General features: G+C 70.9%; 41 protein-coding genes and 1 pseudogene. 19 read left to right on the top strand and 23 right to left on the bottom strand.

Annotated elements, in window-relative coordinates:
• Positions 1-241 precede the first annotated feature (241 nt).
• Positions 242-991, bottom strand: a complete 750-nt coding sequence (locus AB0M47_RS24875; RefSeq protein WP_363418155.1) for an SDR family oxidoreductase — start codon at positions 989-991, stop codon at positions 242-244.
• A gap of 85 nt (positions 992-1,076) precedes the next feature.
• Between AB0M47_RS24875 and AB0M47_RS24870 the strand changes: the two genes are divergently transcribed.
• Positions 1,077-1,559 (top strand): Rrf2 family transcriptional regulator, encoded by a 483-nt coding sequence (locus AB0M47_RS24870; protein WP_363418153.1) that lies wholly within the window; start codon positions 1,077-1,079, stop codon positions 1,557-1,559.
• A gap of 58 nt (positions 1,560-1,617) precedes the next feature.
• Here the strand turns inward: AB0M47_RS24870 and AB0M47_RS24865 are convergent, their stop codons facing one another.
• Positions 1,618-2,376, bottom strand: a complete 759-nt coding sequence (locus tag AB0M47_RS24865; RefSeq protein ID WP_363418151.1) for an SDR family oxidoreductase — start codon at positions 2,374-2,376, stop codon at positions 1,618-1,620.
• A gap of 117 nt (positions 2,377-2,493) precedes the next feature.
• On the opposite strand from AB0M47_RS24865, the gene AB0M47_RS24860 reads away from it, so the two are divergent.
• Positions 2,494-3,327, top strand: coding sequence for a helix-turn-helix transcriptional regulator (locus AB0M47_RS24860; protein ID WP_363418149.1), 834 nt, complete (start codon positions 2,494-2,496; stop codon positions 3,325-3,327).
• Here AB0M47_RS24860 and AB0M47_RS24855 read toward each other — a convergent pair.
• Positions 3,320-3,850: a PadR family transcriptional regulator gene (locus tag AB0M47_RS24855; protein WP_363418147.1), complete on the bottom strand. Its 531-nt coding sequence runs from the start codon at positions 3,848-3,850 to the stop codon at positions 3,320-3,322. The two genes, AB0M47_RS24860 and AB0M47_RS24855, sit on opposite strands and share 8 nt — an antisense overlap.
• 71 nt (positions 3,851-3,921) lie before the next feature.
• Between AB0M47_RS24855 and AB0M47_RS24850 the strand changes: the two genes are divergently transcribed.
• The 3 genes from AB0M47_RS24850 to AB0M47_RS24840 all read left to right on the top strand — a co-directional run bounded on the left by AB0M47_RS24850 (position 3,922) and on the right by AB0M47_RS24840 (position 7,263).
• Positions 3,922-5,259 (top strand): carotenoid oxygenase family protein, encoded by a 1,338-nt coding sequence (locus tag AB0M47_RS24850; RefSeq protein ID WP_363418145.1) that lies wholly within the window; start codon positions 3,922-3,924, stop codon positions 5,257-5,259.
• A complete protein-coding gene (locus tag AB0M47_RS24845) occupies positions 5,256-5,882 on the top strand; it encodes a VC0807 family protein (RefSeq protein WP_363418143.1) in 627 nt (208 codons plus the stop codon). The genes AB0M47_RS24850 and AB0M47_RS24845 overlap by 4 nt, the downstream gene beginning before the upstream one ends.
• 142 nt (positions 5,883-6,024) lie before the next feature.
• Positions 6,025-7,263, top strand: coding sequence for a D-alanyl-D-alanine carboxypeptidase (locus AB0M47_RS24840; protein WP_363418141.1), 1,239 nt, complete (start codon positions 6,025-6,027; stop codon positions 7,261-7,263).
• Here the strand turns inward: AB0M47_RS24840 and AB0M47_RS24835 are convergent.
• Positions 7,260-8,687, bottom strand: a complete 1,428-nt coding sequence (locus AB0M47_RS24835) for an amidase family protein (RefSeq protein ID WP_363418139.1) — start codon at positions 8,685-8,687, stop codon at positions 7,260-7,262. The two genes, AB0M47_RS24840 and AB0M47_RS24835, sit on opposite strands and share 4 nt — an antisense overlap.
• A gap of 175 nt (positions 8,688-8,862) precedes the next feature.
• Between AB0M47_RS24835 and AB0M47_RS24830 the strand changes: the two genes are divergently transcribed.
• Positions 8,863-10,005 (top strand): epoxide hydrolase family protein, encoded by a 1,143-nt coding sequence (locus AB0M47_RS24830; protein ID WP_363418137.1) that lies wholly within the window; start codon positions 8,863-8,865, stop codon positions 10,003-10,005.
• A gap of 380 nt (positions 10,006-10,385) precedes the next feature.
• Here AB0M47_RS24830 and AB0M47_RS24825 read toward each other — a convergent pair whose 3' ends face one another.
• Positions 10,386-11,933, bottom strand: a complete 1,548-nt coding sequence (locus tag AB0M47_RS24825; RefSeq protein WP_363418136.1) for a UDP-N-acetylglucosamine 1-carboxyvinyltransferase — start codon at positions 11,931-11,933, stop codon at positions 10,386-10,388.
• Positions 11,934-11,980: 47 nt separating this feature from the next.
• Here AB0M47_RS24825 and AB0M47_RS24820 point away from each other — a divergent pair, with 47 nt between their 5' ends.
• Positions 11,981-12,895, top strand: coding sequence for a DUF2332 domain-containing protein (locus tag AB0M47_RS24820; protein WP_363418134.1), 915 nt, complete (start codon positions 11,981-11,983; stop codon positions 12,893-12,895).
• Positions 12,896-13,043: 148 nt separating this feature from the next.
• On the opposite strand, the gene AB0M47_RS24815 is transcribed toward AB0M47_RS24820, so the two are convergent.
• Positions 13,044-13,676: a hypothetical protein gene (locus AB0M47_RS24815; RefSeq protein WP_363418132.1), complete on the bottom strand. Its 633-nt coding sequence runs from the start codon at positions 13,674-13,676 to the stop codon at positions 13,044-13,046.
• Positions 13,677-13,797: 121 nt separating this feature from the next.
• Between AB0M47_RS24815 and AB0M47_RS24810 the strand changes: the two genes are divergently transcribed.
• Positions 13,798-14,367, top strand: coding sequence for a hypothetical protein (locus AB0M47_RS24810; protein WP_363418130.1), 570 nt, complete (start codon positions 13,798-13,800; stop codon positions 14,365-14,367).
• 141 nt (positions 14,368-14,508) lie between these two features.
• Here the strand turns inward: AB0M47_RS24810 and AB0M47_RS24805 are convergent, their stop codons facing one another.
• A complete protein-coding gene (locus AB0M47_RS24805; RefSeq protein ID WP_363418128.1) occupies positions 14,509-18,138 on the bottom strand; it encodes an SdrD B-like domain-containing protein in 3,630 nt (1,209 codons plus the stop codon).
• A gap of 110 nt (positions 18,139-18,248) precedes the next feature.
• A complete protein-coding gene (locus AB0M47_RS24800; RefSeq protein ID WP_363418126.1) occupies positions 18,249-20,192 on the bottom strand; it encodes a BTAD domain-containing putative transcriptional regulator in 1,944 nt (647 codons plus the stop codon).
• Positions 20,193-20,249: 57 nt separating this feature from the next.
• Here AB0M47_RS24800 and AB0M47_RS24795 point away from each other — a divergent pair, with 57 nt between their 5' ends.
• Entirely contained in the window at positions 20,250-21,158 is a 909-nt protein-coding gene (locus AB0M47_RS24795; protein WP_363418124.1) for an alpha/beta hydrolase, read from the top strand.
• An 11-nt stretch (positions 21,159-21,169) separates the two neighbouring features.
• Here AB0M47_RS24795 and AB0M47_RS24790 read toward each other — a convergent pair whose 3' ends face one another.
• The 5 genes from AB0M47_RS24790 to AB0M47_RS24770 form a co-directional block, all read right to left on the bottom strand.
• Positions 21,170-21,490 carry a transcriptional regulator gene (locus tag AB0M47_RS24790; protein WP_363418122.1) on the bottom strand — a complete coding sequence of 107 codons (321 nt, stop codon included), beginning with the start codon at positions 21,488-21,490 and terminating at the stop codon, positions 21,170-21,172.
• 71 nt (positions 21,491-21,561) lie between these two features.
• Complete coding sequence (locus AB0M47_RS24785) at positions 21,562-22,038, bottom strand: hypothetical protein (protein ID WP_363418120.1); 477 nt, start codon at positions 22,036-22,038, stop codon at positions 21,562-21,564.
• 108 nt (positions 22,039-22,146) lie between these two features.
• Positions 22,147-22,755 (bottom strand): glyoxalase, encoded by a 609-nt coding sequence (locus AB0M47_RS24780; protein ID WP_363418118.1) that lies wholly within the window; start codon positions 22,753-22,755, stop codon positions 22,147-22,149.
• A gap of 44 nt (positions 22,756-22,799) precedes the next feature.
• Positions 22,800-23,330, bottom strand: coding sequence for a DinB family protein (locus AB0M47_RS24775; RefSeq protein ID WP_363418116.1), 531 nt, complete (start codon positions 23,328-23,330; stop codon positions 22,800-22,802).
• A complete protein-coding gene (locus AB0M47_RS24770) occupies positions 23,327-24,343 on the bottom strand; it encodes a helix-turn-helix domain-containing protein (protein ID WP_363418114.1) in 1,017 nt (338 codons plus the stop codon). Before AB0M47_RS24770 ends, AB0M47_RS24775 begins: the two co-directional genes overlap by 4 nt.
• 71 nt (positions 24,344-24,414) lie before the next feature.
• Here AB0M47_RS24770 and AB0M47_RS24765 point away from each other — a divergent pair, with 71 nt between their 5' ends.
• Complete coding sequence (locus AB0M47_RS24765; RefSeq protein ID WP_363418112.1) at positions 24,415-25,308, top strand: NADP-dependent oxidoreductase; 894 nt, start codon at positions 24,415-24,417, stop codon at positions 25,306-25,308.
• 140 nt (positions 25,309-25,448) lie between these two features.
• Here the strand turns inward: AB0M47_RS24765 and AB0M47_RS24760 are convergent, their stop codons facing one another.
• The 3 genes from AB0M47_RS24760 to AB0M47_RS24750 are packed head-to-tail and all read right to left on the bottom strand — an operon-like array spanning position 25,449 to position 29,133.
• Positions 25,449-26,093, bottom strand: a complete 645-nt coding sequence (locus AB0M47_RS24760; RefSeq protein ID WP_363418110.1) for a LysE family translocator — start codon at positions 26,091-26,093, stop codon at positions 25,449-25,451.
• Positions 26,094-26,151: 58 nt separating this feature from the next.
• Entirely contained in the window at positions 26,152-28,449 is a 2,298-nt protein-coding gene (locus tag AB0M47_RS24755; RefSeq protein ID WP_363418108.1) for an FdhF/YdeP family oxidoreductase, read from the bottom strand.
• 39 nt (positions 28,450-28,488) lie between these two features.
• Positions 28,489-29,133, bottom strand: a complete 645-nt coding sequence (locus AB0M47_RS24750; protein WP_363418106.1) for a DUF1345 domain-containing protein — start codon at positions 29,131-29,133, stop codon at positions 28,489-28,491.
• Between the two features lie 125 nt (positions 29,134-29,258).
• Here AB0M47_RS24750 and AB0M47_RS24745 point away from each other — a divergent pair, with 125 nt between their 5' ends.
• The 4 genes from AB0M47_RS24745 (at position 29,259) to AB0M47_RS24730 (ending at position 34,457) form a co-directional block, all read left to right on the top strand.
• Complete coding sequence (locus AB0M47_RS24745) at positions 29,259-29,990, top strand: ABC transporter ATP-binding protein (RefSeq protein ID WP_363418104.1); 732 nt, start codon at positions 29,259-29,261, stop codon at positions 29,988-29,990.
• Positions 29,987-32,407, top strand: a complete 2,421-nt coding sequence (locus AB0M47_RS24740) for an ABC transporter permease (RefSeq protein WP_363418102.1) — start codon at positions 29,987-29,989, stop codon at positions 32,405-32,407. Before AB0M47_RS24745 ends, AB0M47_RS24740 begins: the two co-directional genes overlap by 4 nt.
• 113 nt (positions 32,408-32,520) lie before the next feature.
• Complete coding sequence (locus AB0M47_RS24735; RefSeq protein ID WP_363418100.1) at positions 32,521-33,837, top strand: sensor domain-containing protein; 1,317 nt, start codon at positions 32,521-32,523, stop codon at positions 33,835-33,837.
• Positions 33,825-34,457 carry a response regulator transcription factor gene (locus tag AB0M47_RS24730; protein WP_363418099.1) on the top strand — a complete coding sequence of 211 codons (633 nt, stop codon included), beginning with the start codon at positions 33,825-33,827 and terminating at the stop codon, positions 34,455-34,457. The genes AB0M47_RS24735 and AB0M47_RS24730 overlap by 13 nt, the downstream gene beginning before the upstream one ends.
• A 33-nt stretch (positions 34,458-34,490) precedes the next feature.
• Here the strand turns inward: AB0M47_RS24730 and AB0M47_RS24725 are convergent, their stop codons facing one another.
• From AB0M47_RS24725 to AB0M47_RS24715, 3 genes are read right to left on the bottom strand one after another with little or no spacing between them, the layout of a single operon-like run.
• On the bottom strand, positions 34,491-34,793 hold the full coding sequence (locus AB0M47_RS24725; RefSeq protein WP_363418098.1) for a hypothetical protein: 303 nt from the start codon (positions 34,791-34,793) through the stop codon (positions 34,491-34,493).
• The gene (locus tag AB0M47_RS24720; protein ID WP_363418096.1) at positions 34,781-36,196 is read right to left on the bottom strand and encodes a trehalose-6-phosphate synthase; all 1,416 of its coding nucleotides are present in this window, start codon (positions 36,194-36,196) and stop codon (positions 34,781-34,783) included. Before AB0M47_RS24720 ends, AB0M47_RS24725 begins: the two co-directional genes overlap by 13 nt.
• Complete coding sequence (locus tag AB0M47_RS24715; RefSeq protein WP_253755906.1) at positions 36,183-36,539, bottom strand: STAS domain-containing protein; 357 nt, start codon at positions 36,537-36,539, stop codon at positions 36,183-36,185. Before AB0M47_RS24715 ends, AB0M47_RS24720 begins: the two co-directional genes overlap by 14 nt.
• Before the next feature lie 188 nt (positions 36,540-36,727).
• On the opposite strand from AB0M47_RS24715, the gene AB0M47_RS24710 reads away from it, so the two are divergent.
• Genes AB0M47_RS24710 through AB0M47_RS24700 form a run of 3 tightly spaced genes read left to right on the top strand, consistent with a single transcriptional unit; the run spans position 36,728 to position 39,431 of the window.
• Positions 36,728-37,402 (top strand): response regulator transcription factor, encoded by a 675-nt coding sequence (locus tag AB0M47_RS24710; protein ID WP_253755908.1) that lies wholly within the window; start codon positions 36,728-36,730, stop codon positions 37,400-37,402.
• Complete coding sequence (locus tag AB0M47_RS24705; protein WP_363418094.1) at positions 37,399-38,853, top strand: HAMP domain-containing sensor histidine kinase; 1,455 nt, start codon at positions 37,399-37,401, stop codon at positions 38,851-38,853. Before AB0M47_RS24710 ends, AB0M47_RS24705 begins: the two co-directional genes overlap by 4 nt.
• On the top strand, positions 38,850-39,431 hold the full coding sequence (locus AB0M47_RS24700; protein WP_363418092.1) for a GerMN domain-containing protein: 582 nt from the start codon (positions 38,850-38,852) through the stop codon (positions 39,429-39,431). The genes AB0M47_RS24705 and AB0M47_RS24700 overlap by 4 nt, the downstream gene beginning before the upstream one ends.
• A 21-nt stretch (positions 39,432-39,452) precedes the next feature.
• Here the strand turns inward: AB0M47_RS24700 and AB0M47_RS24695 are convergent, their stop codons facing one another.
• Both AB0M47_RS24695 and AB0M47_RS24690 read right to left on the bottom strand, forming a co-directional pair.
• The gene (locus AB0M47_RS24695) at positions 39,453-40,274 is read right to left on the bottom strand and encodes an oxygenase MpaB family protein (RefSeq protein WP_363418091.1); all 822 of its coding nucleotides are present in this window, start codon (positions 40,272-40,274) and stop codon (positions 39,453-39,455) included.
• Between the two features lie 9 nt (positions 40,275-40,283).
• Positions 40,284-40,874 (bottom strand): TetR/AcrR family transcriptional regulator, encoded by a 591-nt coding sequence (locus AB0M47_RS24690; RefSeq protein WP_363418089.1) that lies wholly within the window; start codon positions 40,872-40,874, stop codon positions 40,284-40,286.
• 122 nt (positions 40,875-40,996) lie between these two features.
• On the opposite strand from AB0M47_RS24690, the gene AB0M47_RS24685 reads away from it, so the two are divergent.
• Entirely contained in the window at positions 40,997-41,500 is a 504-nt protein-coding gene (locus AB0M47_RS24685; protein ID WP_363418087.1) for a cupin domain-containing protein, read from the top strand.
• Complete coding sequence (locus AB0M47_RS24680) at positions 41,497-41,955, top strand: TIGR03618 family F420-dependent PPOX class oxidoreductase (protein WP_363418085.1); 459 nt, start codon at positions 41,497-41,499, stop codon at positions 41,953-41,955. The genes AB0M47_RS24685 and AB0M47_RS24680 overlap by 4 nt, the downstream gene beginning before the upstream one ends.
• A 394-nt stretch (positions 41,956-42,349) precedes the next feature.
• On the opposite strand, the gene AB0M47_RS24675 is transcribed toward AB0M47_RS24680, so the two are convergent.
• Together AB0M47_RS24675 and AB0M47_RS24670 are read right to left on the bottom strand one after the other, a co-directional pair.
• On the bottom strand, positions 42,350-42,805 hold the full coding sequence (locus tag AB0M47_RS24675; RefSeq protein WP_363418157.1) for a DUF222 domain-containing protein: 456 nt from the start codon (positions 42,803-42,805) through the stop codon (positions 42,350-42,352).
• 8 nt (positions 42,806-42,813) lie between these two features.
• A pseudogene (locus AB0M47_RS24670) lies at positions 42,814-43,251 on the bottom strand (hypothetical protein); the annotation flags it as partial.

The following is a 43,251-nucleotide window of genomic DNA, read 5'->3' as shown; positions in this document are numbered from 1 at the left end:
CCCTCCCCGACGCTCTTCCGATCTGACCGCCACCCCGTCGCGCCGCGCCGCCACCCCGTCGCGTTGATCATGGAGTTTCCGGTCATGACACACCGCCGAGACCACAGTTAACTCCATGATCAACGCGGCGCGAGCGCGGCGGACGGCGCGAGCGCGGCGGACGGCGAGAGCGCGGCGGACGGCGAGAGCGCGGCGGACGGCGCGAGCGCGGCGGACGCGGCGGTCGGCGCGGGCGCACCGGTCACTGGGAGGCGAGCCAGTCGGCGAAGGTGATCTTCGCCGACCGGTGCGGTTCGTTCCCGGGCACCAGCGTGTCGTCGCCGATGACCGAGCCGAAGTAGGGCGCGGTGTCGTCGTCGACGACCTTGCGCGGGTCGCCGAGCGCGGCCAGCCGTCGCCGGACAGCATCGGCCAGCGGGATGCGCTCCGGCCCGGCGATCTCCACGACGCCGTCGACCGGTTCGCCTACGGCCACCTCGGCGACGTACGCCGCGACTTCGGCGGCCGCGAGGGGCTGGAGCGTCTTCGAGGTCAGCCGGATCTCGTCGCCGACCGTCGCCGAGTCCGCGATCCCCTTCAGGAACTCGAAGAACTGGGTGGCCCGCACGATCGTGAACGGCACCCCGGACGCCCGGATCTGCTGTTCCTGGGCGACCTTGGCCTTCAGGTAGAAGGCTTCGTCCCCGACCCGATCGAGGCCGATGATCGACAGCGCCACGTGGTGGCGTACGCCGGCGGCGACCTCCGCCACGGCCAGGTGCCGGCCGGACGCGGTGAAGAAGGCCATGACCCCGTCCGGCGTGAACACCGGCGGGTTGGTGACGTCGACGACCACGTGCGCGCCCGCGAGCGCGTCGTCCAGCCCCTCCCCGGTGGTGCTGTCGACGCCGGACGACGGCGACGCGGCGAGGGCTTCGTGACCCTGATCGCGCAGGATGCCCACCACCTGCGAGCCGATGAGTCCCGTGCCCCCGATGACGACGATTTTCATGACGTACCTCCACGGTCAAACTCGGATATGTTCTGTCCGAGATGCTACTCGGACACATTCCATCCGAGTCAAGTAGCATGGGCGCATGAAGTTGAGCGGCGGCGTGGAATGGGCTCTGCACTGCTGCGTGGTGCTCACCACCGCGCGGTCGCCGGTCCCGGTGACCCAGCTCGCCGACCTCCACGACGTCTCCGGCAGCTACCTCGCCAAACAGCTGCAGGCCTTGTCCCGCGCCGGGATCGTCCAGTCCGTCCAGGGCCACTCGGGCGGCTACCGGCTCACCCGGCCGCCGGCGGAAATCACCGTCCTCGACGTCGTCGAGGCGATCGACGGACCGGGGTCGACCTTCCTGTGCACCGAGATTCGGCAGCGTGGCCCGCTCGCGACCCCGGTCGACCAGTGCACGAAGCTCTGCTCGGTGCACCGGGCGATGCTGCGGGCCGACCACGCGTGGCGGGCGTCGTTGCACGCCACGACGATCGCCGACCTGGTGGCGGACGTCGAACGGGACAGCGGCCCCCAGGCGCTCCCCCGCGTCGGCGAATGGCTGGCCGGCCAGGCGACGTAAGGCTCACGCTACCGCCAGGTGCGGCCGCCGACGTGGGGTTCGCCAGGACGGCCCCGAGTCATGCCTGCCGCGTCGGCAGAACCACCAGCTGGCGCAGATTGACGTGCCGGGGACGGCTCACGGCGTACGCGACGAGGTCGGCGATCTCCGCGGCGGACAGCCCGCCCAGCGCCTCGAACATGCCCCCGAGCTGCTGGCTCAGGGCCGGGTTGTCGATGTGGTGGCCCAGTTCGGTGTCGGTCAGGCCGGGCTCGATGTTGGTGACGCGGACGTCGCGGGGGCCGAACTCGGTACGCAGACCGGCCGACAGATGAGTCAACGCCGCTTTGGTCGCCCCGTAGACCGCGTAGTCCGGGAAGGTCACGTGTGCGCCGATCGAGGAGATGTTCACCAGGTCCGCCGTCCGGCCGTCGGCCGCCGCGTCGATCAGATCGCCGGCGAACGCCCGGATGACCCGCAGCGCCCCGGTCACATTGGTGTCGATCATGCGCTGCCATTCGTCCTCGCGACCGGCGGCGATCGGGTTCGGCAGCATCACTCCGGCCGCGTTGACCACTAGATCCACTCGGCCGTACGCCCGGCGTACCGCGTCGGCGGCGGACATGACGGCGGCGCTGTCGGTGACGTCGGTGGCGACCGCGATCGCCTGTCCCCCGTCCGCCACGATCTTCTCGGCGAGCCCGGCGATCCGGTCGGCCCGGCGGGCCAGCAGCGCGACGCGTACGCCGGAAGCGGCGAGCAGTTCGGCGGTGGCCGCGCCCATGCCGCTGGCGGCTCCGGTGACGACGGCGGTGCGATTTCCCAGTTCGTATGTCATGCCGAAAGCCTGCGACGGTTCCGGGGGACTACCCAGGGGCGAGCTGAACCTAGGTCTGGCAGTACCAGGATCAGCACAGCCAGCATGAAAAAGGAGGGCTGAGGCAGACTGGTCGGCGTGCAAGAGATCGGTGAGTTCCTGCGCAGCCGGCGCGCCAAGATCAGCCCAGCCGAAGCCGGGCTGCCCGACTACGGGCGGCGACGCGTACCGGGGTTGCGGCGGGAGGAGATCGCGCAGCTGGCCGGGGTGAGCGTCGACTACTACACCCGGCTGGAGCAGGGCCGGAGCGCCGGGGTCTCGGACGCCGTCCTCGACGCGATCGCCCGGGTGCTGCGGCTGGACCCCACCGAGCGGGATCACCTGCGCAACCTGGTACGCCCGACCAAGCAGGCCGCCCCCGTGAAGTCCGCCAAGCTACGGCCGGAACTGCGCCGGATGCTGGAGTTGATGGAGTCCGTCCCGGCCTTCGTGCTCGGCCGCCGGATGGACCTCGTCGCGTGGAACGCGCTGGCCGACGCGGTCGCCGGATTCAGCGACATGACCGGGCCACGGAATGTGGCGTACCAGACCTTCTTGGAACCGAGAGCGCGGACCTTCTATCGCGACTGGCCCGCGGTGGCCGAGGAGACGGTGGCCTACCTGCGCCGGGACGCGGGGCTGCACCCGGGCGACCCGCAGCTGGCCGCGCTGGTCGGCAAGCTGTCCCTGCGGGACCCGGTATTCCGGGAATTGTGGGCGGCGCACGCGGTCCGGGAGAAGACGCACGGCCGCAAACTGTTGCGGCACACCGTGGTCGGCGACCTCGACCTGGCCTACGAGACCTTCGCGCTGCCCGGCGACCCCGATCATCTGCTGGTCACCTACATCGCCCAGGCCGGCTCGCCGACCGAGGAGCGTCTGCGGCTGCTGGGCAGCTGGGCGGCCACCCCCGTGGAACCGACGGTCAGCTAGCCTTCTCCAGCTCCGCGAGCACCCACCGCGCCCACTCGCTCTGCAGCTCGTAGTAGCGCCGGCCGAACTCGGCGGCGAACCGGGCGTAGCCGGGGCGGGTGCCGGGCGGGGTGAACCGCTCGATCGTCGCGATCGCCTCCGTCAGCTCGGCCACCTCGGCGTCGCTGGCCTGCGCCATCTGGTCCACCAGTACGCGGGTGTCGGCGAGATCCAGTGAGGACAGCAGGAAGAGCCGGAGCACGAACTCGTTGCGCGGCGGCGTGTCGCCGAGCGGGCTGAACATCCAGCGGCGCAGCTCGGCCCGGCCCTCGGCGGTCACGCCGTACGTCTTACTCCCGCGCGAGCCCTCGCCGACGATCTCGATCAGGCCGTCGCCCAGCAGCCGCTTCAGCTCCGGGTAGATCTGGCTGTGGCTGGCGTTCCAGGCGTGCCCGGACAGCGTTTCCTCGAACCGTTTGGTCAGGTCGTAGCCGGTCTGCGGGCTGTCGGCCAGCAGTCCGAGCAGGGCGTGCCTCAGTGACATGTCCGAAGTTTACATGACGGGCCTTACATGTTGGTGTTGACATGTCGAGGACGACATGTCAGTCTCTTCATATGAACGAGTTCACCGCTCCGGTCCCCGACGAGACCGACGCCACCGACCTGGTGGTCACCGGGGCACTCCCCACCGAGCTGTCCGGCCGCTACTTCCGCAACGGACCCAACCCCCGCCCCGGCGAATTCGCGCCGCACTGGTTCATGGGCAGCGGCATGCTCCACGGCGTACGGCTTCGCGACGGTCGCGCCGAGTGGTACCGCAACCGCTGGGTGAAGTTCACCGACGTCGACTTCGTCCGCCCCGACGGCACCCTCGACTACCGTGGCGGCCCGGCCAACACCTCGGTGCTGGAGCACAGCGGCCGGCTGTTCGCCCTGGTCGAGCAGGCCTTCCCGTACGAGATCGACCGCGAGCTGAACACCATCGGCTACTGCGACTTCGGCGGCCGGCTCACCACCGCGATGACCGCCCACCCCAAGACCGACCCGGTCACCGGCGAGCTGCACTTCTTCGGCTACAGCGCGCTGCCGCCGTTCCTGACCTACCACCGGCTGTCGGCCACCGGCGAACTGGTCGAGAGCCGGCCCATCGAGGTCCCCGGGCCGACGATGATGCACGACTTCGCCATCACGGAGAACTACCTCGTGTGGCTCGACCTGCCCGCCGTCTTCGACTTCGCGTTGGTCGGCAAGACCATGCCGTACCGGTGGAGCGACAGCTACGGCGCGCGCATCGGGTTGATGCCGCGTACCGGGGGCACCGTCACCTGGCACGAGATCGAGCCCTGCTACGTCTTCCACGTCGGCAACGCCCGTGAGGAGAACGGCCAGGTCGTGCTCGACGCCGTCCGCTACTCCCGCTCCGCGTTCCAGGGCCTGTGGACAGACATCGGCGGCACCGCGGACGACACGCCTCGCGAGGCCCACCGGCTCTACCGGTGGTCCATCTCTCCCTCAGGGGTACGCGAACAGCAGCTGGACGATCGGGAGGTGGAGTTCCCGACCCACAACGAAGCCCGCACCGGCCGCCCCAACCAGTGGCTGTACGCGGTGAGCGGCGACGCCGTGATCAAATACGACACGAGGAGCGGAGCCGCCGACGTCGACGCCCGAGGCGACGGCTGGCATGTCGGCGAGGCCGTGTTCGTCGCCGCCGAGAGTCCCTCCGACCGCCCCTCCGGCAGTGCTGGCGGAGCAGCCGCCGAGGACGCCGGCTGGCTCGTCTCGATCGCCACCCACGATCACCCCGAAGTACCCTCCCAGCTGCTGGTTCACGATGCCACCGAGGTGGCCGCCGGACCGGTCGCGACCGTTCACCTGCCGCGCCGCGTACCGGCCGGATTCCACGGCGCCTGGATCGCCGACGCCACCCCTTTCGAAGGAGAAGTCCGATGAGCCGCCCCACCGCCAACGGCCCCGCCGCGATCCTGCTGTCCCTGGTCTGGGACGTCGGCCTGTCGCTCGGCGCGTACTTCGTGGCCAAGTGGCTCGGCGCCGACGACTACGTCGCCCTGCTGGCCGGCTCGGTCGTCGCCCTCCTCCGCGTCATCTGGGTCGCGCTGCGTTCTCGCAAGTTCGACGTCTTCGCCGCCGTGATGGTCGGGGTGTTCGGCATCGGCCTGCTGCTCTCGGTGCTCACCGGCGACGCGAAGTTCATGCTCGCCAAGGAGTCCCTGGTCACCGGCGCGGCCGGGCTGGCCTTCGTGATCAGCTGCTTCGTCGGCAAGCCGCTCATCTACCACGCCGCGCTCCGGATGCGGGAGGGCAAGCCCGAGGAGATCGCGGAGTTCGAGCAGAAGTGGACCGATCTGCCGGAGTTCCGGCGGAACTTCCGGATCATGTCGGCGGTCTGGGGCGCGGGCCTGCTGGCCGACGCCGCCGGGCGCATCCCGGTGATCTACTCGCTGTCCACCGACGCCGCGGTGACCGCCTCCAGCGCGATGCTCATCGCCGTGATGGTGCTGCTGTCGGTCTGGAACGGCTGGTTCGTCAAGCGAATCCAAGCTCGCGCCGCCTGACCGCTCGACCGCTCGTTTCGCGCTGGATCAGGGATCCGTGTCGAATCTTGACCCAAGATTCGACCGGGATCCCTGATCCAGCGCTTTCGGACTTCCCTGGTGTGCATGCGGCATCGAGCCGGACCGGCTACCGTTGCGCCCCATGAGTTCCTCCGCCCGACGCCGCCTGACCGTCGTGCTCACCACCGCCGCCCTCGCGGTCCCCTGGAGCACCCCGTCGGCCGCGCTGGCGGAGCCGACCGCCACGCCATCGGCGTCTGCGTCTGCGTCTGCGAACGCCCCGATCCCCTGTCCGAAGGCCGTCGCCCCCAAGGTCTCCCGCCCGAAGCGGCCCACCCCGCCCGCCGACAACGCGGCACAGAAGGCGATCGGCGGCGAGCAGCTCGCCTCGCCCGGTCTGGTCGTCCCGTCCGGCGTCGCGAGCCCGCCCGCGAACACCGCGATCTCCTGGGTGGTCGCCGATCTGGACACCGGCGAGATCCTGGGCGCGTGCGGGGCGCACGAGTACGGCACCCCGGCGAGCGTGCAGAAGCTGCTGCTGACCGCCACTTACCTGGACAAACTCGACCCGGCGCAGATCGCCACGGTCACCGCCGACGATCTCAAGCAGGTCCCCTGGGACAGCTCCAAAGTCGGCCTGGTCACCAACGGCAAGTACAGCGTCGAGACGCTCTGGCTCGGCCTGCTGCTCCAGTCCGGCAACGACGCCGCGACCGTCCTGGCCCGGCTGGGCGGCGGCACCGTGGCGGCGGGCGTACAGGGGATGAACGCCGAGGCGGCGAAGCTCGGGGCCTTCCAGACGCACGCCGTGACCCCGTCCGGCTATGACGGCAAAGGCCAGTTCACCAGCGCGTACGACCTGGCGCTGATCGCCCGGGTGTGCTTCGACAACGAGACCTTCCGCAAGTACGCGCTGACGCAGCGTACGCAGATCCCGGCGCAGCCGCCGAAGCACAAGGGTTTCCAGATCCAGAACGAGAACCAGCTGATCTACAACTACCCCGGCGCGCTCGGCGGGAAGACGGGGTTCACCAGTCTGGCCCGGCACACCTACGTCGGCGCGGCCGAACGCAACGGCCGCCGGCTCGTCGTGACGCTCATGGGCGCCGAGCCGAAGCCGCAGCGCGGCTGGCAACAGGGGGCGGCGCTGCTCGACTGGGGATTCAGCCTGCCGTCGGGCACCTCCGTCGGGCACCTCGTGACGCCGGAGGAGGCGCACCCGGCGCCGTCGGCGAGCGTCTCCTCGTCCGCGCCGATCATCGCCGAAGCGGCCACCGGCAGCCTGTGGGCGCCGATCCCGATCGCGGCCGGCGTCGCGGTCGCGACCGGGCTGTCCGTCCTCATCGGACTGTTCCGGATCCGGCGGCGCCGGCGCGCCTAGAGGTTGCGGAACGCCGCCGGGTTCACCTCGAACGGCGTACGCCGCACCGGGTGCACCTGTTCCGCGGCGTACGCGAGCTGGAGCAGCCGCGCGTCGCTCCACGGGCGCGCCACGAACATCAGTCCCTTGGGACGACGGTTGTCCTCGGCGTACGCGGCCGGGATCACGATGCTCGGCCAGCCGGCGCGGGCCGCCCAGGAACAGCCGGACGCCCCGCTGAAGGCGAGGAACTCGTTGTCGCCGAGGGCGGCGGTGAGGCTCTCGACGGCGACGGCGAGGTCCCGCGACCGGGCCTGCTGGTACGCCGACCGCTGCGCCACGTGCTCGACGGCCAGCGCGGTGTCCACGTGGACCTGCCGGAACTTGAGCGCGACGTCGGCGTGCTCGACGTTGAAGGCCTGAATATCGGCGAGCGTACGCATCGGCGCGTCCGGACCCAGCCCGGCCAGGTACTGGTCGACGGCGGGACCGAATTCGTAGTGCAGCACGGCGAGTTCGTCGTCGTGCCCGCTCTCCGGCATCGACACGTCCACAAGAGACGCTCCAGCCCGCCGCAACGCCGCCAACGCCGCTTGCGGGAACTCGGCGTCGTCGGACTGGACCACGGCGATCCGCGCACCGCGCAGGTGGCGTACGTCGAACATGAGGTTCTGCAAGGCCTCGGCGACCCCGCCTGACGCGGCGGTCACCGAGTCGGCCACGTCCGGTCCGGCGATCGCGGCGAGCAACGCCGCCGCGTCCGCCACCGTACGCGTCATCGGCCCGGCGGTGTCCTGACTGGGCGCGATCGGCAGGATGCCCGTCCGGCTGACCAGGCCGAGCGTCGGCTTCATCCCGACCAGGCTCTGGAAGTCGGCCGGGCTCGTGATCGAGCCGTCCGTCTCGGTGCCGACGGTCAGCGGCGCGTACCCGAGGGCCGCGGCCGCGCCGGAGCCGCTGCTGCTGCCGCTCGGCGTGAGCGCCGTGTCGTACGGGTTGAGCACCTGCCCGCCCAGGGCGGAGTAGCCGGACGGCATGTCCTCGGTGAGGAAGTTCGCCAGTTCGGACAGATTCGTCTTCCCCAGCACCACCGCGCCGGCCGACCGCAGCTTGGCGACGATCGGGGCGTCGAGCAGGGGAACACTGTGCTCCAGCGCGAGCGCGCCACCGGTCGTCGGCAGCCCCGCGACGTCGATGTTGTCCTTGACCAGCACCGGCAGGCCCTCGATCGGACTGCGTGCGCCCTCCTCCCGGCGTACGCGGTCGCTGTAGTCCGCCTGCTCCAGCGCGTCCGGGGCCAGGCAGCGGATCGCGCCGAAGACTCTGTCGTAGCGCCGGATCTGGTCGAGGTGCGCCGCGACGATGTCGCTGCTCGTCACCTCGCCGGAGTCGAGGAGCGCACGCAGGCCGGCGACGGTGGCGACGGCGAGGTCGGGGAGGCTCACCGCCGGAAGGTATCAACTGTCGCGCCGGCTCGTCGATCATGCCCGAGGTGCGGTGGTTTCGGCGTCCCTTCTGCCCGGGTACGCCGAGGATCATGGTCGCTGTAGCCCAGCCGAATTCATCCCCGCCGCTGTCGGCGGTCGCCCGCGGCCTCGGACCGGCCGCCCAGCCCGACTGATGGCCGCGGCGATCAGAGAGTTCCGGATCGCCGTCCCGGCGGCGGATCTGGACGACCTCGCCGACCGGCTACGGCGTACGCGGTGGCCGGAGCGGGAGACCGACCGCTCTCAGGGCGTGCCGCTGAGGTACCTGCGGGAGCTGTGCGCGTACTGGGCCGACGGCTACGACTGGCGAGCCCGGGAGTCCTGGCTCAACACCTTCCCGCAGTTCGTCACCGCGATCGACGGCCTGGACATCCACTTCGTCCACGTACGCTCGCCGCATCCCGGTGCGTTGCCGCTGGTGCTGACGCACGGGTGGCCCGGATCGTTCGTCGAGTTCCTGGCCGCGATCCCGGCGTTGACCGATCCGCCGGACCCGGCGGACGCCTTCGACGTCGTCTGCCCTTCCCTGCCCGGGTACGCCTTCAGCGGCAAACCGGTCACCTCCGGCTGGGGCGTCGAACGGATCGGCGCCGCCTGGGCCACGCTGATGGAGCGGCTCGACTACCACCGGTACGCCGCCGCCGGAAGCGATTGGGGAACCAGCGTCACGGCGTACCTGGGCCGGATCGACGCCGCCCGGCTGGCCGGAATCCACCTGGTCCCACCGCTGGCCCCACCCGATCCGTCCACGATGGATTCTCTGACGCCGGCCGAGGAGAGTGCGCTGGCCGATCTGCGCCGAGCCGGACGCGAGGAGGACGGCTATTCGCTGGAGCAGTCCACCCGTCCCCAGACGATCGGGTACGCCCTGACCGACTCGCCCGCCGCGCTCTGCGCCTGGCTCGCGGAGAAGTTCTGGTCCTGGTCCGACCATGACGGCGACCTGCACGACGTCATCAGTCGCGACCGGCTCCTCGACAACGTCATGCTCTACTGGCTGACCGGCACCGGGGCCTCGGCCGCCCGGCTGTACTGGGAGAGCTTTCGCCATGTGCAGCAGATCTTCACCGAGTCGGCGGCGGACGTGATCGCCGTGCCGGCCGGATGCTCGGTCTTCCCGAGGGAGAACCCTCGCCCGTCCCGGCGCTGGGCGGCCCGCCGATTCACCGACATCCGCTACTGGGGTGAACCGGACCGGGGCGGCCATTTCGCGGCCTTCGAGCAGCCCGAGACGTTCGTCCGGGAGCTGCGCTCGTTCTTCCGCCTGGTTCGCTGACCACAATGCGAGATCGGGAAGCGGCGCGAGATCGGGAAGCGGCGCGAGATCGGGGACCGAGGAGCCCGGCCCACGCATGCAGGGTGGGCCGGGCTCGTCGAAGGGTCAGATCGTACCTAGGTCCCGGGTCTGCCGGCGGCGCGCCTTGAGGGCGATCCGCTTGGCATGCCGGGGCTCGCCGGCCGGAGGGTTGATGCTACGGGCCTTCGCCCTCGGCTCGTCCTGCAGGAACAGTTCGGTGAGGGCACGCGGGTAGGTCACAAGACTCCTTCTCTGGCCACCAGAAGTTCCAGCGGCCAGAGCAGACCTTACGACTGGCCCGTGAGCTGCGCACTCAGCAATTGACCCGATACCCTTCGGGCGGGTTCACTGCTAACTTTTTAGATGTCGCGGAAGGTCTCGATGCTCGCCCCCAGCTCGGTGAGGCGCTCGGCCAGCTGCTCGTAACCGCGATTGATGACGTACACGTGGCGCAGCACCGACGTGCCCTTCGCCGCCAGCATCGCCAGCAGGACGACGACCGCGGGCCGCAGCGCGGGCGGGCAGACCACCTCGGCACCGGACCAGTGCGTCGGACCGGTGATGTGCAGCCGGTGCGGGTCCATCAGCGTCACCCGCGCGCCGAGCTTGGTCAGCTCGGTCAGGTGCAGCGCCCGGTTCTCGTAGACCCAGTCGTGCAGCAGGGTCGACCCGTCGGCCACCGCCGCGATCAGCGCGAAGAACGGCAGGTTGTCGATGTTCAGGCCGGGGAACGGCATCGGGTGGATCTTGTCGATCGGGGCGCGCAGGCGCGAGGGTCGCACGGTCACGTCGACCAGACGCGTACGCCCGTTGGCGGCGAAGTATTCGTCGGTCTGGTCGTAGTCGAGTCCCATCTCCGTCAGCAGCGCCAGTTCGATCTCCATGAACTCGATCGGCACGCGGCGTACGGTGATCTCGGATTCGGTGACGACGGCGGCGGCGATGAGGCTCATCGCCTCGATGGGGTCCTCGGACGGCGCGTAGTCCACATCGGAGTCGATGATCGGCTTGCCGTGCACGGTCAGCGTCGTGGTGCCGATGCCATCGATGCGTACGCCGAGGTCGGTGAGGAAGAAGCAGAGGTCCTGCACCATGTAGTTCGGGCTGGCGTTGCGGATGACCGTCACCGCGTCCCGCCGGGCCGCCGCCATCAGGGCGTTCTCGGTCACCGTGTCGCCGCGTTCGGTCAGCACGACCGGCCGGGACGGATGCACGCTGGGGTCGACGTCGGCGTGGTAGAAACCGCCGGTCGCCTTCACCTCCAGGCCGAACGGGCGCAACGCGATCAGGTGCGGCTCGACGGTTCGCGTGCCCAGGTCGCAGCCTCCGGCGTACGGCAGGGAGAACATGCCGTGGTCGTGCATGAGCGGGGCGAGGAACATGATGATGCTGCGCGTGCGCCGCGCCGCCGCGACGTCGAGCGAGTCGAGGTCGAACCGTGCGGGCGGGGTGATCTCGAGGTCGTTGTCGTCGTTGAGCCAGCGGTGCTTGACCCCGATGCTGCCGAGGACCTCGAGGATGCGGTTGACCTCCTCGATCCGCGCGACCTTGCGCAGCGTGGTACGCCCACGGTTGAGCAGTGACGCGCACAGCAGCGCGACCCCGGCGTTCTTGCTGGTCTTGACGTTGATGCTGCCGGACAGCTTGCGCCCGCCCTCGATGCGCAGGTGCATCGGGCCGGAGTGGCCGAGCGAGACGATCTCGGAGTCGAGGACCTCGGAGATGCGGCCGAGCGTGTCGAGGCTGAGATTCTGGTTGCCCTGTTCGATCCGGTTGATCGCGCTCTGGCTGGTACCCAGGGCCTCGGCCAGGCGGGCTTGGGACCAGCCGCGGTGGCGGCGGGCGTCGCGGATGAGGGTGCCGATGCGGCGTAGCGTGTCACCGGAGCGGGTCAGGCTTTCAGGCATGGCGAGGACTATCTCATATATGAGATCGCGCATCGCGGAGGGGTCCCATGAGCGTGGCGGAGATCTACGCCGAGTTCGCCGAATCCGAGGCGCGCAACGTGTCGCCCGTCTACGAGCGGCTCGGCTCGTTCATCGCGACCGACCCCGTTCTGCTGCGACTGATTCCTGATCAGACCCAGCCTCAGCTGCTCTTCGGCGTCGTACGCCTCCTCGGCGGCCCGGTCGGGGACCCGGTGGCCTTCCGCGATTTCACCGTCGGCCGGTGGCCCGCGATCGAGGCGGAAATGCGACAGCGGGCGACACAGACCAACGAGCCCGGCCGGTGCGCGGTGCTGCTGCCGATCCTGGCCTCGCTCCCCCAGCCGCTGGCGTTGCTGGAAGTCGGCGCGTCCGCCGGGCTCTGCCTCTACCCCGATCGCTACAGCTACCGCTACGGGTCCCACGCCCTCGGCGATGGCGGCCCGGTGCTGGAGAGCGCGCTGACCGGGATCGAACCGCCGGCGGCCCGGCCGGAGGTCGTCTGGCGCGCCGGGATCGATCTGAACCCGCTCGACGTCACCGATCCGGCCGACGTCGCCTGGCTCGACGCGCTCATCTGGCCGGACCATCTGCATCGCCGCGACCGGCTGCGCCAGGCGGCCGAGATCGCCGCGGCCGACCCGCCGCTGCTCGTCCGCGGCGACCTCGTCGAGGCGCTGCCCGCGCTCGCCGCACAGGCCCCGGCTGGGGCGACGCTGGTCGTCTTCCACACCTCGGTGCTCTACCAAGTGCCGCCGTCGCGGTGGCCGTCGTTCCGCGCGGTCGTCGAGGACTTGCCTGGCCACTGGCTGGCCAATGACATCCCCGATCTCATCCCGCATAAGCCTCCAGCGCCCGACGACTCCGCGTACAACCTGCTGGCGCTGGACGGCGTACCGGTCGCGTGGACTCGGTCGCACGGTCAGGCGATGATCGGCGTCTAGCCGGGACAGTCCACTAGCGACAGCGTTATCTTGACTGACGCCTATGTGAGCGTTCACACTACTGCCCTTGGCCCCCGCCGTTCCCGGCGGCGGGGTCCAAGCCTTCAGGGTCCAAGCCTCCCGTGGCCGATGCCTGGCGGGCAGCGACTCAGCGGCTGGCCGCCCTGGTCCGGGCGTACGCGACGATGTCGTCGGGTCGTGCCGAACCGTTTGCGTCGTAAGCCCCGCACATCTCCTCGATCGCGTCGTCCAGATCGGCGGACGGGCCACGTTCGGCCAGCAACACGACGAACGGTTCCCAGAAACCCACTCCTCGATCCGTGATGGCGCTCAGGTCCTCGAGATAGCGGCCGGGACGGACGAGGTCGATCGCCGTCTCGGCGAGGACGGCCGCTGCGCCGGTCAGCAGTTCGACGGCGTGGTCGACTTCGTCCTGAGTGGTCGACCGGAAGCCGTCGGGCGGGAACTTCATGTGATAGAACGCGCCCTCGGGACGCCGACGACTCTCCACGAAACCGATGTCATGGGTGACCACGTCCGCGTCATAGGGGATCGGCGACTCACCCCACTGGGCGAACCGATGGTTGCGATACTCCCACCAGGCCCGCGGAACAGCCCCCATCGCTACCTGCACATAGATCGTGCGCTGCGAGGATCGGACGCTTCGGGTCGTCCCGATCGCCGCGATGCCGTCGTCGGTGATCCGGCTCCAGACTCCGCGCGAGCCCGGGAACCCCAGCGGGCGAACGATCGCGCCCACCGCGCGGTTGATCTGATTCATCGCTTGCTCGGCCATGATCACCGCTGCACGATCTCAGGGTCACGGCTCGGGGGCAACTCGGGGTCTCAATAAGGGGTACGCCTGGAGGCGCGGTCGTCGTCCGCCGCGCAAGATCAAGCGCATGAGTTTCGTGAAGCCGTCCTTCCTCGCCGCGCCGTTGTTCCTCGCCCTCTACGGCGTCCTCCGCCTCGTCGGGAAGGCCGACGGCGTCTACGGCCCCGGCTGGGACTGGCAAGCGGCGCACTTCGCCGGAATCATCGGCCTGGTGCTGTTCGCGCCGGTGGTTCTCGCGTTGGGGCGGATGCTGCGTCCGTCGTGGTGGCGTACCACGATGGTCGGGGTGACCCTGGTCGGACTGGTGGCCTCGGTCGTCCAGTTCGGAGCGGACATCGTCGAGGGATTCATGGCGGCCGACAAGCCCGAGATGTCGTCGCTCAGCGACTCGTTCCAGTCGATCCCCGGCGTCACGATCGCCTTCTACAGCGTCGGCCCGCAACTGTTCTTCCTCGGCCTGATCGCGCTCGCCGTCGCGGCCGCGATCGCCCGCAAGCTGCCATGGTGGAGCGCCGTCCTGGTGATCGTCGGCATCCTGCTGCCCCCGATCACGCTGGACCTGATGCCGGTCGCCGGGCTGTGCCTGGCCGCCGCCTTCGCCCCGGCCGTCTTCCGGCGTACGCCGGTCGCAGCCTGACGGTCAGGCCGTTCCGAACGGGACACGCAGCGAACCGGGGGCCGCGGCATCGTCCGCGGCCCCCGTTCTCGTCCCTCCCCCGTTCTCGTCCCTCCCCCGTTCTCGTCCTCCCCCGTTCGCGTCCTCCCGGTCGTCAGGGTGTCACTCGAAGCGCCGCCGCCGCAGGGTGATCACCAGCAACACGGAGCCGATGAGGACCGCCGCGATCCCGGTGAACACGCTCGGCCACAGCCAGCCCGGCGTACCGGTGTGCGGCAGGTCGTCCCCGCTCGTCGCGGCCGACGTGCTGCTCGGGTCGGTGCCGTCGGTGGTGGATCCCGTTCCGTCGGTTCCGGTGGACGAGCCGTCGGTCGCCGTCGGGGACACCGGCGCCTCCAGCGTGCTCACGCCGGGGTCGTCGGTGGCGCTCGCTCCGGGCGTCGCCCCGGCGGAGAGGCTGCCGGCGGACGGCGTCGCCCCGGACGGGCCGCTGCCCGGAGTCGTTCCGGACGTCGGCGCGGCCACCGCGGTCGAGCTGGCTCCGACCGGGTCGACGCTGCTGCCGGTGGACGGCGTCGCCGACCCACCCGGCGCGGTCGTCGGCACCGGCGCGCCGCCACTGGTCGCCGGGGTCGGTGTCGCCGCAGCCGCCTCGGTGATCAGGCCCGCGTCGATCGCCGGCAGGTCGCTGACGTCGTTGAGCTGCTGACCGGTCGGCGCGGCGACGAACATCCGGCGTACGGCGAGCGGGGCGGACGTGCCGGTGGCGTTCACGTTGGAGTCGCGCTGCGGATCGGTCACCGCGTTCTCGGTCGTGAACTTCGACCCGGCCGGAGCGTCGAGATCCACCTCGTAGGTGCCGGGGCACAGCTCGGCGAACCGGTACCGGCCCTGCGCGTCGGTCGTAGCACGGCGCTCAACCGTCGCACAGTTCTCCGGGCTGCCGGTCAGCTTCACCGGGATCCCGGCGAGATTGGGCTCGCTGTCGTCGCGTACGCCGTCGCGGTCCAGGTCACGCCAGACGCGACCGCTGACCGACCCGGCCAGCATGCGTACCGTCAGGTCGTTGGACCGGACCGGCAGCGCCAGCCCGTCCGCCTTGGCCCCGAAGACCGCGCCCAGTTCTTCGGCGTCCTTGGACTGCGGCGCGTCGAGGACCACAGTGGTCACCCGGGTGCCGTTCGCCGCCAGCGGAGTGCTGGAGCTGACCCGGATGCCGGTCACCGCCGCCATCTTCTCGGGGCACCGCTCCTGGCCGAACTCGTCCGCGAGACACCAGGCGGTGTCGCCGCCGGGCTGGTTGGTCTTGTCGTTGACGTCCAGGTCGATCCGGTCGCCGGGCACGGCGGTGTACCGGACGGTCGCCCCAGCCGGGGGCTGCACCTTCTCCAGCACGACCGGGCCGGTGACGGCGGTGTTCGCGACGTCGCCGCTGGCCGGCACCTTCATGATCAGGTCGCTGGAGCGGACCGGGCTGGTCCAGGCATTGGTCTCCTTGAGCAGGAAGGAGACGTCGTCGCCGACCGCGACGGCCGGCGCGCCGGCCTCGATGACCACCCGGTACGCCCCCTGCCCGGTGACGGTCAGCGAGCGCGACGCCGTCCGGTCCTCGGCCGGCGACACGTCGCAGGCCGTCGAGATCGTCGCGACGGCGGTCAGGTCGTGCCCGGCCGCGACGTCCTTGGCGACACTCGTCCGCAGGTCGATGGCGGGCAGCAGCTCGTTGATGTGCCGCTCGCCGAGATCCCAGTGCAGGCTGGTCGACCCGTCGGGCAGCTTCTTCGTGGCGGTCGGGGCGAGGGTCGCGGCGGCGTCGACGACGCGTACCTGGGCCGGGATCGTCACGTCGACGCTGACCGGGCAGGCCCGGCCGACCTTGGCGGTGCTGTCGGTCAGCGTGGCCTGGACGATGAACCGCACCGGCTGGTCCGGCTGCACCGACTGCAGATCGTCGGAGGGACGCTCGGCGCTGTCCCCGGTCTCGGCCGTCTTGACGGTGACCCGCGCGGCCGAGGCCAGCACGATCATCCGGTCCGACATCGGGCCGACCGCGCTGATGTCGTCGGGCGCCGGGCGCTCCTCCGCACCACCGTGCCGACCGGCCCAGCTGGCCCGGCCCCACGTCTTGACCTCGGTTCCGTCGGTGGCCGACGGCGAGATCTTCTCCTCCAGCACGAACCGGTAGTAGGAGCCGACCGGCTGCGGCTCGGTGATGATCCACCGGGCGCGGTCGACCTCGGCGGCCCCGCCGGGCACCGCGTCCAGCGACGGGTACCAGGTGGCCTCCTCGTCGCCGCAGCCGCTCGCCGGGCCGACCGGCTCGGTCCCGACACCCCAGGACAGCTGCGCTCCCGGCACCGGCTCCTTGCCGCCGTCGGCCAAGGCTGCGACCGCGGCGTACTGGCCGGTGGGCTGCTGGACGGCGTTGTCGAACACCGCGCACACCCGGCCGGGTTCGCCGTGCGCGACCGTACCGAGGTTCTTGGAGACGACCTGCACGGTGTACTTCGTCCCCGGGGTGATCTTGCCCTTGCGGTCCAGCGGCGTCTCCCGGCCCGGCGCGACCATGGTGGCGTCGCCGTTGGCCATCTCCGAGCCGAACAGCGTCGCGATCTCCCCGGCGGCGGCGTCGTTCAGCTCGGTGCTCGCCGCGTTGTTGGCCGGCAGGTCGCCCTCGTTGAGCGCGCCCGAGATGCTCTTGACGGCCAGCCGAGGCAGTTCGGTACGCAGCCGCAGGAAGTTGACGCCCTGCTTGGACTCGCCGAACTTCAGCAGGTCGTCGCCCGGAATGAAGACGACGAGCTTGCCGGCGAAGGCGTAAGTGGTCTCCAGAGGCAGGGGCAGGTTGCCGTAGGTGTGCAACGGGGTCTGCTTCATGCTCGTGTCGAGCCCGTCGAGCACCACGTCCACCGTGTCGTTCGTCCGCGTGCAGCCGATGGTCGCGGGCGTGCCGAAGTCTCGCGTACCCGGCAAGGACGGGAACACCGGGTCGCCGACGCCGTTCGGGGAACAGCCGACCAGCTGCCAGTCGCCCGTGCCGGGCGCTTCCGCCTCGTACAGGTGACTCAGGTCGACGCCGAACGACAGCGCCGGGTTGAGCGCCTCCACGCCGCGTACGCCGGGTCCCCGATGCAGGATCGCGAGCGGGAACGCGATGAAGTTTCCGTAGACCCCCTCGCGCGCACCCCCGGTGATCAGCGGCTGCGCCTCGGTCGCCGAGAGATCCCACTCGGGCGCCGCCGAGACGACCACCGTGGACTCCCCGGCCGGCACGGCCGCCACACCCTGGCCCGAGACCGTGCCCGTGGTCTTCACCTCGGCCCCGTTGGCCGCGTCGCCGTCGACCTTGAGGCTGAACTCGACGCCGTTGGTCTGGTTCGTCTGCGCGCCGATGTCGCAGCTGATCTCCTTGCCGTCACGGCTGATCGCGTCGTCACGGTTCGTGCACAGGGACGGCACGGTCTGGAAGCTCGCCGGCCCGGCGACGGCCAGCGTGGCGGTCGCCTCGTCCACGGTGCCGCGGCTCGACAGGTCGACGCGGTAGGTCACGGTGTCGCTGGTCCGCACGACCTCGTCGATCGGCGAGTCGTCCTTGCCCGGTCCCGAGGCGGGGTCGAACGGCCGGCTGCCGCTGCTCACCAGGACCAACTGGCTCGTCAGGGTGCCCGAGGCACCGAACGCCACGCCCATGAAGGCGACGGTGCCGCCGATGCCGAGCCCCAGCGCGCAGGCGAGCGCGATGGTGCGCTTCCGCCAGAACGGCCTTCGAGAATTCGCACCGTGCAGGCCCATGGTCCCCCCAGATCACACGCAATCACACAAAGTAGTCATTTACTAGCAGAGCGTGACATTGTGGCCGAGTCAATCACGACACGGCGGAAAACCCGTGCGATCCCGGTAGATCACCCGATGGCTGCGACTGCTGCGACCAGGGCATTCAACTCCGCGCCGATCGGGCCGAAGCCGAACAGCCCGGTGCCCGCCCCGGCGATCTCGCCGGCCGCGGGCAGCAACGCGGCGTACGCCCGCCGCATCAACTCCTCGTCCCGCACGGCGATCGCCGCCCGCCCGGCGAGGCACCAGAGCGCCTCCTGGACATGGTCGGCGGGCGGATCCGGCAGCCCACGCAGCGCCGCCCGAGCACGATCGGGCTCCTCCTGGCCGAGCAGGACATGCGGGTACGCCCACGGCGCGTAAGGTCCCCAGCCGTCGAGATCGCCGATCGGGCGCCCGTGCGTCACCCGTACGCAGAGCAGCGCCAACGGCAGCAGCCCCACCGACAACCCCGGCATGCCCGCGTCCGTGAGCGTCGCGGCCGCCGACCGGTACGCGTGCTCGGCCTCGTCCGGGTCATCGGCGGCTTGGCGAAGGGCCCGGAACCAGGTCGTGAAGACCCCGACGAGCGGCAGATCATGCCGGTCGGCCAGGGCGTCGGCGGCATCGGCGTACCGGGCCGCGCCGGGCAGGTCGCCGAGTGCGCTGCGCGCCTGGAGGCGTACCAGGTGCCCGAGGACCTCGTAGGTCGGCAGGCCGTGCCGGGCGGACACCTCGATCAGCTCGGCTCCGATGCCGTCGCGAACCGGGGCCAGTCCGCAGCGGCCGAAGCTCTGCATGAACAGCCCGTTGAGCGCGAAGACGAGGACGCCGGGATCCTGAAGGTCGCGGGCCAGCGCCACCGACTCCTGCGCGGACTCGGCCGGCTGCGGCTCGCGTACCCCTCGGGATTCCACCGCGATCGTCGCGAGCAGCCGCGCGCGGGGACCGACCGGCGCGTCCGCGGGCAGCGCGACCAGCGTGCGCCGGGCCGCGGAGACGATCCGCGCGGCCTGGTCCGGGTCGTCGACCCGGCTCCACACGGCCGGCACGTCGTACGCGCCGATGACCCGCGCGGTCAGCTCCGGGTCGCCGAGCTGTTCGGCGGCGGCGACCGCTGCCAGGCGATGTTCCCGCGCCGTCTGCAAGCCTTCGCCACCGGTGACCGCGAGCCCCCGCAGAATGCCCACAGTGGATTCCAGTCGGAGCCGCGCGTCGGCGGCGAGCGCGCGGTCGAACGCGGTGGTGGCGGCGCTCCACACGTGACCGGCGAGCGGCCGCAGCCCCGAGTCGTGGCGCAGAATGCCTTCCTCCAGCCGGGCCAGCTCCGGACCCGGGTCGAGCCCGAGCTGATCGGCCAGCATCGCGCGAGCGCGCCGCAACACGGCGAGCGCCTCGGCCTGCCGCCCGTCCCGATAGAGCGCCAGCGCCAGCAGCCGCCACGCGTTCTCCCGCCACGGATGCTCGGCGGTATGCGTGTCGAGGTCCCCGAGCACCGCCGCCGCCTGCCCGAGTTCCAGCCGCGCCTCGGCCAGCCCTTCGACCGCCTGCGACCGCAGCTCGTTGAGTCTCGTGCGGTCGGGCCGGGTCCACGGCTCGTCCGGGAAGTCCGCGTACGCCGGACCGCGCCACCAGGTCAGCGCCCGGTCCAGCTGCTCGGCCGCGATCGCCGGGGCGCTCTTGACCGCCGCCGTCACCGCGTCCTCGAACCGCCAGGCGTCCACGGTGTCCCGGCCGGTTCGCAAGGCGTACCCGGGGCCCTCGGTGACCAGCAGCTTCGCCGGCGTACGCGGTGGCCGGTCCGGTTCCAGCGCCCGGCGCAGGTCGGCGACGAACGTCCGGATCGAGGCGGCGGCGTTCTCCGGCGGCACCGGCCAGAGATCGTCGATGAGCACGTCGAGCGGCACCATCCGGGTCCGCGCCACGATCAGCCGCGCCAGCACCGCCCGATGCCGGGGACCCCGCAGCGCCACCGGGTCGTGCGCGCCGGACCAGGCCGCCACCGGCCCGAGCACCCCGAAATCGACCCGCACCCGGCGCAGCGTAGCGCTGCTTATCCGTTGCTGATCGGCGCGCCGCACCGTGGAGGCATGAACGAACTCCTTCCTGCTTTCCAGTACGCCCGGCTCCCCGGCTCCGGCGATGTCCGGCTGAATGTCGCGTACGCCGGATCGGGGCCGCCGATCGTCCTGCTGCACGGCTTCCCGCAGACCCACCTGATGTGGCGGCACGTCGCGGCCGATCTCGTGGCCGACCACACCGTGATCGTGCCCGACCTGCGCGGCTACGGGGACAGCGACAAGCCCGCCGCCGATCCAGCCGCCGATCCCACCGGCGGCCCAGCCGCCGAGACCGCGTACGCCAAGCGCACCATGGCGGCCGACGTCGTCGCCGTCGCGCACGCCCTCGGGCACGACCGGTTCGCCCTGGCCGGGCACGATCGCGGCGCGCTGGTCGCCTTCCGGGCCGGGCTGGACCATCCGGCCACGATCACCCACCTGGCCCGCCTCGACGTGCTGCCCACCCTCGACATGTGGGACGTCATGCACGGCACGACCGCCGCGATCGGGTTCCACCTGTATCTCATGGCGCAGCCGCCGGGCCTGCCCGAGCAGCTGATCGAGGCGAGCGCCGACGCCTTCTTCGGCCACTTCCTCGACCTCTGGGCCGGTCGGCCGGACGCGATCCCCGCCCCGGTACGCCAGGCGTACCTGGACGCCAGCCGGGCGGCCGTCCCGTCGATCGTCGCCGACTACCGCGCCTCCGCGACCGTCGACGTCCGGGACGACCTGGCCGACCGCGACTCGGGCAACCAGCTGCGGATGCCGGTGACCGTCCTCCAGCAGGACTGGGGCGCCGCGCTCGGCTTCGACGCCGCCGCCCGGTGGCGGGCCTGGGCGCCCGACCTCGATCACCGGACCGTCTCGTACGGGCACTTCATGGCGGAGGAGGCCCCGGCCGAGATCGCCCAGGTGCTCCGCGAGCTGCTGAAGCGCTGAGCAGGTGTTCGCTACTGCGGGAGGATCGTCGCGCCGGACCGCGCGACGATCTCCTGCAATGCCGCGACGTGCTGGTCGAAGGCGGTCCGGCCGGCTCGGGTGAGCCTCGCCGAGGTACGCGGCCACTTGCCGACGAAGCCCTTCCGGATCTCGACGTATCCCGCGTCCTCCAGCGTGGACAGCTGCTTGGACAACGCCGAGTCGGACAGGTTCACGGTGTCCCGGATGAACTTGAAGTCCGCCCACTCCGACGCCGCGAGCAACGAGACGATCGCGAGCCGGGTGGGCGCATGGATCAGCTCGTCGAATTTCGCTGATCTGACTGAGCGCACTCCCGGCGGCTCACCCGAGGGGCTCCCCGGCTTGACTCCCGGCGGCTCACCCGAGGGGCTCCCCGGCTTGGTCATCGGCCGCCGCCCGACCGCTCGATCATGATCCGCCGCAGCGCCCGGTTGAGCCAGGGACCGCCGAGCCCGAGGATCATCGCCGTCACCACTTCTCCCCAGGTCGCCGGATGAGCGACGTCGGCCGCCTCCAGCGCGAAGCCGGCCGCGAGCGACACCGCGACGGTCCCGAGGACGAAACCGGCGATCAGCCCGGCCCCGCGGAGCCCGAGCAGATCGTTGCGCACCTGTACGCGCAAAGCCTTCCGCACCACCCAGCCGACGCTGGCCGTCACACCGACGACGAAGACCACGACGCCGATCCCGATGATCGTGTCGTCGCCGGATTCTATCGCCGCCGCGAACCCCACCATCAGCGCGCCGATCGCCCACCAGAACCAGATCGGGATCATCGACATCCCGATCACCTGCTCCTGCGTGGCGCGTACCTGGGCGAGCGCTTGCGCGGCCTCGTCCGGTCGCATGTGCTCGGTCATGCTGCCCCTCCCCTGAAAGAAAGTACTTGCCTAAGGGGAAAGTAGCCGTGTCGTTTCCTCCTAGGCAAGTACTTTCCGTCAATGTGGCACGAGGGGTGCCAGTGCCCCTCAGGCGTCCTCAGGCTGGTTCGGGGCGTCGAGCGCTGGTTGGAGTTCGGCGAGCATCGCGAGCGCCCGCTCCCGATCCGCGGCAGGCGCCGTGTCACCGAACCGGCGCAGCCCGGTCTCGATCACCCGGATGGCGTTCCGATCGTCGTTCTTGTAATCCCGGAAGATCCGCGCGTTGTCGAGGACCTTGGCCAGCCCGGTCAGCTCCGTCGAGCCGCCGTACTCCAGGTCGGGTTCGCCTTGCTGGATGTAGATCACCGAGTTGCCGACCGGGTCCACCACGGTGAACCGCGTCTGCCCCGGGCGGAACCGGGTGATCCGCGGCGTACCCCGGGCCGGGATGCGGCCGTAGTGCCCACGCAGCGCCGCCTTGAACTCGGCGTGCCAGGCCGCCACCTCGTCCACCATGATCAGGCAGCCGATGTACGCCTCCTCGGCGGTCACGCCCTTCGGGGTCGGTCCGAAGTGCAGCTGAAAGCCGTCGCGCTCCACCACTCCGTACGCGTACGGGCGGGTCATCTCGTAGGTGACCGTGTAGCCGAGCACCCGGTAGAACGCCAGGGTCTCGGTGAGGTTTCCGCTCCACAGCATCGGTATCGAGATCGCCATCCGACCACCGTACGGAGCCGGACCCGTCCGCCGCCTATGGAAATCTACTGACCGGTCTGGCCGTCGATGCTCTCGCGGAGCAGATCGAGATGGCCGCAATGCCGCGCGGTCTCCTCGATCATGTGCGCGAACGCGTAGCGCAGCGTGAAGGAGTTGCCGTCGGCGTGCGCCCGTTCGTCGAGGTCGGCGTCGGCGACCGCGGCGTTGGACCGCGCGCACTCCGCCCGGTACGCCGCGACGAGGTCGGCCAGCGTGTCACCCGGCTCGACGGCGAACGCGCCGGAGTTCTCCGCCGACCAGGGCTCGGGCAGATCGTGCCCGGCGAAGTCGATGCTGAACCAGTAGCGCTCCACCCCCGTCAGGTGCTTGACCAGCCCGGCCGGGGTCAACGCGGACGCAGCCACTGAACGGCTCGCCGCCTGCTCGTCGGTCAGCCCGCCGACCTTCAGGACCACCGTCGCGCGCAAGAAGTCGAGCATGCTGATCAGAGTCTCGCGCTCACCGGCGTCCTCCCGGGGACGCACCCGGATGATGTCCGCAGTCGTGTCAGCGGTCTCGCCCGCAGTCTCGGTCACGGGCGCACAGTATCGGCACCCACCGACATGTCATGGTGCGCCGAATCCCGCGCGCGGAAGGTTCGCCGGTAGTCGGCCGGCGACACCCCGGCCGCGGCTCGCAGATGCTGACGCAGCGAGAGCGCGGTGCCGAAGCCGGACCGCCGGGCGACCAGCTCGACCGGCAGATCGGTGCTCTCCAGCAGACCCCGGGCGTGGTCGACCCGCTGCCGGATGAGCCACTGTCCCGGGGTCAGCCCGACCTCGTCCCGGAACCGGCGGGTGAAGGTGCGTACGCTCATCCGCGCGTGCGCGGCCAATTGCTGTAGCGACAACGGTTCCGCCAACCGGCGCAGTGCCCACTCCCGGGTCGCCGCCGTGCCGGATCCCGACTCCGCGGGCACCGGGCGTTCGACGTATTGGGCCTGACCGCCGTCGCGCCACGGCGGCACCACACACCGCCGGGCCGCCTGCGCGGCGACGTCGCTGCCGTGATCGCGCCGGACGATGTGCAGGCAGAGGTCCACACCGGACGCCACACCTGCCGAGGTCAGGACGTCGCCGTCGTCCACGAACAACACTCCGGCGTCCACTTTCACCAGTGGGTGCCGCCGCTGGAACTCGGCCGCCTCATGCCAATGGGTCGTCGCCGGGCGGCCGTCGAGCAGCCCGCATTCGGCCAACGCGTACGCCGCGGTGCAGATCGCGACTTTACGCGTACCAGCCGGAAGGGAAGCGAGCGCAGCCGCGAGGCCGGCGGCCACCGGCGAACCCGGAGCGACCGCGTCGAGCGGGTGGAAGGGCGGCAGGACCACGGTGTCCGCCGAGGCGAGCAGCTCGAGCCCGTGGTCGACGGTGATGCCGAAGCCGGCCTCGGTCTGGACCGGACCGCCGTCGAGCGTGCAGACGGCCACCTCATAGCGAGGCGGCGCGCCCTCGTCGTTCGCCGCGCCGAAGATCCGGGACGGTATGCCCAGCTCGAACGGGATGACGCCGGGCAGCGCGAGGACGGCGACACGATGCGGAACAGCCATGGCCGGATCTTATCGGAAGGTGACCATCTGGCCACTCGTGACGCCGTCCCCCGCTGACCAAGCTGGACCGCATGAAGATGCGTGCGGTGAGCGCCCGAACCTGGGGCGGCCCCGAAGTGCTGGAAGTGATCGAGGTAGACCGGCCGGCGCCGATCGCGACGGAGATCCTGGTCCGGGTCCACGCGGCGGGAGTGAACCCGACCGACTGGAAGTCGCGTGAATCGGGGGCCGGCTATTGGAGCGACCCGGTGATCCTCGGCTACGACGTCTCCGGCGTCGTCGAGGAGGTCGGCCTGGGCGTCACCCTCTACCGGCCCGGCGACGAGGTCTTCGGAATGCCGTGGTTCCCCCGGCAGGCCGGGGCGTACGCCGAATTCGTGACCGCGCCCGCCCGGCAGTTCGCCCGCAAACCGGCCGGGCTCAGTCACATCGAGGCAGCCGCTTTGCCGCTGGCGGCGCTGACCGCTTGGCAGTCGCTGATCGAGACCGGCGGACTGCGTACGGGGGATCGGGTGCTCGTGCACGCGGCGGCCGGTGGCGTCGGCCACCTCGCGGTGCAGATCGCCAAGGCGCGTGGGGCGTACGTCGTCGGGACGGCCAGCGCTGCCAAGCACGACCTGGTCAAGCGGCTCGGCGCCGACGAGGTGATCGACTACCGTGCGGTCGACTTCGCCGACGTCGTCAGCGATATCGACATCGTCCTCGACACCGTCGGCGGCGACTACGGTTCGCGGTCGCAGCGCGTACTGCGGGCAGGTGGACGGCTGATCCGGTTGACCGAGCCCGACGAGCACTTCACCCTCGTCGAGCCGGACTACGCCGGGCTGCGCGAAATCGTGGCGCTGGTCGAGGCGGGCGTACTCCGGCCGGAGGTCTCCTCGGTGCTGCCGCTGGCGTCGGCGGCTGAGGCGCATCGGCTCAGCCAGAGCGGACGGGTGACGGGGAAGATCGTCCTCACTGTGTGATCGGGGCTGGCGGTTCGGCGTTCCTTGATCAGGGTCATTTCTGTGTCGCTATGGCAGCATGGAATTGACCCTGATCATGGCAGCGCCCCGGCGCCCAGCGCCCCGGCGCCCAGCGACCAGCGGCCACGGCGGTCAGGCGGTCAGGCGGGAACTGGACGGCTCGTGTCGGTGGCCAGCTTCACCGCGATCGCGCCCAGCAGCGTCCCCGTGACGTACCGCTGGATCCGCAGCCAGCTCGGCCGGCGCGCCAGGTAGGCGGCGATCGTGCCGGCGGCGAGGATCAGCGCGGCGTTGACCGCGATGCTGACGCAGAACTGCACGGCGCCCAACTGGACGCTCTGCCAGAACAGGTGGCCCGCCGGCACGTCGAGGAACTGGGGGATCATCGACGCGTACATGATGGCGGCCTTGGGGTTGAGCAGGTTCGTGACCAGCCCCATCAGGAAGAGCTTGTGCGGCGGGTGGGCTTCCACCTCGACCGGCGTGAACACCGAGACTCCCCCGGGACGCAGCGCCTTCCAGGCGAGCCAGCCGATGTAGAGCGCACCGGCGATCTTCACCGCGAGGTACAGCTCCGGAACGGCGGCGAACAGCGCCGACAGCCCGAGCGCGGTCGCCACGATGTAGACGATGAAGCCCACGGCCACGCCGCCGAGCGAGATCAGCCCGGCTTTGCGGCCCTGGCCGATGCTGCGCGAGACGACGTACATCATGTTCGGGCCGGGGGTGAGCACCATGCCGAGCGCCACCGTCGCCACGCCCAGCAGCGCGCCAAAGCTGATCATGGCTTCACGATGGCAGCCCTGGCCGTCCGCTGTCGAAGTCCAATCGGCGGCCGGTGGCTCACCGCTGGGTGGCCTTGGTCACCTCCACCGCGATGTGCTTCATCAGCGGCTGGCGGCTCTGCGTACTGAAGTCGCCGATCGCGCACAGCACGTTCAGCTCCGGCATGTAGCCGACGGCGCAGCCGGGCGGAAGGTCGTACGCGACCGCGAGATACCCGTACGCCGTCCGGCGGGAGCCGTCGCGGGCGATGCTGGTGATGTCGATCGGATCGAACTCCGCCAGTTCCCGGTCGGCCATGTCCGCCCGGTTCATGAACAGCAGCGTACGCAGATTCTTGACGCCCCGATAACGGTCGTCCTCGGAGTAGATCGTGGTGTTGAACTGGTCGTGCGAGCGGACGGTGCTCAGCATCAGCCGCCCGTCGGCCGGGATCACGTCGGTCAGCGGCGCGACGGAGAACTCGGCCCGGCCGCTGCCGGTGAGGAAGACCCGTTCGCGGGCGGGCTGGCGGATGCGGAAGCCGAGCGGCTGGCGTACCTGGCGGTTGAAGTCCTCGAAGCCGTCCAGGGTGTGCGCCATGTAGTCCCGGATCAGGTCGTAGTCGCCGACCAGGTCGGCCCAGGGCGTACCGGTGTCCGGCAGGGTGGCCCGGGCCATCCCGGCGATGATCGCGGGCTCGGACAGCAGCGTCGACGCGGCGGGTTCCTTCAGGCCGATCGACAGGTGCACCATGCTCATCGAGTCCTCAACCGTAATGGCCTGCACGCCGGTCGCCTGGTGGTCCTTCTCCGTCCGCGACACGCACGGCAGGATCAGCGCCTGCTTGCCGTGCACGAGATGACTGCGGTTGAGCTTCGTCGAGACCTGCACGGTCAGGTCGCAGCGGCGCAGGGCTTCGAAGGCGTACGCCCTGTCCGGGGTGGCCAGCGCGAAGTTGCCGCCCATGCCGACGAAGACGCGTACGCCCCCGTCGTGCATCGCGTCGAGCGTGCCCACCACGTCGAGCCCGGGATCCCGGGGCGGCGTGAAATGGCAGGCCGCGGCGAGCCGGTCGAGGAACGCCTCCGCCGGATGGTGGTCGATGCCGCAGGTGCGGTTGCCCTGAACGTTGCTGTGCCCCCGGATCGGGCACGGGCCGGCGCCTTCGCGGCCGATGTTGCCCCGCAACAGCAGCACGTTCATGATCTCGCGGATGGTGTCGACGCCGTGCTCCTGCTGAGTCACGCCGAGGCACCAGCCGATGATGGCGGCCCGCGCCCGCCGGTAGATCTTGGCGACCAGCCGGATCTGCCGCTCCGGTACGCCGGACTGCCGCACGATCTCGTCCCACGGTGTCGCCTCGCAGGCCGCCCGATACTCGTCGAAGCCTTGGGTGTGCCGTTCGAGGAACAGCCGGTCGATCGCGGCCGGATCGGTGCGCTCGGCTTCCAGCAGCGCCTTGGCCACACCCCGGAGCAGCGCGGCGTCCCCGCCGATGCGGGGCTGGACGTTGAGCGTGCTCGTCCGGGTCGGCTGGAACAGCGCCATGTCGACGATCTCGTGCGGCACGATCGTCCGCGTCGCGGCGGCCTCGATCATCGGGTTGACGTGCACGATCATCGCGCCCCGCCGGTACGCCTTGGCCAGGTAGGTGAGCATGCGCGGGGCGTTGGAGGCGGCGTTGACCCCCAGCAGGATCAGCGCCTCCGTGGACTCCCAGTCGGTCAGGTCCACCGTGCCCTTGTTGGTGCCGATCGAGGCGTGCAGCGCGACCCCGCTGGCCTCGTGGCACATGTTCGAGCAGTCCGGGAAGTTGTTGGTGCCGTACTCCCGGCCGAACCACTGGTAGAGGAAGCTCGCCTCGTTGCCGAGCCGGCCGGAGGTGTAGAAGGCCGCCCGGTTCGGCGAGTCCAGCCCGCGCAGCGTACGCCCGACCAGCGCGAAGGCGTCCGCCCAGCTGATCGGGACGTAGTGGTCGGTGGCCGGGTCGTAGACCATCGGCTCGGTCAGCCGGCCCGCGTCCTCCAGCGCGAAGTCGCTCCAGCCGGACAGCTCCGCGACCGAGTGCGCGGCGAAGAACTCCCGGCCCACCCGCTTCGGAGTCATCTCCCAGGTGGAGTGTTTGATCCCGTTCTCGCAGACGTCCATGCGCAGGCCCTTGCGGTCGTCGGGCCAGGCGCAGCCGGGGCAGTCGAAGCCGCCGTCCTCGTGGTTCATCTTCAGGATGATCTTCGGGCCGTTCGGGATCTCGTGCTGGTGCGCCAGCACCTTCGCCACGCTCACCGCCGCGCCCCAGCCCGCGGCCGGGTGGTGATAATCGCGCTGCGACGGCTCCCCGGCCGATTCCTCCAAAGACGAAGATTCCGGACCACTCATCTCGATCCCCCGTTCGATGTGACTGACCAGCTCGTGAACTCAGCTCGTGAAGCCGGACGCCACGAGGTTGATCGTGGTCGCCAGGATGACTGTGCCGAACACGTAGGACAGCAGCGTGTGCCGCAACACGACGGCCCGGATGCGAGGGCTCGCCACGTCGGTGTCGGAGACCTGGTAGGTCATCCCGAGGTTGTAACTGAAGTACAGGAAGTCGCGGAACGTCGGCTCGGCCGCGGAGTTGAAGTCGATCCCGCGCGCGTTCCGCGTGTAGTAGAGGTGCGCGTACCGCGCGCTGTACATGAGATGCAGGCTGGCCCAGGCCATGAAGACTCCGGCGAGCGCCACCGCGGCGGCCGCGTGCCGGTCGGTGCTCCGCGACTCGCCGATCATCAGCAGCACCACGATCGCGGCGAGCCCGCCCAGCGCGGCCAGCACGACGACGAGTTCGTCCGGGACGGGCTTGAAATCCTCCCGGGCCATGTTGCGGCGGGTGGTCGCGGCGTCCATCGGCCACAGCACCAGCCAGCCCGCCACGACGAACAGCGCACCGGCGACGGCGACGCCGGTCAGCACGCCCATCGACGCGGTGGTGAGCACGCCGACGACGACTCCGGCCGCCGCTCCGAGCACGACCGCCACGAGCAGTCGCCTGGTCGCGGCCAGCGGGAGCAGCCGCGAGGCCATGATTCGTACGGTACCGCCGGGCGGCCGCGCCGGGGCCGGGAACGACACCCTATGGCTGGCCATACCACCGAAGACGCCTGCTGGCCGTGTCGGTTCCGAGCGCCGGCCCTGACAAGATCATGATCATGACAACAACCCCCGTCGTCGAGCTGACCGACGTACGCCGCACCTACCGAAGCGGCGACACCACCACCCGCGCCCTCGACGGTGTGTCCCTGTCCTTCGCGGCCGCCACCTTCACCGCGGTCATGGGCCCGTCCGGCTCCGGCAAGTCGACGCTGCTGCAATGCGCGGCCGGGCTCGATCGAGCCGACGCCGGCCGGGTACGCCTGGCCGGACAGGAACTGGGTGCGCTCCGCGAGCCGCGGCTCACCGTGATCCGCCGTCAGCACACCGGGTTCGTCTTCCAGGCGTACAACTTGATCGATGCTTTGACGGTCGAGCAGAATGTGCTGCTCCCGCAGCGGTTGTGCGGCGTGCGCCCGGATCGCGCGTGGGCGCGCGAGGTGCTGGCCAAGGTCGGCCTGGCCGGCCGGGAGAACGCGCGGCCGGCGCAGCTGTCGGGCGGGCAGCGGCAGCGCGTGGCGTTGGCCCGCGCGCTGGCCGGGCGGCCCGCGGTGATCTTCGCCGACGAGCCGACCGGCGCCCTGGACCTGCAGTCCGGTCGCGAGGTGCTGGCGCTGCTGCGCTCGGTGGTCGACGAGTACGCCACCGCGGTGATCATGGTGACCCACGATCCCGCCGCCGCGGCGTGGGCCGACCGGGCCGTGATCCTCGCCGACGGCCGGATCGTCCGCGACCTGCCGGAGCCGACCGCCGAGCTGATCGCGACCGAGATGATGGCGGTGACCAAGTGATCCGGCTCGCGCTCGCTGGGCTGCGCAGCCGCCTGGCCGCCTTCCTCGGCACGTTCGTGGCCGCCGTCCTCGCGGTGGCCCTCATCGGCGGCGCGGCGTTGCTGCTGTTCTCCGTGCTGACCGCCAGCCCCACGACGCACCGGTTCGACGCGGCCGATCTCATGGTCGGCGGCGACCGCCAGGTCAGTCTGACCACCGTCAAGGACAAGGGAAAGGGCAAGCAGAAGACGAAGACCAAGACCGAACGGCTCGCCGGTGCGCCCGCCCTGCCGGCCGACTGGGCCGGCAAGGTGGCCGCGCTGCCGGGAGTGACGAAGGTGTCGGCCGATTACGCCTTCCCGATCGCACTGACCACAATGGATGGAAAGCCGGCCGGTGACGCCGTGGGGCACGGCTGGGCTAGCGCCGCTCTCATGCCGTTCACCCTCCAGACCGGCACGGCGCCCGCGTCCGGGCAGATCGCCGTCGACCCGTCGCTCGGCCTGCACCCCGGCGACCAGCTCCTGATGGTCAGCCGGACCGGGTCGCACCGAGTGGTCGTGTCGGGTGTGCTGGCCCAGCGGCTCGACGAGCAGCGCGCCGTGTTCGTCGCGGACTCCCAGGTCTCGGCGGTCTCCGGACTGACCGGCCCGACGGCGTACGCGATCACCGGGTCGGCGACAGCGGCATCGGTCAAGGCGGCGCTCGGCGTCGACACCGTCTACGAAGGACAGGACAAGGTCCGGGCGGACCTGCCCACCGCGCTGCCGGACTACATCGGGGCGATCTCCATCTTCGGCTTCGTCATCGGCATCACCTCGTTCGCCACGGTGTTCGTGCTGACCGGCACGGTCGCCCTCACGGTGCGGCAGCGGCTGCGCGAGCTGGCGCTGCTGCGGGCGACCGGTGCGACGCCGCGCCAGTTGTGGCGGTTGCTGAGTGCCGAGACCCTGTTCGTCACGCTCGTCGCGGCACTCGTCGGCGGTCCGCTCAGCGTCGTGGCCGCCGAGGTCATCGCCGCCCGGTTCCGGACGCTGGGCGCGGTGCCGCCGCAGTTCACTGTGAGCGTCAACGTCGGCGTGCTGCTGGCCGCGATCGCGGTCACCGTCCTGGTCGCACAGCTCAGCGCCCGCGTGGCGGCCCGCCGGGCGATCCGGATCGCCCCCGCCCAAGCCCTGCAGGAGACCCTCGTCGAGGGCCGGACCGGCTGGGTCTTCCGTACGCTGACCGCCGCGATCTGTGCCACGGGCGCGCTCGTCATCCTCGCGGTCGTGCCGCTGGACGGCCCGTTCGGCATGGGCATGACGTTCATCTCCAGCGCCCTGCTGCTGAGCGCGGTCGGCGCGGCCGGTCCGCTGCTGGTCGGGCTGCTCGGCGGGCTGCTGTCCCGGCTGGCCGGGCTGACCGGCATCGCGGGCTGGCTGGCCGGTGCGTTCACCCGGGCCGAGAACCGCCGCGTCACCTCGGTCGCGGTCCCGCTGGCCCTGATGGTCGCCATCAACGCCCCGATGCTGCTCAACAGCGCGTTGTCGGCCGATCTCGCGGCCGCTCAGGAAGCGCGGCGTACGGCGTCGGCCTCGGTCGCGACCGGAGTGCTGCCGCTGTCGGCCTTGCCCGACGACGGCGACTACGCGGCGCTGCTGCCGTCGCGGCTGATCGTCGACGAGGGCGGCAAGCCCGAGGACTACGCGGCTTATGGCATCCAGCAGCACGGAAAGCCGGTCCTGGACCTGGGCTTCACCGGCGGCGACAGCACAGCGAACACCGGGCTGGCGGCGGCTTCGAACGGGTTGGCGGCCAGCGAGTATCTGGCGCGGGCCAACGGATGGCAGGTCGGCGACACCGTCCGGGTGTGGCTGCCCGACGGGTACGCGACCGAGTTGAAGCTGACCGGCGTCTTCGCGAACAACCGTGGCTTCGGCGAGCTGCTCGCCCCGGCTGATCTCATCGCCGCGCACGATCCGCGCGGCGTGGTGACCTCGGTCGTCTTCCACGGTTCGCTGGCGCTCGACGGCATGCACGTCGTCCCGCCGCAAGCCGAGGCGTCGGGTGACGCCGACGAACGGCAGGGCGCCTGGGAGATCATGATCGCGGTCTCGCTCGGCTTCACCGCGATCGCGGTGGTCAACACGTTCGCGGTGGCCGCGGCGGCTCGCCGGGCGCAGCTGGCCCAGCTGCGGCTGCTCGGTGCGACTCCCGGGCAGATCCGCCGGATGACCGCCCGCGAAGCCGTCCTGACCGTCGCCGTCGGGCTCACGCTGGGCATCGCGGTCACCACCGTCGTGGTCGCGGCGTTCAGCTCCGCCCAGGACGGGACGCTGCGGCTGATCGTCGACCCGGCCGCGTACGGGGGTCTGCTCGCCGTGGTCGGCCTGCTCGGCCTGGCCGCCGGCACCCTGCCGGCACGTCTCGTCCTCCGGTCCGTCCGCCCCATCTGAGAGAGGTGTGATCAATGCGCCGGCCACGTCGTTTCGACGGACGATTCGCCGCCCGAAGCAGCATGGCCGGCGCACTGATCATCCGCCTCCCGCTGATGGCTAAACTCCGCCGGGTGCGTAGTGGCCGGTCTCTTGCCTATCTCGTGACCAGCCTGGTCGCGGGTCCGGCCGGCTTCCTCTGGACGCTCGCCACGACCGTGCTGATGGCGGTCGGGGCGGTCACCGCGCTGGGCGCGCCGGTCTTCCTGGCCGTCACCTGGCTTGACCGCCACCTGGCCGACCTCGAACGCCGCCGGGCCGCGTGGGTCCTCGGCGCTCCGATCACCTCGCCGTACCTTCCGGTCACCACCATCGGCCGCGCCCGCGTCCGCCAGCTCGCGGCACAGCCCGCGACCTGGCGCGACATGGCCTGGTTCGCGGTACTCCTCCCGCTCGGCCTGACCCTCGGCATCATCGCGGTGGTCGCGACCGTGGTGACGGCGGCGGCCGTGATCGCCCCGGCCTGGGCCTGGTCGGTCCCGGAGCGTCGTGCGCATCCACTGATCCAGCAAGCCATGGGTACGCACAGCGGCCGTCTCCTGATCTCGGCGGTCGGCATCGCCCTGATCCCGATCGCGCTGTGGCTGGTGCGGCAGTTGGCGTCGGCGCAGGCCCGGGTGGCGGTCGCGTTGCTCGCCCCGGGTGAGCACGGCCGGCTCGTCCGGCGGGCTCAGGAACTGGCCGCGTCCCGGGCCCGGGTGGTCGACGCCCAAGCCGCCGAACTGCGCCGGATCGAGCGGGACCTGCACGACGGAGCCCAGGCGCGCATCGTCGCGGCCGGGATGACGCTCGCCCTGGCCGAACGCCGGGCGCGTACCGGCTCCGCTGTTCCTGCCAGTGCTGCTCGTCGTGCCGGCGCTGCTTCTACTGACAGCACCGCTGTCGCTGATGGCACCCCTGGTGCTGACGGCAACGCGGTGCTGGACGGGATCGCTACCGCTCGCCGTCAGCTCGACGAGGCGCTGGCCGAGCTGCGCCGGCTCGTCCGCGGCATCCACCCGCCGATCCTCACCGACCGGGGACTGGCCGCGGCGGTGAGCGCGCTCGCCGGGGACTGCCCGATTCCGGTCGCCGTCACGATCGAGACGCCCGAGCGGCTGTCTCCGGCGGTCGAGTCGGCGGCGTACTTCGTGGTCGCCGAGGGCTTGGCGAACGCGGTCAAGCACGCCGCAGCGACCTCTTGCGCGGTCCTCGCCCGCTACGGTGCCGCGAGCGGAAGAGAACGCCTGACCGTCGAGGTCGCCGACGACGGGACCGGCGGCGCCGACCCGGCCGGCTCCGGGCTCGACGGCCTGCGCCGCCGGATCGAGGCCCTCGACGGCACGTTCACCGTCACCAGTCCACCCGGCGGGCCGACCCGCCTGAGAGCGGAGATCCCATGCGCATCGTGATCGCCGAAGACCTCGTGCTGCTCCGCGACGGCCTGGTCAGCATCCTCACCGGCACCGGCCACGAAGTGGTGGCCGCGGTGGACACCGCCGACGCGCTGCTCGAAGCGGTCGCCGAGCACCAGCCGGATCTATCCATCGTGGACGTACGCCTGCCACCGTCCTATCGCGACGAAGGCATCCGGGCGGCGCTGCGGCTGCGCCCGGCACCCGTGCTGATCCTGTCCCAATACGTCGAGCGCACGTACGCCGCCGAACTGCTCGCCGACGGCAAGGGCGCGGTGGGTTACCTGCTCAAGGACCGGGTGACCGCGCTCGACGACTTCCTCGACGCGGTGGAACGGGTGGCCGCGGGCGGCACCGCGATGGACCCCGAGGTGGTCCGTCAGTTGTTCGCCCGCAACGCCCAGAACCAGGGCGTCACCGCGCTCACCCCACGCGAGCGAGAGGTGCTCGACCTGGTGGCGCAAGGCATGTCGAACTCCGCGATCTGCGCCGCCCTCGTGCTCGCCCCGGTGTCGGTGGAGAAGCACATCGGCAACATCTTCGCCAAACTCGGCCTGCCGCCGTCGGACGACTCGCATCGCCGGGTGCTGGCCGTGCTCGCGTACCTGAACACCTAGGTCCGGTCCGTCACAGGCCGGTCAAGGGCCGTGTCACGGCCTGTTGCGGTTGCCCGTGGGCGGCATCGCGGCTCGGGAGGTGACTACGCGGACGTCGCCGGTCCGGGCGCACACCTCGACGACGTGGACCGCGCGGCGTTCCTCCAGCACCACCAGCCACCAACCGTGGGCCTGCGTGGCGTCGGCGAACGTCCACTCGCGTACGCCGCCACCCGGATGCGGCACGGCGGCGATCGCTCGGGCGATCGCGAGTTCCTTGGGCAGCGATTCGTCCGGAGCGTACGGAAGCATCACCGACCCTACCCCGGCGAGCAGCCGCCACATCACCGCGCGCATGTCGCCCGAGCCTTGTCCGGCGCCCGATACGCGGTCACGGCGTCCAATGTGTCCAAAAACGCGGTCGTCGCCTTCGGCGCGTCGTGCTCGCGTACGCGTCGGCGCATCGCCGCCATCCCCTCGTCCGGCTTGGCCCGGAGCTCGATCGCAGCGCAGATGGCGTCCTTCACCTCGATCAGGTCTTCGGGATTGACGATCGCCGCCTCGGGCAGTTCGGCCGCCGTCCCGGAGAACTCCGACAGCACGATCCGCCCCGTGTCGTCGAGCCGGGTGGCGGCGTACTCCTTGGCGGCCAACGTCGCGCCCTGCCGCAACGGCAGCGCCAGCAGCACGTCGGCCGCGAGGTACAACGAGGTCAGCTCGGCCGTGTCCAGTTCGTGCCGGACGTAGTGGACGACGGGGTGCCCCAGCCGGGAGAACATCCCGTTGATCTGCGCCACCTGCCGATCCACCCGTTCCTGCACGGCCGCCGGATGCGCCGCCTCGGAACCGGCCGCCGCCACGTGCACCAGCACCGTCGACAGTGGATCGACCCGGCCCTCCGCGATCAGCTGGGCGTACGCGTCGAGGCGCCGCTCGACGCCTTCGTGCTCGTCGAGCGCGCCGACCGACAGCAGCACCGTACGCGGATCGCCCAGGCTCTCACGGAGTTCCCGGGCGCGGTCACGAACGCCCGGATCGGCGGCGTACGCGGCGAACCGGGCGGCGTCGATCGACGGCGGGAACGCGGTCGCGACCACCATGCGCCCGTCGGCCAGCAGCAGCCGGTCGCCCCGGCGCAGCCCGGTCACCTCGTGCGCCGCGTCGAGGAAGTTCGCGGCCGACCGCGCGTCCGGCAGACCGAGCAGATCCGCGCCGAGCAGACCACGCATGACCTTGTCCCGCATGGGCATCCGCAGGAACCGCTCCACCGGTGGGAACGGCGCCTGCAGGTGTACGCCGATCCGCAGATCCGGCCGCGCCCGGCGAAGGTAGCCCGCCACGAGCAGGAGGTGGTAGTCGTGGATCCAGACGACCGCGCCCGGAGCGGCGAGCCGGGCGGCGGCGACGGCGTACCGGTGATTGACCCGCCGGTACGCGGCCTGCCACGGCTGGTGGAACTGCGGCGGCGGGCCGTACTCGTGCATCAGCGGCAGCAACGTCTCCCGGCACTGTCCCAGGTAGTACTCCTCGATGTCCGCGCTCGGCGCGAACAGCCCGGTCAGCCAGGCGCCCGCGACCTGAGCGTCGCGGGGCAGCACGTCGTGCAGCGCGACCCAGGCTCCGTCGCGCTCGCCGGTCGCCGCCGCGAAACCTGCCGCGGGATCGGCGGCCCGCCGACGGAGTATCCAGCCGGCGGCAACCGCCTCGACGGGCAGCGCGTGCGCCAGCGTGACCAGGTCGAACGTCTCAGGCCGCGGCATCGGGCGCCTCCCCCGGCGGGACGGCGCCGTCCGGTTCAGCGGGAGTGACATGCAGGACCCGATCCGCCCGCGCCAGCCGCAGGTTGCGCCGAAGCCGTTCCGACGGGGCGCGCAGCGTCAGCACCCCGCCGTCGAGGCGGGCCCGCCGATGCGCTTCCAGCAGCACCCCGATGGCGGCGGCGTCGAGATACGGGCACTGCTCCAGGTCGAGCACGATCTCGACCGGCGAAACGGCCAGCGCGTCGTCGAGCAGCCTCGTCAGCCGCGACAACGCCCACAGGTCCAGTTCCTCCGTGACGACCAGCTCGACGACGGGAATCCGGCTCACCGAACCACGCACCATCGTCCCCACCTCCGACTATCGGCCTCTGCCTCTTCTGACCTCTGCCTCTTCTGACGCTCCGACCCTGGGAAACGGATGTGGCGACCCCGGCCCCAAACCATGACAGTCTCGTGACAAACCGCCGATCAGGTCTCATACGCCCGCTTCGTCGCTGGTCAGCGGCGCGACCGATGGGCATGATGGCCCGCATGGCCTCGGTGCTGGTGATTGAAGACGACGACCGGATCCGGCTGTCGCTGGTGCTGGCCCTCGAAGACGAGGGCTACGCCGCCGAGGGCGCCCCGACCGCCGAGGAGGGCCTGGCCCGGCAACGTAAGAACCCGGCCGACACCGTCCTCGTCGACCTGATGCTGCCCGGCTTGGACGGTTTCGACACGATCCGGGAGCTTCGCCGAGCCGACGACGTCCCGATCGTCGTCGTGTCCGCCCGCAGCGACACCCACGACATCGTCGCCGCGTTGGAGGCCGGCGCGGACGATTACCTGGTCAAACCGGTCGCGGTCAAGGAGCTGACCGCCCGGCTGCGCGCGCTGCGCCGCCGGGCGCGAGCCGCCGCGACGGCGATGCCGACGCTGATCTTCGGCGAGCTGACCATCCTGCCGCTGGCCGGCGAGGTCACGCTGCACGGCGAACCGGTCGCGCTGACGCGTACGGAGTTCCGGCTGCTGTGCGAGCTGGCCGAGCATCCCGGCATGGTCTTGTCCCGCCAGCAGCTGCTCGAACGGGTCTGGGAGTACGACTTCGGCGACGAACGCCTGGTGGACGTCCACGTCGGGCGCCTGCGGCAGAAGATCGAGGTCGAGCCGTCGGCCCCGAAGCACCTCGTCACCGTGCGCGGTCTGGGCTACAAGTTGCAGCGATGAAGCGGCTCCGGCAGCCCGGCCTCCGGGTACGCGTGACGGCGGCGTTCGCCTTGGGCGCCCTCGTCATCTCGGCGACGATCGCGATCGCGTCGTTCCAGATCACCCGGCAGACGCTGCTCAGCGGACGGGAGCGGTCGGCGCTGCGGGCGGCGTACTTCGACGCCAACGTGGTCAACGCCGGGCTGGCCGCCGACGACGACCCCGACGTCCAGGAAGTGCTGCGTACGCTCGACACCGGCAGCAGCCGCCACGCGATCATCTACCGGAACGGCCGGTTCTATTCGCGTACCGCCGACACCGGGTACACCAAGGCACTGCCCGCCGACCTGCAATCCCTGGTCGGCTCCGGGCACACCGCCGTGCAACGCGTACGCGTCGAGAGCGGCCCGGCCTGGGCGATCGGCATCCCACTGCCTGACGGCAGCCGCTTCTACATGATCGACTCGATGAAGGAGCTCGACCGGACGCTGCGCGTCATGTCGCTGGTGCTGGCGTTGGTCGCGGCAGCGACCACGGCGGCCGGCGCGGCCCTAGGCGCGTACGCGAGCCGCCGCGTGTTGCGGCCGATGCGAGTGGTGGCCGACGCCGCGCGCGACATCGCCGGAGGCGACCTGACGGCCCGGCTGGACCCGGCGACCGAACCCGACCTCGAACGGCTCACCACGTCGTTCAACCGCATGGTCGACCAGCTCGCCGCCCGGCTGGAACGGGATCGCCGGTTCGCCGCCGACGTGAGCCACGAGCTGCGCTCGCCGCTACAGACGCTGGCCGCCGCCGCGAGCGTGCTGGCCCGCCGCCGCGACCAGCTTGATCCGCGGTCCGCGCAGGCCGCCTCGTTGGTGGCCGACGAGGTCGAACGGTTCCAGACGCTCGTCACCGATCTGCTCGAACTGGCCCGCGCCGATCAGCCCGCCGACCGGCGGCTCACCGAGGTCGCCGAGCTGGCCCGCCAAGTCGTCGCCCGCAAGGGTTTCGATCCCGGCATCGTCTCCGTCGCCGAACCCGGCTTCGCGCCGGTCTGGCCGGTCGACTCGCGCCGCTTCGAGCAGATCATCGCCAACCTCCTCGACAACGCCGTACGCCACGGCGGCGGCCCGACCGCGGTACGCCTCGGCGGCACGGCCGGCACCGGCTGGCTGGAGGTCGACGACGAGGGTCCGGGCGTACCGCCGGCCGACCGGATCTCGATCTTCGACCGCTTCGTCCGGGGCCGGGCGGCGAACGCCCGCGCCGACTCCGACGGCACCGGCCTCGGGCTGGCCCTCGTCCGGCAGCACGCCCTGGCCCACGGCGGCGACGCGACCGTCACCGATCGGCCCGGTGGCGGCGCCCGGTTCCACGTAGAGATAAGCCTGTCCCCCGACGAGCCGGCCGCCATCCCCGCCCAGCCCGACCGCACCGCCCGGCGCGAGCTGGCATCCCAGCGCGATCGAAGAGGCGGGCCCGCGTGAGCAGACGAGCCACAACCCTCCTCGCCGTCCTGCTGGTCGCCGGAGTCGGGGTCACTGGATGCGGCGTGCCCGCCGAGTCCGAACCGCGCAGTGTGTCGCCGCCGCCCGGACCGTTCGCCGGGCTCAGCTCGCCCGTGCCGTCGGCTCCCGCCACGACGGCGACCGGCCGCCTCACCGAGATGCTGTACTTCGTCCTGGACGGGAAACTGATCCCGGTCACCCGGCGAGTGGACGCCCAGCCGACGGTCGACGAGCTGATCAACGCCCTACAGGTCGGCCCGACGAAGACCGAACGCGACACCGGCCTGTCCACCGCGCTCGGCGGCACCAACGTGGTGGCGGCGTTCTCCGTCGCCGGCGACCGGGTGGAGCTGACCCTGACCGCCCCGGTCGACGGCAACGGCCGCGCCGACGAAGCCCTCGGGTACGCCCAGCTCGTCTGCACACTGACCGCGCGGGGAGACATCCATGGCGTCGTGTTCACCCGCGACGGGCACCCGGTCGGCGTACCGCGTGGGGACGGGTCCCTGTCGGAAGGCCCGCTGACCGCCGCCGACTACAGCATGCTGCTCGGCTAGCGGGTCAACGCGGCTAGCGGATCAGCGGCCGGTCCCGCTGGGCCCGATCTGGTCGAGCGTGTACCCGCCCGGGTACGCCGCATTGGCCCGCCCGGGCTCCCACTGGTCGACCACCGGCACCGGTCGCAGTCGCCGCAACCGCGCGCGGCAGCGCAGTCCGATATGGACAATCATCCGCGGCAGCCGACCTGGTTCGGATCGGCCGAGCGCCGTACGCGCCCGCTGATCGAGCATCGCGTCCAGCGAAGCGGCAGTCATCCGCTGGACGAAGCCGAACCGGCGCAACGGTTTCGGCAACCGCTGCACCATCAGATCCTTTGTCGACGAAAGCAGCTCCGCCGCCGCCGGATCGTAGGCGAAGTTGTCGCGCTCATACTCCTCGAACTCCGCCTCGAACTGCTCCCAGGTCGCCGGGATCGCCGGAATCCCCATCGCCGCACCGACTCGCGTATAGAAGCCGAGCGTCGCGGCCCGTTGCGCCGCGGTGAGCGGCCGCGGACCGTAGCGGTCCACCCATCGCGTCGGGATGAACACCAGCGTGCCCAGCACGTACCGGTAATCGGCGTCGCTGATGTCGTGCGCGCGATGCATCCGGTTCAGCGCCGACAGCACCTGGCGTCCGCGCGGATGGTCGACACCGTGGGCGATCAGCTCATACATGATCACGCCGGTGTCGTAGGCCCGCTTGAGCGGCCGCCCCGTCAGCTCACCGGTGCCGAGCAGCAGCCGCGCGATGCGCGGCACGCAGTACGTCCGATAGAACGCCAGGTTGAGACCCACGCGGATCTCCGGCCAGAACTCACGCAACACCAACTCCCGGTAGATCCGGTGGGCGTCGTCCATCCGCGAACTCTACCGAGCCACGTGGGCCGGCTTCAGACCGTCGAACACCAGCTTCAGCACATCCGACATGTACGCCTTGGGCAGCGGCCGGGTTCGGAGGAGCCAAGCGTGGTACAACGGGCCGAAAATGATCTCGACAACCATGTCGAGGTCGGCGTCGGACCGCAGTTCATCGGTTCCCTGCGCCTTCGTCAGGCGCTGCTTCGCCTCGACGATCGCCAGTTCCAGCAGCGCGCGTACGCCGTCGGCGGCGACGTCGTCGGACTGCGCGGCGATCAGCAGCCCTCGCCAGACCGCACCGGCGTCGGAGTCGAAGAGCCGTTGGAGCGCCGTCGTCTGCGTGAGCAGATCGGCCGCCAGATCACCGGTGTCCGGGAAGCCGGCCGCCCGCTCGCGTTCGCGCTCCATGTACTCCAGGAGGACCGCCGCCTTCGACGGCCACCAGCGATAGATCGTCTGCTTGCCGACGCCGGCTCGGGCGGCGATCGCCTCGACGGTGACGGCGGCGAAGCCGACTTCGGCGCACAGGTCAGCAGCGGCGGTCACGATGGCTTGCCGCGACTGCTCGTTGCGCCGGTTCGGATCGGGTTGACGGCTCACGGACCATCACTCTACCCGCTCACGAGGCGATACGTCTCGTCTTGACAACGCGGATCTTCCCAGGCACAGTTCAACACGAGACAGAACGTCTCGTCTCCCGTTTTCGTCCCCCGGAGGCCTTCGTGTCCGATTTCACCCAGCTCAGCAGTGCCTTCGCGTTGCTCCGCGGCGGCGTGCTCGTCCGCGACAGCGACGCCGAGATCCTCAGAAGCGACCCGTCCAGCGTCATCACGCTGCTCGCCGACGCCGAAGCGACCGGCGGCGTCCTCACCAGTCACCGCACCACCCTGCGGGACGGAACACCGGGTACCCCGCCGCACTTCCACGCCAACTGCGACGAGCTGTTCTTCGTCATCGACGGCCGGCTGCGCGTCCTGCTCGGCCAGGAGGTCCTGACGCTGGACGAGGGCGATCTCCTGCTCGTGCCGCCCTACATGCCCCACGCGTACGCCCCGGCGCCCGACCACGACGCCGACTTCCTGTGCGTCTTCACCCCCGGTACGCCGCGCGCCGACTACCTCCGTCTGCTCGACCGGGTCCACGCCGGCGAGGCGAGCTGGGACGATCTGCTCCAAGCCCAGGAGCTGTACGACACCCACTACGTGCCCTCGGAACTCTGGCCATGAGCGGAGCGCCGCCGGCCCCGTTGAGCGACGAGCAGGCCGCTCGGCTCCTCGACGGCCAACGGTTCGGCATCCTGGCCAGCGTCAAGCGGGACGGCCACCCGCATCTGTCCACAGTGCTCTATCGATGGAGCGCCCCCGAACGGATGATCCGCGTGTCGTCCACCGCCGACCGCCTCAAAGTCCGCCAACTCCGGCGCGATCCCCGGACCGCCCTGCACGTCACCGGCCCCACCGTCTGGTCGTACGCCGTCGCCGAAGGCGAAGCAGAAGTCTCCCCGCCCTCCGCCGCACCCGGCGACGCGGTCGGGCGGGAACTGCTGGCGATGACGCCCGGCTTCACCGATCCCGCCGCCGAGCAGCAATTCCTCGAACAGCTCGTGGCCGACCGGCGAGTCGTCATCCGCATCCGAGTGTCCCGCCTCTACGGCGCCGCCGCCCTAGACATCGCCTCCTGACCACAGCACCTCCTGATCACAGCACCTCCTGATCACAGCGCCTCCTGATCACAGCGCCTCCTGATCACAGCGCCTCCTGATCACAGCACCTCCTGATCACGGCGCCTCCTGACCACAGCGCCTCCTGATCACAGCGCCTCCTGACCACAGCGCCTCCTGATCACAGCGCCTCCTGATCGCGATGCGGCACACCCGTCGGGGAGAGGCGGACCCTCGCCAAGGCGCAAATCTTCACTGCCACGCAATGTTCGCAGCCACGCAAATGTTCACAGTCACGCAAGCCTTCGCGGGGGCGGCGACGAATATGCGGTAGGACCCTGTCGTCGTACCGCGACCACGCTGCGGCGGCCGGAGCGGGGCGGGCCGGCGCAGGCCCGCCCGCAACAACCCGATCTCAGCATCTTCGGCGGAGGGTGTTCTGAACCGGTCTTCGAAGCGGGTCGACGAAGGCGGGCGGGAGGAACTCAGGAAAGCCATCCGGCCTCATCCGGACTTCCCAGTGCCCGTGGTGGATCTCGCGATGGTGAAAGCCACAAAGCAGGACGCTGTTGGCGAGGCAGGTGGTTCCGCCGTCTGCCCAAGCCTTGAGGTGATGTCCGTGGCACCACTGCGGTGGCCGGTCGCAGCCGGGGAAGGCGCATCCCTTGTCCCGCAGGACGAGTGCGCGGCGGAGCGGTCCGTCGATGAGGCGTCGGGCGCGGCCGACGTCGAGAACTTGCCCGTCGCCGCCGAGCACGGCGGGGATGATCATTGCGTCGCAGGCCAGGCGTCGCACGGTCTCCGGGGTGAGCAGGTCACCGGTGTCGAGCAAGCCCGCGCCGACCTTGGCTCGGAGCGCGTCCCAGGGCAGGGTGATCGTCAGGTGCGTTTCTCGCCGCCGTTGTCGGGCAGCTCACCGGCGTTCATGATCCGCTGGCACACCTCGATCAAGGCGTCAGCCCGCCGGGCCCCTGCGGAACGCAGATCCGGCTCGCCCGGCAGCACACGGGCTGCGATGTGATCGCCCTCGACCGCATCCGCCCCGCGCTCATGCGCGCAGCCTCCGCCAGCGCAGCCGGCAACACCGCAGCGTGCATCCACGCTGCCGCCAGCGCAGCCCGCAACACCGCCGCCGCCACGGCAGCGCGCCGCCGAAGAGCCTGCGACACCGCCGCCTGCACCTGGGCCATCGTCAGGGCAACATGCGACACAGCCGCCCGAAGCATCGGGCAGTGCGGCAGCCGCAGCGGTGGGTGCGGGCTTGCGTGGTCCGGACAACGGATCCAACGCGGTCCGCACGATCGCAGCCATCTCCGA

Origin of the sequence: Hamadaea sp. NPDC051192, assembly GCF_040682475.1 — a bacterium.
Classification (GTDB): domain Bacteria; phylum Actinomycetota; class Actinomycetes; order Mycobacteriales; family Micromonosporaceae; genus Hamadaea; species Hamadaea flava.
Note: the sequence above shows the minus strand (reverse complement) of the source record. Positions and strands in the feature narration are given on the sequence as shown.

What these genes read in the sequence shown, in the direction of transcription:
- AB0M47_RS24815 (WP_363418132.1), bottom strand. Translation starts at nt 13,676, where the DNA reads ATGAATCAGATCAACCGCGCGGTGGGCGCGATCGTTCGCCCGCTGGGG.
- AB0M47_RS24820 (WP_363418134.1), top strand. Translation starts at nt 11,981, where the DNA reads ATGAGCGTGGCGGAGATCTACGCCGAGTTCGCCGAATCCGAGGCGCGC.
- AB0M47_RS24720 (WP_363418096.1), bottom strand. Translation starts at nt 36,196, where the DNA reads ATGCCGCGGCCTGAGACGTTCGACCTGGTCACGCTGGCGCACGCGCTG.
- AB0M47_RS24715 (WP_253755906.1), bottom strand. Translation starts at nt 36,539, where the DNA reads ATGGTGCGTGGTTCGGTGAGCCGGATTCCCGTCGTCGAGCTGGTCGTC.
- AB0M47_RS24810 (WP_363418130.1), top strand. Translation starts at nt 13,798, where the DNA reads ATGAGTTTCGTGAAGCCGTCCTTCCTCGCCGCGCCGTTGTTCCTCGCC.
- AB0M47_RS24730 (WP_363418099.1), top strand. Translation starts at nt 33,825, where the DNA reads ATGCGCATCGTGATCGCCGAAGACCTCGTGCTGCTCCGCGACGGCCTG.
- AB0M47_RS24765 (WP_363418112.1), top strand. Translation starts at nt 24,415, where the DNA reads ATGAAGATGCGTGCGGTGAGCGCCCGAACCTGGGGCGGCCCCGAAGTG.
- AB0M47_RS24780 (WP_363418118.1), bottom strand. Translation starts at nt 22,755, where the DNA reads ATGGCGATCTCGATACCGATGCTGTGGAGCGGAAACCTCACCGAGACC.
- AB0M47_RS24795 (WP_363418124.1), top strand. Translation starts at nt 20,250, where the DNA reads ATGAACGAACTCCTTCCTGCTTTCCAGTACGCCCGGCTCCCCGGCTCC.
- AB0M47_RS24785 (WP_363418120.1), bottom strand. Translation starts at nt 22,038, where the DNA reads ATGACCGAGCACATGCGACCGGACGAGGCCGCGCAAGCGCTCGCCCAG.
- AB0M47_RS24850 (WP_363418145.1), top strand. Translation starts at nt 3,922, where the DNA reads ATGAACGAGTTCACCGCTCCGGTCCCCGACGAGACCGACGCCACCGAC.
- AB0M47_RS24755 (WP_363418108.1), bottom strand. Translation starts at nt 28,449, where the DNA reads ATGAGTGGTCCGGAATCTTCGTCTTTGGAGGAATCGGCCGGGGAGCCG.
- AB0M47_RS24845 (WP_363418143.1), top strand. Translation starts at nt 5,256, where the DNA reads ATGAGCCGCCCCACCGCCAACGGCCCCGCCGCGATCCTGCTGTCCCTG.
- AB0M47_RS24830 (WP_363418137.1), top strand. Translation starts at nt 8,863, where the DNA reads ATGGCCGCGGCGATCAGAGAGTTCCGGATCGCCGTCCCGGCGGCGGAT.
- AB0M47_RS24695 (WP_363418091.1), bottom strand. Translation starts at nt 40,274, where the DNA reads ATGGACGACGCCCACCGGATCTACCGGGAGTTGGTGTTGCGTGAGTTC.
- AB0M47_RS24855 (WP_363418147.1), bottom strand. Translation starts at nt 3,850, where the DNA reads ATGTCACTGAGGCACGCCCTGCTCGGACTGCTGGCCGACAGCCCGCAG.
- AB0M47_RS24865 (WP_363418151.1), bottom strand. Translation starts at nt 2,376, where the DNA reads ATGACATACGAACTGGGAAATCGCACCGCCGTCGTCACCGGAGCCGCC.
- AB0M47_RS24710 (WP_253755908.1), top strand. Translation starts at nt 36,728, where the DNA reads ATGGCCTCGGTGCTGGTGATTGAAGACGACGACCGGATCCGGCTGTCG.
- AB0M47_RS24870 (WP_363418153.1), top strand. Translation starts at nt 1,077, where the DNA reads ATGAAGTTGAGCGGCGGCGTGGAATGGGCTCTGCACTGCTGCGTGGTG.
- AB0M47_RS24705 (WP_363418094.1), top strand. Translation starts at nt 37,399, where the DNA reads ATGAAGCGGCTCCGGCAGCCCGGCCTCCGGGTACGCGTGACGGCGGCG.
- AB0M47_RS24680 (WP_363418085.1), top strand. Translation starts at nt 41,497, where the DNA reads ATGAGCGGAGCGCCGCCGGCCCCGTTGAGCGACGAGCAGGCCGCTCGG.
- AB0M47_RS24760 (WP_363418110.1), bottom strand. Translation starts at nt 26,093, where the DNA reads ATGATCAGCTTTGGCGCGCTGCTGGGCGTGGCGACGGTGGCGCTCGGC.
- AB0M47_RS24745 (WP_363418104.1), top strand. Translation starts at nt 29,259, where the DNA reads ATGACAACAACCCCCGTCGTCGAGCTGACCGACGTACGCCGCACCTAC.
- AB0M47_RS24805 (WP_363418128.1), bottom strand. Translation starts at nt 18,138, where the DNA reads ATGGGCCTGCACGGTGCGAATTCTCGAAGGCCGTTCTGGCGGAAGCGC.
- AB0M47_RS24840 (WP_363418141.1), top strand. Translation starts at nt 6,025, where the DNA reads ATGAGTTCCTCCGCCCGACGCCGCCTGACCGTCGTGCTCACCACCGCC.
- AB0M47_RS24825 (WP_363418136.1), bottom strand. Translation starts at nt 11,933, where the DNA reads ATGCCTGAAAGCCTGACCCGCTCCGGTGACACGCTACGCCGCATCGGC.
- AB0M47_RS24725 (WP_363418098.1), bottom strand. Translation starts at nt 34,793, where the DNA reads ATGCGCGCGGTGATGTGGCGGCTGCTCGCCGGGGTAGGGTCGGTGATG.
- AB0M47_RS24770 (WP_363418114.1), bottom strand. Translation starts at nt 24,343, where the DNA reads ATGGCTGTTCCGCATCGTGTCGCCGTCCTCGCGCTGCCCGGCGTCATC.
- AB0M47_RS24750 (WP_363418106.1), bottom strand. Translation starts at nt 29,133, where the DNA reads ATGGCCTCGCGGCTGCTCCCGCTGGCCGCGACCAGGCGACTGCTCGTG.
- AB0M47_RS24875 (WP_363418155.1), bottom strand. Translation starts at nt 991, where the DNA reads ATGAAAATCGTCGTCATCGGGGGCACGGGACTCATCGGCTCGCAGGTG.